Origin of the sequence: Sinomicrobium pectinilyticum, from assembly GCF_003725735.1 — a bacterium.
Taxonomy (GTDB): Bacteria; Bacteroidota; Bacteroidia; order Flavobacteriales; family Flavobacteriaceae; genus Sinomicrobium; species Sinomicrobium pectinilyticum.
This window is the reverse complement of record NZ_RJTM01000011.1, coordinates 1-57,671: the sequence shown is the minus strand read 5'-3', so window position 1 is coordinate 57,671 and position 57,671 is coordinate 1. Positions and strand designations below refer to the sequence as shown.

Annotated in this window: 46 protein-coding genes (1 of these 46 running past the window's edge); 21 read left to right on the top strand and 25 right to left on the bottom strand. The window is 45.4% G+C overall.

The features are described from left to right. The 3 genes from ED312_RS02225 to ED312_RS02215 all read left to right on the top strand — a co-directional run. A protein-coding gene (locus ED312_RS02225) for an acyl-ACP desaturase (RefSeq protein ID WP_123214372.1) crosses the window boundary here: on the top strand, positions 1–145 show its end. 845 nt of this gene lie to the left of the window's left edge; only the last 145 of its 990 coding nucleotides appear in the window; the start codon falls outside the window, past its left edge; it ends in the stop codon at positions 143–145. Positions 146–210: 65 nt separating this feature from the next. Then, positions 211–864, top strand: a complete 654-nt coding sequence (locus ED312_RS02220) for an HD domain-containing protein (protein WP_123214371.1) — start codon at positions 211–213, stop codon at positions 862–864. A gap of 43 nt (positions 865–907) precedes the next feature. Then, the gene (locus ED312_RS02215) at positions 908–1,372 is read left to right on the top strand and encodes a hypothetical protein (RefSeq protein WP_123214370.1); all 465 of its coding nucleotides are present in this window, start codon (positions 908–910) and stop codon (positions 1,370–1,372) included. Here ED312_RS02215 and ED312_RS02210 read toward each other — a convergent pair. Together ED312_RS02210 and ED312_RS02205 are read right to left on the bottom strand one after the other, a co-directional pair. After that, the gene (locus ED312_RS02210; protein WP_123214369.1) at positions 1,369–2,442 is read right to left on the bottom strand and encodes a PA0069 family radical SAM protein; all 1,074 of its coding nucleotides are present in this window, start codon (positions 2,440–2,442) and stop codon (positions 1,369–1,371) included. The two genes, ED312_RS02215 and ED312_RS02210, sit on opposite strands and share 4 nt — an antisense overlap. A gap of 337 nt (positions 2,443–2,779) precedes the next feature. Continuing rightward, entirely contained in the window at positions 2,780–4,342 is a 1,563-nt protein-coding gene (locus ED312_RS02205; protein WP_123214368.1) for a glycine--tRNA ligase, read from the bottom strand. A gap of 167 nt (positions 4,343–4,509) precedes the next feature. On the opposite strand from ED312_RS02205, the gene ED312_RS02200 reads away from it, so the two are divergent. Together ED312_RS02200 and ED312_RS02195 are read left to right on the top strand one after the other, a co-directional pair. Next, positions 4,510–5,208, top strand: coding sequence for a ComF family protein (locus tag ED312_RS02200; RefSeq protein WP_240642993.1), 699 nt, complete (start codon positions 4,510–4,512; stop codon positions 5,206–5,208). 49 nt (positions 5,209–5,257) lie between these two features. Beyond that, positions 5,258–6,946: an Ig-like domain-containing protein gene (locus ED312_RS02195; protein WP_123214367.1), complete on the top strand. Its 1,689-nt coding sequence runs from the start codon at positions 5,258–5,260 to the stop codon at positions 6,944–6,946. Positions 6,947–6,983: 37 nt separating this feature from the next. On the opposite strand, the gene ED312_RS02190 is transcribed toward ED312_RS02195, so the two are convergent. From ED312_RS02190 to ED312_RS02180, 3 genes are read right to left on the bottom strand one after another with little or no spacing between them, the layout of a single operon-like run. Next, positions 6,984–7,757, bottom strand: a complete 774-nt coding sequence (locus ED312_RS02190) for an amidohydrolase (protein WP_123214366.1) — start codon at positions 7,755–7,757, stop codon at positions 6,984–6,986. A 55-nt stretch (positions 7,758–7,812) separates the two neighbouring features. Continuing rightward, on the bottom strand, positions 7,813–9,717 hold the full coding sequence (locus tag ED312_RS02185) for a DUF5689 domain-containing protein (protein ID WP_123214365.1): 1,905 nt from the start codon (positions 9,715–9,717) through the stop codon (positions 7,813–7,815). 1 nt (position 9,718) lies between these two features. After that, positions 9,719–12,466 (bottom strand): TonB-dependent receptor, encoded by a 2,748-nt coding sequence (locus tag ED312_RS02180; protein WP_123214364.1) that lies wholly within the window; start codon positions 12,464–12,466, stop codon positions 9,719–9,721. A gap of 240 nt (positions 12,467–12,706) precedes the next feature. On the opposite strand from ED312_RS02180, the gene ED312_RS02175 reads away from it, so the two are divergent. From ED312_RS02175 to tssD (ED312_RS02165), 3 genes are all read left to right on the top strand, one after another. Beyond that, complete coding sequence (locus ED312_RS02175; RefSeq protein ID WP_123214363.1) at positions 12,707–13,747, top strand: endonuclease/exonuclease/phosphatase family protein; 1,041 nt, start codon at positions 12,707–12,709, stop codon at positions 13,745–13,747. A gap of 200 nt (positions 13,748–13,947) precedes the next feature. Next, entirely contained in the window at positions 13,948–14,334 is a 387-nt protein-coding gene (tssD, locus tag ED312_RS02170; RefSeq protein WP_123214362.1) for a type VI secretion system tube protein TssD, read from the top strand. 135 nt (positions 14,335–14,469) lie between these two features. Then, positions 14,470–14,865, top strand: a complete 396-nt coding sequence (tssD, locus tag ED312_RS02165; protein ID WP_123214361.1) for a type VI secretion system tube protein TssD — start codon at positions 14,470–14,472, stop codon at positions 14,863–14,865. 88 nt (positions 14,866–14,953) lie between these two features. Here tssD (ED312_RS02165) and ED312_RS02160 read toward each other — a convergent pair whose 3' ends face one another. From ED312_RS02160 to ED312_RS02150, 3 genes are all read right to left on the bottom strand, one after another. Continuing rightward, positions 14,954–16,210 (bottom strand): efflux RND transporter periplasmic adaptor subunit, encoded by a 1,257-nt coding sequence (locus ED312_RS02160; protein ID WP_123214360.1) that lies wholly within the window; start codon positions 16,208–16,210, stop codon positions 14,954–14,956. A 92-nt stretch (positions 16,211–16,302) separates the two neighbouring features. Next, complete coding sequence (locus ED312_RS02155) at positions 16,303–20,727, bottom strand: CusA/CzcA family heavy metal efflux RND transporter (protein WP_123214359.1); 4,425 nt, start codon at positions 20,725–20,727, stop codon at positions 16,303–16,305. 76 nt (positions 20,728–20,803) lie between these two features. Further along, positions 20,804–21,172, bottom strand: a complete 369-nt coding sequence (locus ED312_RS02150; RefSeq protein WP_123214358.1) for a DUF6660 family protein — start codon at positions 21,170–21,172, stop codon at positions 20,804–20,806. Between the two features lie 332 nt (positions 21,173–21,504). Between ED312_RS02150 and ED312_RS02145 the strand changes: the two genes are divergently transcribed. The 3 genes from ED312_RS02145 to hppD all read left to right on the top strand — a co-directional run bounded on the left by ED312_RS02145 (position 21,505) and on the right by hppD (position 24,353). Then, positions 21,505–22,686: a homogentisate 1,2-dioxygenase gene (locus ED312_RS02145; protein WP_123214357.1), complete on the top strand. Its 1,182-nt coding sequence runs from the start codon at positions 21,505–21,507 to the stop codon at positions 22,684–22,686. A 99-nt stretch (positions 22,687–22,785) separates the two neighbouring features. Then, positions 22,786–23,187, top strand: a complete 402-nt coding sequence (locus ED312_RS02140) for a four helix bundle protein (RefSeq protein WP_123214356.1) — start codon at positions 22,786–22,788, stop codon at positions 23,185–23,187. Between the two features lie 26 nt (positions 23,188–23,213). After that, the gene (hppD, locus tag ED312_RS02135; RefSeq protein WP_123214355.1) at positions 23,214–24,353 is read left to right on the top strand and encodes a 4-hydroxyphenylpyruvate dioxygenase; all 1,140 of its coding nucleotides are present in this window, start codon (positions 23,214–23,216) and stop codon (positions 24,351–24,353) included. Between the two features lie 83 nt (positions 24,354–24,436). Here hppD and ED312_RS02130 read toward each other — a convergent pair whose 3' ends face one another. The 3 genes from ED312_RS02130 to ED312_RS02120 form a co-directional block, all read right to left on the bottom strand. Next, the gene (locus ED312_RS02130; RefSeq protein WP_123214354.1) at positions 24,437–24,715 is read right to left on the bottom strand and encodes a F0F1 ATP synthase subunit epsilon; all 279 of its coding nucleotides are present in this window, start codon (positions 24,713–24,715) and stop codon (positions 24,437–24,439) included. A gap of 55 nt (positions 24,716–24,770) precedes the next feature. Beyond that, positions 24,771–26,279: a F0F1 ATP synthase subunit beta gene (atpD, locus tag ED312_RS02125; protein WP_123214353.1), complete on the bottom strand. Its 1,509-nt coding sequence runs from the start codon at positions 26,277–26,279 to the stop codon at positions 24,771–24,773. 208 nt (positions 26,280–26,487) lie between these two features. Next, positions 26,488–26,946 carry a lipocalin family protein gene (locus ED312_RS02120; RefSeq protein ID WP_123214352.1) on the bottom strand — a complete coding sequence of 153 codons (459 nt, stop codon included), beginning with the start codon at positions 26,944–26,946 and terminating at the stop codon, positions 26,488–26,490. A gap of 191 nt (positions 26,947–27,137) precedes the next feature. On the opposite strand from ED312_RS02120, the gene ED312_RS02115 reads away from it, so the two are divergent. The 4 genes from ED312_RS02115 to ED312_RS02100 all read left to right on the top strand — a co-directional run bounded on the left by ED312_RS02115 (position 27,138) and on the right by ED312_RS02100 (position 31,725). After that, positions 27,138–27,557, top strand: a complete 420-nt coding sequence (locus ED312_RS02115; protein WP_123214351.1) for an OsmC family protein — start codon at positions 27,138–27,140, stop codon at positions 27,555–27,557. A 15-nt stretch (positions 27,558–27,572) separates the two neighbouring features. Continuing rightward, positions 27,573–29,492, top strand: coding sequence for a peptide-N-glycosidase F-related protein (locus ED312_RS02110; protein WP_123214350.1), 1,920 nt, complete (start codon positions 27,573–27,575; stop codon positions 29,490–29,492). A gap of 5 nt (positions 29,493–29,497) precedes the next feature. Next, positions 29,498–31,189 carry a single-stranded-DNA-specific exonuclease RecJ gene (gene recJ, locus ED312_RS02105; protein WP_123214349.1) on the top strand — a complete coding sequence of 564 codons (1,692 nt, stop codon included), beginning with the start codon at positions 29,498–29,500 and terminating at the stop codon, positions 31,187–31,189. A gap of 179 nt (positions 31,190–31,368) precedes the next feature. After that, positions 31,369–31,725, top strand: coding sequence for a hypothetical protein (locus ED312_RS02100; RefSeq protein ID WP_123214348.1), 357 nt, complete (start codon positions 31,369–31,371; stop codon positions 31,723–31,725). Between the two features lie 22 nt (positions 31,726–31,747). Here ED312_RS02100 and ED312_RS02095 read toward each other — a convergent pair whose 3' ends face one another. Together ED312_RS02095 and ED312_RS02090 are read right to left on the bottom strand one after the other, a co-directional pair. Further along, a complete protein-coding gene (locus ED312_RS02095) occupies positions 31,748–32,506 on the bottom strand; it encodes a UDP-2,3-diacylglucosamine diphosphatase (RefSeq protein ID WP_123214442.1) in 759 nt (252 codons plus the stop codon). A 60-nt stretch (positions 32,507–32,566) separates the two neighbouring features. Continuing rightward, a complete protein-coding gene (locus ED312_RS02090) occupies positions 32,567–33,019 on the bottom strand; it encodes a 6-pyruvoyl trahydropterin synthase family protein (RefSeq protein ID WP_123214347.1) in 453 nt (150 codons plus the stop codon). A 395-nt stretch (positions 33,020–33,414) separates the two neighbouring features. Between ED312_RS02090 and ED312_RS02085 the strand changes: the two genes are divergently transcribed. Further along, entirely contained in the window at positions 33,415–34,059 is a 645-nt protein-coding gene (locus ED312_RS02085) for a 2OG-Fe(II) oxygenase (protein WP_123214346.1), read from the top strand. Between the two features lie 2 nt (positions 34,060–34,061). Here the strand turns inward: ED312_RS02085 and murI are convergent, their stop codons facing one another. Next, positions 34,062–34,838: a glutamate racemase gene (gene murI, locus ED312_RS02080; RefSeq protein ID WP_123214345.1), complete on the bottom strand. Its 777-nt coding sequence runs from the start codon at positions 34,836–34,838 to the stop codon at positions 34,062–34,064. Positions 34,839–35,257: 419 nt separating this feature from the next. Here murI and ED312_RS23660 point away from each other — a divergent pair, with 419 nt between their 5' ends. Continuing rightward, complete coding sequence (locus ED312_RS23660; protein ID WP_170164428.1) at positions 35,258–35,419, top strand: hypothetical protein; 162 nt, start codon at positions 35,258–35,260, stop codon at positions 35,417–35,419. Between the two features lie 7 nt (positions 35,420–35,426). Here ED312_RS23660 and mgtE read toward each other — a convergent pair whose 3' ends face one another. The 7 genes from mgtE to ED312_RS02045 all read right to left on the bottom strand — a co-directional run bounded on the left by mgtE (position 35,427) and on the right by ED312_RS02045 (position 43,704). Next, entirely contained in the window at positions 35,427–36,782 is a 1,356-nt protein-coding gene (mgtE, locus tag ED312_RS02075; protein WP_123214344.1) for a magnesium transporter, read from the bottom strand. Continuing rightward, positions 36,769–37,593 carry a 16S rRNA (adenine(1518)-N(6)/adenine(1519)-N(6))-dimethyltransferase RsmA gene (gene rsmA, locus ED312_RS02070; protein WP_123214343.1) on the bottom strand — a complete coding sequence of 275 codons (825 nt, stop codon included), beginning with the start codon at positions 37,591–37,593 and terminating at the stop codon, positions 36,769–36,771. Before rsmA ends, mgtE begins: the two co-directional genes overlap by 14 nt. Positions 37,594–37,628: 35 nt before the next feature. Continuing rightward, positions 37,629–37,940, bottom strand: coding sequence for a DUF4286 family protein (locus ED312_RS02065; protein WP_123214342.1), 312 nt, complete (start codon positions 37,938–37,940; stop codon positions 37,629–37,631). Positions 37,941–37,974: 34 nt separating this feature from the next. Continuing rightward, positions 37,975–39,759, bottom strand: a complete 1,785-nt coding sequence (locus ED312_RS02060; protein ID WP_123214341.1) for a tetratricopeptide repeat protein — start codon at positions 39,757–39,759, stop codon at positions 37,975–37,977. Between the two features lie 149 nt (positions 39,760–39,908). After that, positions 39,909–41,186, bottom strand: a complete 1,278-nt coding sequence (gene serS, locus ED312_RS02055; RefSeq protein ID WP_123214340.1) for a serine--tRNA ligase — start codon at positions 41,184–41,186, stop codon at positions 39,909–39,911. An 87-nt stretch (positions 41,187–41,273) separates the two neighbouring features. Then, positions 41,274–42,644, bottom strand: coding sequence for an HTTM domain-containing protein (locus ED312_RS02050; RefSeq protein WP_123214339.1), 1,371 nt, complete (start codon positions 42,642–42,644; stop codon positions 41,274–41,276). 130 nt (positions 42,645–42,774) lie between these two features. Next, positions 42,775–43,704 (bottom strand): bifunctional riboflavin kinase/FAD synthetase, encoded by a 930-nt coding sequence (locus ED312_RS02045; RefSeq protein ID WP_123214441.1) that lies wholly within the window; start codon positions 43,702–43,704, stop codon positions 42,775–42,777. A gap of 237 nt (positions 43,705–43,941) precedes the next feature. Between ED312_RS02045 and ED312_RS02040 the strand changes: the two genes are divergently transcribed. The 4 genes from ED312_RS02040 (at position 43,942) to ED312_RS02025 (ending at position 53,582) form a co-directional block, all read left to right on the top strand. Beyond that, positions 43,942–47,625: a reprolysin-like metallopeptidase gene (locus ED312_RS02040; RefSeq protein WP_123214338.1), complete on the top strand. Its 3,684-nt coding sequence runs from the start codon at positions 43,942–43,944 to the stop codon at positions 47,623–47,625. 136 nt (positions 47,626–47,761) lie between these two features. After that, entirely contained in the window at positions 47,762–49,078 is a 1,317-nt protein-coding gene (locus tag ED312_RS02035) for a hypothetical protein (protein WP_123214337.1), read from the top strand. Between the two features lie 87 nt (positions 49,079–49,165). Further along, the gene (locus ED312_RS02030) at positions 49,166–52,831 is read left to right on the top strand and encodes a reprolysin-like metallopeptidase (RefSeq protein WP_123214336.1); all 3,666 of its coding nucleotides are present in this window, start codon (positions 49,166–49,168) and stop codon (positions 52,829–52,831) included. A gap of 55 nt (positions 52,832–52,886) precedes the next feature. Further along, a complete protein-coding gene (locus ED312_RS02025) occupies positions 52,887–53,582 on the top strand; it encodes a fibronectin type III domain-containing protein (protein WP_123214335.1) in 696 nt (231 codons plus the stop codon). A 36-nt stretch (positions 53,583–53,618) separates the two neighbouring features. Here ED312_RS02025 and pth read toward each other — a convergent pair whose 3' ends face one another. From pth to ED312_RS02005, 4 genes are all read right to left on the bottom strand, one after another. Beyond that, positions 53,619–54,254: an aminoacyl-tRNA hydrolase gene (gene pth, locus ED312_RS02020; protein WP_123214334.1), complete on the bottom strand. Its 636-nt coding sequence runs from the start codon at positions 54,252–54,254 to the stop codon at positions 53,619–53,621. An 80-nt stretch (positions 54,255–54,334) separates the two neighbouring features. Beyond that, a complete protein-coding gene (locus tag ED312_RS02015; protein ID WP_123214333.1) occupies positions 54,335–54,931 on the bottom strand; it encodes a 50S ribosomal protein L25/general stress protein Ctc in 597 nt (198 codons plus the stop codon). A 53-nt stretch (positions 54,932–54,984) separates the two neighbouring features. After that, complete coding sequence (locus ED312_RS02010) at positions 54,985–55,926, bottom strand: ribose-phosphate pyrophosphokinase (RefSeq protein ID WP_123214332.1); 942 nt, start codon at positions 55,924–55,926, stop codon at positions 54,985–54,987. A 163-nt stretch (positions 55,927–56,089) separates the two neighbouring features. Then, entirely contained in the window at positions 56,090–57,331 is a 1,242-nt protein-coding gene (locus tag ED312_RS02005; protein WP_123214331.1) for an aminotransferase class V-fold PLP-dependent enzyme, read from the bottom strand. Positions 57,332–57,671 lie beyond the last annotated feature (340 nt).

Below are 57,671 nucleotides of genomic sequence, written 5' to 3'. Positions count from 1 at the left end.
GATGACAGGGTTAACCGATGAAGCAGAAAAGGCAAGGGATTACCTCATGAAACTCCCGGCAAGAATGCTGAGAATATCAGAAAGGATTACCATTCCAAAAGAATCCCACATATTCAAATGGGTAGAGCCTGCAACAGCCAGATAAAAAAATAACCATACTTTTTAAAAAATCCTTTCCCCGGTCCGAAAGGATTTTTTTAATTTTCCACCATGAACAATCCGGACATCATTCCCAGTACCATAGCTTTTGTAAAACAGCAACTAGAGAATGCAGAAGGCGGCCACGACTGGTTTCACATTCAAAGGGTATATAACAACACCATGCTCATTGCACGCGATGAGGAGGTAGACATACTGGTCGTACAACTCGGTGCCCTGCTCCACGACATTGCCGACAGTAAATTCCACAACGGCGATGAAAGTGTCGGTCCCGCAATTGCCGGGGCTTTCCTCGAAAAGCAGAACGTATCCGGGGAAGTTACGGACCATGTGGTACAGATCATCCGGAACATATCATTCAAAGGGAGTTACGATACCAGAAGCTTTCACTCCCGCGAACTCGATGTCGTACAGGATGCCGACAGGCTCGATGCCATAGGGGCTATAGGCATTGCGCGTACCTTCAATTACGGGGGATTTAAAAACCGGGAATTATACAACCCGGATATACAGCCCAAACGTTACAAAACCAAAGAGGAATACAAGAAAAGTACCAGCCCTACCATCAATCATTTTTACGAGAAACTCCTTTTGTTAAAGGATATGATGAATACGGAAACGGGAAAACGGATCGCCCTGGAAAGACACCGTTATATGGAGAATTTCCTAGAACAGTTTTACAGGGAGTGGAACGGGGAAAAATAATTTTTACTATCTTTAATATCAGGTACAACCAAATCTCCCATGTATGAAAAAGTTATTTACCCTTGTTTTTGCAGCTTCCTTGTTATTGATCGGATGCAAAGACGAAAAAAAAGACTCGCAAAAAGAAGAAAACATCCCAAATAAAACAGAAACCTCAACCCCGGACGAAACCATAGATTTCTGCTTTTTGTCCACCGGGAAAGACATTCAGCGGGAAGACCGCATTATCCGCGACTCCACCATTCTCACACTTCATGTAGAGCAGAAAAAAGTCCGCGGTATACTCAACTGGTTCCCCGCCGAAAAAGACGGAAGAAGCGGCACGGTGGAAGGAACTATGAAAGACGGTATCATTCTGGGCAAATACACCTTTAATCAGGAAGGAATGACGGAAACCCAGGATATCCGTATAGAAATATCCGAAAAAGAAGCAAAGATCACTACAAACCCGGGAAAAGAGGGGGCATTATTTGTCCTGACCGCCGAAAAAACGGATTGTAATCCCTAAAAAAGTTTTAGCTGCCCGTCTTTGTAACTTTCATGGAGCGAGGTATTGAGATGCGGGTAAGACGCACCGGAAAAGTATTTTCGTTTTGCTATCTGAAACAGCGTGTGTATCTGCTCCGCTATTTTGCCCTCTCCTGTCATACGCTTACCGTAGCGGCTGTCGTTGAGGCTTCCCCCGTGACAATCTTCGATCTGGTGAAGTACCTTATCTGCCTTGTCCGGCATTGCTTTTCTTATCCACTCCGAAAATATCTGTCCTATAGCCCCGTTCAGCCTAACAATAGTATGCCCTATAGAGACCGCCCCGTTATCTGCGGCAGCCCTGGCCAGAGGTAATATTTCGTGGCTGTTGATCGAAGGAATTATCGGAGCTATCATTACATTGACAGGGATACCGTTTTCGGATAATTTGCGTACCGTTTCCAATCGTTTTTTTATACTGGCAGTCCGGGGTTCCAGCACCCTCCGGGTTTCTTCGGAAAGAGAGGTTACGGATACGTTGACCGCAACCAGGTTATCCGCAGCCAGTTCCCTGAGGATATCCAGGTCGCGCATTACCAGGGCATTCTTGGTAATGATCCCTACCGGATGCCTGTATTTCAGAAACACCTTCAGACATTCGCGGGTAATGAAGAAACGCTGTTCTGCCGGTTGATAACAATCCGTATTTCCCGAGAGTACTATGGTATGTGCCTTCCAGTTCTTACTCTTAATTTTTTCTTCCAGCAGCTTCGGTGCATTCTCTTTAACCAGGATACGCCGCTCAAAATCAAGGCCGGCACTGTATCCCCAGTACTCATGGCTATTACGGGCATAACAGTAAATACACCCGTGTTCGCACCCCTGATAAGGGTTCATGGAATACCCCATCCCCACATCCGGGCTGTCCACCTTGTTTACAATAGTCCTGGGAAATACTTTCAGATATCGGGTCTTGTTACTCTCTGCTTCCTCTCCTTCCAGCCTGCAATATTCCAGGAAATCATCCCTCATTTCATGCGACATTTCCAGGAACCTGTTCCTCACATTTCCCTGGGCTCCCCTTCCTTTTATGTAGGCATCTTTTTCCATAGTTTAAATTTACAAAACAGGAACAACAGAAAATGTTAAAGCACAAAGGGTTTATTAACAACAATTCTTATCTCTGAATATCAAACAGATACGAAACACCCCCCCTCCCGGCGGATGCAGGTCGCGAAAAAAAACGGATCAGGGTTATGAATTATGGAAATTACGTTGAAAACGGCAAGAAAGCCGGAACCCGATAAAACGAAATGGCACAAGTATAAAAAAATATTGTAGAACGTACTGCTCCGGCCCGAAAGCCATTGCCTTGTACATTCTACAATATATAACAGAGGGACTAACTATTACTTATAACTATAACAGTTACCCTTTATTGTATGCGCTATACGTTCTTTTCCACATGATCCATACGAACCAGCCAGGTGCGCATGTCTGTCTCACGGAAAATAATATTGCGGAGTTCCGAAACAGGAACACGTTGTTGCTCCATAGTATCCCTGTGACGGATGGTTACCGTGTCATCCTCCAGCGTCTGGTGGTCCACGGTAATACAAAACGGGGTACCCGCGGCATCCTGTCTTCGGTAACGGCGCCCTACGGCATCCTTATCGTCGTATTGCACCATGAAGTCCCACTTCAGTTCATCCACGATCTTACGCGCCACTTCCGGTAGTCCGTCTTTTTTCACCAGTGGCAGGATAGCTGCTTTGGTAGGGGCCAGCACTGCCGGTATTTTCAATACGGTCCTTGTGGTACCGTTTTCCAGTTCTTCGTCCTGCAGGGCATTGGAAAAGACTGCCAGGAACATCCGGTCCAGGCCTATGGAAGTCTCTACCACATAGGGCACATAACTCTCATTCAGTTCCGGATCAAAATACTGCAGTTTCTTACCTGAGTATTTTTCATGGTTCCCCAGGTCAAAATCCGTACGGGAGTGGATACCTTCCAGTTCTTTGAACCCGAACGGGAACCTGAATTCTATATCCGTGGCCGCATCTGCATAGTGAGCCAGTTTTTCATGATCGTGAAAACGATAGTTTTCTTCTCCCATTCCCAAAGAAAGATGCCATTTCAACCGGTTTTCCTTCCAGGTTTCGTACCATTTCTTCTGCTCACCCGGGCGAACAAAAAACTGCATTTCCATCTGTTCGAATTCCCTCTGGCGGAAAATAAACTGGCGTGCTACGATCTCGTTCCGGAAGGCCTTTCCGGTCTGTGCTATACCGAACGGAATTTTCATCCTTCCGGTCTTCTGGACATTGAGAAAGTTGACAAAGATTCCCTGTGCGGTCTCCGGACGAAGGTACAGGTCCATGGCACTGTCTGCCGAGGCACCCAGTTTGGTCCCGAACATGAGGTTAAACTGTTTTACATCCGTCCAGTTCTTCGATCCTGTCTCCGGGTCGGTGATCTCCAATTCTTCGATAAGTGCCTTTACATCGGCAAGGTCCTCATTTTCCAGGGACTTCCCGAGACGTTTAAGTATAGTAGCTGCTTTTTCCTGGTATTCGATAACTCTTCCGTTAGTGGCCAGAAACTGTTCTTTATCAAAAGCATCACCAAAGCGTTTTTGTGCCTTTGCTACCTCCTTCTCTATCTTCGCTTCAATTTTTGCCACATAATCTTCCACAAGCACATCGGCCCGGTATCGCTTTTTGGAATCCTTGTTATCTATAAGCGGATCGTTAAAGGCATCTACGTGGCCCGAAGCTTTCCAGGTAGTGGGGTGCATAAAGATCGCGGCATCTATTCCCACAATATTTTCATGCATCTGCACCATGGCTTTCCACCAGTATTCGCGGATATTTTTCTTGAGTTCTACTCCATTTTGTGCATAGTCGTATATTGCACTGAGCCCGTCGTATATTTCACTCGAAGGAAATATATAACCGTATTCCTTTGCGTGAGCTATTACTTTCTTAAAATGTTCGTCTTGATTTGCCATAGCGCAAAAATAGAATTTTTAACCGCGAAAAATAAGACATTCCCACCGAAAAAAGAGGGTTTTGTTGTTATTTTTTGTTACAAACCCTAAGTGTTTTCATATTGCTACCGGCTTTCATGCCTATTTACCGGGTAATCCTTAAATTTGAAAGAACCAAAACCTTAAAATTGATACTTGCTCTCCGAATTGTAAGGGATATATACAACCTGCTCTTTCCGGAAATGTGCCCGGGTTGTTCGGTCCGTCTATCTCCGGGCGAGCGTACCATATGCACGGTATGCAGGCACCGGCTCCCGGTGACGGAATACCATCTTATCCGCGAAAATCCGGTAGAAAAAATATTTTACGGCAGGGTAAAAATAGAATTTGCCGCAGCCTTTTTATTGTTCCGCAAAAAAGGAGTTGTGCAGCAGTTGATACACCACCTGAAATACAAAGGTCAGTCAGACATAGGAATATTTCTGGGGAAATGGTACGGGGCCTGTCTCTCGGAAACCGGTCTCCGAAACAAGATAGACATGGTTATCCCGGTGCCCCTGCATCCTAAAAAACAACGAAAAAGGGGGTATAACCAGGTTACCGCCTTTGCAAAATGTATTGCCGATGCCGTTAAGGCGGACTATCGTGAAGATATTCTTATAAAAACAACCAATATAAAAGCCCAGGCGTTTAAAAACAGGCTGGCCCGCTGGAAGGAAAGCGAAAGTATTTTTGATATCAGACAGGGAATAGCATTTGCTCCCTGCCACATTTTACTTGTGGATGATGTGATAACCACGGGAGCAACGCTGGAACGCTGTGCCCGTGCCCTGCAAAAACACGGGAATGTTAAAGTAAGTATTGCCGTTATGGCAATGACCGTGTAATTTTTAAAAATAATCGTTACTTTGTCAGGCGACAAACAAGTTTGTTTACATGAGACAAAAGGCAATAAATACAGGGCTGTTCCTATGCATTTTTCTGACCCTTCTGAATTGTGCCAAACGTGGTTCCCCCACCGGCGGAGAGAAGGATATAACACCTCCGAAAATGGTATTGGCAGAGCCCGATACATCCAGCACCAATTTCAAAGCGAAAAGGATACGTATCTATTTTAACGAATACATTAAGCTGAAGGATATCCAGAAGCAGCTTATCGTATCCCCGCCCATGAAAACCACACCACAGATCATGCCGCAGGGGAATGCCAGCAAATACATAGACATTAAAATAAGCGATACCTTAAAAGAAAATACTACATATGTATTCAATTTCGGGCAGAGTATCGTAGACAATAATGAAGAAAACCCGTATTCTTTTTTCAAATATGTATTTTCTACAGGAGATTATGTAGATTCCCTTACCGTAAACGGGTATATAACAGATGCCATTCAGAAAAAACCGGATAATTTCGTATCCGTAATGCTCTATGAAATAGATTCCACGTATACCGATTCTATCGTTTACAAGCAGGTCCCCACCTATATCACCAATACCCTGGACAGCACAAGTACATTCCAGATTACCAATATAAAGGCCGGGAAATATATGCTGATAGGGTTGAAGGATAATTCAGGCACCAATACGTATGTGCCTAAAACGGATAAGATTGCCTTTATTAAAGATTTTATCGATGTCCCTACCGATTCGGTGTACCGCCTGAATTTATTTGAGGACAATTCTTATTACCGGGCTGCCCGGCCGGTACTTGCTGCCAAGAACAGGATCATTTTCGGATATGAAGGTACCGTGAATGCGGATAGCATTGCCATAGATATGCTTTACCCCGAACCCCCTGCAGATTACAGGTACAGGATCATAAAAGACAAAGAGAAAGACACCCTGCATTACTGGTTTACTCCCCTTCAGGCCGATTCCCTTATTTTTAAGGTGACAAACCCGCGCGTCATGGTCCGGGATACTTTTACGGTAAAAATAAAAGAATTATATAGCGACACCCTTACCCTCTCTCCCGCACAAAAAGGGAGTCTGTCTTTCAAAGATCCTTTTTCCATCGGCGCCAGTACTCCCATCAGTTCGGTTACCAGGGAAAAAATCTCCGTTCTGAACAAGGATTCCGTCGCTGTTGATTTTACATCGGAGATCGATAAAAAAGAAAATCTTGTCCGACTCAAATGGGAAACACTTCCGAATGAAAAATATCAGGTTACCCTGTTACCGGGCGCCATAGATGATTTTTTCGGGGAAACCAATGACACGCTCTCTTACAACCTGAGCACCAAAAGCTTTGCCGATTACGGAAACCTCCGCATGATCCTGAGCAATGTCGATTCTTTTCCGATCATCCTTCAGCTTACTACGGAAAAAGGAGAAATAAAAGATGAGATTTATGCCGAAGAAACGAAGAGCTATTACGATTTCAACTATCTCAATCCGGGTAAATACCTTCTTCGGGTGATTTATGACGATAATGGCAATGGTAAATGGGATACCGGCGATTACCTGGAAAAGAGGCAACCGGAAAGGGTAAGTCATTTCCCGGGTGTCCTGGATATAAAGGCGAATTGGGAGATAGAACAGGATTTTATCTTAAGAGACCCCGCCCCGCCGGCACCCAAAACAGCTCCGGAGAAAGACAGTGTCCCGGCCAATATCGAAGAATAGTTTTCCGCAGGTCCTTTAAAAAGTACGGAAAAAGGTATCAAAGGAATTGGAATTCATCCCTGTCATCCAGAAAACGAAGTTTATCTCGGTAGTAGGTTATTTTCTCTTTATCCGGCGTAGCGTACAGGGTCTCCTCCTTTTGGGAAAATGCCATTTGCCGTCCGAGTACATCATATACGGCGGAATGTCCCGGATATTGATGTCCGTTGTGATCTTCGCCCACCCGGTTCACCCCGATACAGTAGCAAAGATTCTCTACTGCCCTTGCCTTCAGGAGTATGTCCCATGAACCTATCCGTGGGGAAGGCCAGTTCGCCACAAACAGGAGCAGATCAAAGTTTTCCGTATTTCTCGCCCATACCGGAAAACGCAGGTCGTAACATATAAGCGGACAGATCTTCCATCCTTTATATTCTACAACGAGACGTTTAGTACCTGTATCGTATACCTTATCTTCCCCGGCCAGGGTAAAGGTGTGTTTTTTATCGTAGTGCTCCACTTTTCCGTCCGGATAAACAAATAACAAACGGTTATAATATTTTCCCTGCTCCCGGATTACAATACTTCCTGTTATGGCTATCTCATTTTCCTTTGCTACTTCCCGCATCCATGTCATTGTTTCACCTTCCATATTCTCGGCAACCGTTTCCGGGTTCATTGTAAAACCGGAGGTAAACATTTCCGGAAGCACAACCAGGTCAGTGTCCCGTTGAAGTTCATTTATTTTTTGTCGCAAGACCTTCCTGTTTACCTGGGGTTTTTCCCAGACAAGAGGGGTTTGTATAAGGGCGGTTTTAATGATATCCTGCATAAAATTTACTTCTTAATTTCATACTAAGTTATAAATTTTTTCGCAAGGTCTTAAGTTAACGCATTCCCAATCCGCTTACATCATCTGCCGGGTATTCTTCCCATTCGTTTTTATCATAAGAGGTATTGGGTTCCATTGTTTCTGTTTTTCTCCGAAGCGTTTTGTCTGCTGCCCAGTTCTCCCCTTCAGGGACTCCGATGTGATCTATGATCATCCCGTTTTTCATGAGTATTATCTGGTCATCGCCGTTGAAGCCGAGCACACTCCCATGCGTACCGGTAATTTCTCCTCCATATATCTCAGCCCTGGGATTGGCAAAAACCAATATTTCACCCGGTTCAATAACCCCGGAGAGTGGCATAGTATATCTGCCATAATCCGAATTTCCATTATCATCCCTTGCCAGAACATACCCCTCCATATCTATATCCACATCGGTAGCATTATAAATCTCAATGTACTTATTATACGATGACCCTTCCGCATATTCTGTGATCATCAGGTTTGTTCCGCCCAGGCAATCTTCATAAGGTCCAGTAAAATCCAAATCCTCCGGGTTTCTGAGCAACAGGCAATACTCATCCTGGTATACGGAGACGATTCCTATAATACTTCCTTTCCCGTCATTTACCGTCTCCTGCGAAAAAGAAGCTTCTTCCTTAGTAAATACTTTTACGGCATTGGTACAATCCGTAACTACCTGTATCCCGGAATACATAACTCCCAGCGTTTCGAACTGCACGCTATCCATCCTCACCAGTCTGCTTTCATAGGCTTCCAGGTCATCATAAAGCATTAAATTTTCCGGTTCCGGGAGATGTCCGGGCTTTACGGAAACTATATTCTCCAACGGAATGTTCTTAATGTAAAGCAGACCATCGGTTTTTTCCAGGGAAGCACCGGTGAGGAAAAGTTCTATCCTGTCCCCCGGGTCCAATGTGTGCCCGGAAGTGAAAGAACAAACAATTCCTGCAGTGTCATCCTCTACTACGGCATTTATTCCTTCCGTATTTCCGGCTTCCCGGTCAGATAAAACCGTTGCCGTGATTTTTATGTTTTCGGATATCCCTACAGTCTTTCCGTCATATATACCCCTCACATAAGCAATGGTCGCATCGGCCTCCGCATCATCACAGGAATATACAATACCCCCGCACCGTTCACCATTGAAATCCAGGTCGTCCGTATCCCGGATGGTAAGCCGATATTTATTACCGTATTTTCCAAGTACCGCAGTTATTGTTCCGTTACCAAAAGGCAGTATTTCCGACTGGAAACCGGCATAACCGCTGTTGCGTAATATAATTTCTTCTCCGTTGCAGTTTTTTAGTACACGGTCCGTTCCGCTTTCTCCGACAACCGCATATGGCTGGCACATGTCTTCCGGGCTTACTTCCAGCCCCGTAATTCTCACCAGGGTATTTATCATTTTATCCTCCAATTCATTTACCGAAGCAGTTTCGGGGAGAATATCTACGGGATCCTCACAGGAAACAAAAATATGATCATGAACTTTGGAAGCAGGCAATCTACCTACGGACAAGCTCCCCCCTGCATTGGTAAACACCCCTCCGACCTTGAACGTCCCCTGGCTTTTACCCAGGTATAGCCCTTTTAACCGGATGTATATTTTTTTCCCTACGGGATATAAAAGATGGTAATCCCTTAAATCCAGATCGATCTGAAATCCTTCTTTCGCATGTTCCGGTCTGTCCTGGATATGCAGGGTTCCGTAAAAATTACCTGTCTTATCACTGGAGACAACATAGCCTTCTATCACTAGGTCTTCACGTATAAGCATTACCTCATCTCCATACAGTTGTTTGACTTCTGCAAAGGTAATAGCGGGCCCAGATTCTTTTTCTTCGCACCCTGTGCCCGGGGTTTCATAGGTACTGTTCACACAGGCCCATTGCAAAACCAGGAGGATGGTTACTGCATGTTTTTTTATTTTTTCCATATCAGAAACTAACTGCCAGATTTATAAAATAAGTACGCCCGAAACCATACCAGTACTTAGGTCCGAATGAAGGTACCCCTCTTGCCATATCAGAGGATAACTGGCCGAAATTACCATTGCGGCTCTGTTCATAGCCTCCCGTCCGGTATACAGTGTCAAATACATTATTAACACTTACAAAAAGTCCTATATATGTGCCATCTATCAGCCAGGATTTTCCCCCGGTGAGATTCAGGAGATAAAAATCATCCAGTTTTTCTTGTTTTAAAAGGGCAGACGCTGCTTCATCCGTAGCACCGGGAAAGTGCGCTCCTGTTTCGGGATTGACAAAAAAGCTGTCTGTCCGTGTTATTTTGGCTATATCCACATAATTCTCCGCAAGGTAATTTGCCGTCATTCCTACCCACCAGTAGTCCGGGTCCCTGTATTCTATCCCGAAAGAATAAGCCTGTTGCGGCCCGGTGGCCAGCTTGTAGTCTTTTATCGATGCCTCGCCAAGATCCAGGAACCCATCGGGATTTATAAGGTCTTCTTCTCTTCCTGCGGTATCGAAATTAATAGCAATATCGGCATTATCCGCATAGGTGAATTTCCCGTAAGCCCCGACTGCCGTAAGCTTTACTTCCGGGGATACCTGGTAAGATATGCCAAATTCACCTCCTATATGACGTTTTTGTATACCGCTGACTGTTTCCTGTACAAAGTCACTGCCCACACCGGCATCCACATAAAAGAAATTCACATCGGTGACATCTTCGAAACCGGTGTAATAACCACTCAATTTTGCCGTAAGCCCGGGTAAGCGAAGGAGATAGGAAATGTCACCGCTGATTACTGTTTCCGAAGTAATATTCTTTACAGATTCGTTATTCTCTCTCGGGTTCACAAAGGAATTTTGCAACAGGGGCGCTCTGGAAATGTACCCGCCACGGATACTCAAAGTATGCCTCCCCGTAATGTGGTACTGCCCCCCGGCTTTCACACCGTAATCCGAAAATTTAAGGGCATCACTTTTCCCTGAGGAATTCGCTGCGAAACGTTCATTTAAAAAATGGCCTTCTCTCTGGTAACCGGTATATCCTAAATTCGCTGCAAAAAACGCATTCCACTTTTTGCGCTCGGCCTGCAATTGCACAAAACCCTGCGCCTGTTTTGCGTATATACTATAATCGTAATTGAACGTATCTCCTTTATATTTTAAAATTTCGCCGTTTACATCGTTCTCGGTGTCGGTAAAAGGATCCTTATCTTCATGGAAATCCCCTCCCAGAAGGTCACTTATGCTTGCATAGTTTTCCGATGTTGATGTTTTATAGGTGCCCCCTGCGTCTACTATCACCGACTCCCCCAGGCGAATGCGTGCCGAAGCATGGAACGTAAGTACAGTTTCATCCGAATTGTCGTCATACAGTATGTAGGCACTTTTACCTTCTTCTGACGGATTGGTATTTATGCGATACAAAGTGCCCCAATCTATCTGGGGGTTTTCATAAAACCCTTCCCTGGCCAGAGCAGCATTTTCAAAGTTGGCGCCCGACGGGCTATTAATGTAAAAACCGGGTAAATAACGGTAATAAACCGGGTCCGGGTTCGGGGCGTTGTAATATCCAAGCCTGCCCCTTCCATAGGTCCCGGACTGCCAGGAAGCTCCCACCGAAAGCCGGAAATTGTCGCTTTCATGGAAATAGGACAGCAACGCCACCGGTTCTTCTATTTTTCTTTCCCTGGAATTACGGATATCACCATCCTGCATGCCCCAATACGGATTATATTTTCTTCCTGCCATATCAAACACTTCCCCTGTTATCGCCGCCGAACTTCCCCTGCGATTGGGCGCATAGATCCCCAGAAACTGAAGACTGTTTCTCTCGTTAAAACGGTATTCAACCGCACCGAAAAAGGACCAGGCATCGTACAGAGTACCGTCTATATACGCTTCTCCCGCCCATCGCCTGGAAGCAGATAGAGTATATGCCAAACCATTCTCCTGCATGCCCGAACTATATGTAGCCATCAATCTGCCATTGTAAAACCTGTTGGATGCGGACGACGATATCCGGAGACCCGGCCTGTATTCCGAAGCTCTCATAATGATATTGGTACTGCCCAGTACTCCCCCGAAATGATACGGAGAGGGGGACAACCCGAAAAAGAGTTCCTGGCTCCTGGTGACATCATTCAGACCGCCCCAGTTATTCCATTGGGGCCTGCCGTTGAACATTCTGTTCATGGGAACGCCATTAAGCATTACAATACCTTCCCTGGAATCGTAGCCCCTTACCTTGAAAAAGGCCTGGCTGAAATCAAACGCCGCCCTTTGCAGGTATACGTCTCTCGTAGCCTGTAATATGCCGGATGCAACATCCGCCCCGCTCTCATCATCTGCCAGTTCGTTATCTGTTATAATGGCAAGGGTCTCTGACATTTCTCCGGAGATATCCTCTTCCAGGAACACATCTCCTATATCCACATCTTCCTTCTCTGTAACAATTACGGGAAAAGTCCTGGTAAGATATCCGTCTGCACTGATACGAAGTGAAAAATGACCCGGAGATATCCCGCCGAAGACAAACGTACCATCCGTTCCGCTACGCTGCCTGTGTGCGGTTCCCTCGATACGGATGTGAATGTCTTTCAGCGGGACCCGGGTACGATAGTCCAGTATCCTTCCCTTGACACGGGAAAATGTCTGTCCGAAACCACAATGTATGTATGGTAATAAAAACAGTAGTAGTAGTTTTTGTTTCATGTTCCGGTTTGTTTTTAGTTGGAGTACAGGCTTTCAATACATTATACTATACCCCCTATTTAATTCTACACCACAGAATGAAAGGAGTCCCAATTTTTCAGCATAAAATTTTTCTATAATAGCCGAAGCCCCCAAAAACACTGTAATTCAGCAGGTTTAGATTTTGATGATCTTTATGCCTACGGATACTTTTTCTATCTTTCTCCCGATAATCGTATTTCACGCTACTCATATCTCAACATGACAAAACCTGCACTTCTTTTACTTTTTGCCGCAACATTTTCTCTGCAGATGGTTTCCGCTCAGAAAAAGTACACTGTAAAAACCATCGCTTTTTACAATGCAGAAAATCTTTTCGATACCATTCAGAGTTCGGATTCCGATGCGGACAGGACACCTTCCGGGGCTTACAAATGGACTTCCAGACGTTATGCGGATAAAATATCCAAACTGGCCCGGGTGATTTCCGAAATCGGGGCGGAAGTTACCGGAACAGCTCCGGACGTTATAGGCCTGGCAGAAATAGAGAACGGGAATGTACTGCACGACCTCGTCAGCAATAGCACCCTGAGCAGATACGATTACGGGATCATCCATTTCGACTCTCCCGACCATCGCGGCATAGATGTCGCTTTATTGTACAGGAAAAAAATTTTTACTCCTATCAGCTTCAGCAATGTTCCTTTAAAAATATACACCGAGGAAGGTTACAGAATATACACCAGAGATCAGCTTCTGGTCAGCGGTATCCTGGACGGTGAACCTGTTCATCTCATAGTCAATCACTGGCCTTCCCGCTACGGAGGGGAAAAGAAGAGCAGGCCAAACCGGATAGCAGCTGCGGAACTCAATAAAAAGATCATAGATTCCCTGCTTACAGTAAACCCTTCTGCAAAAATTATCAGTATGGGCGACCTCAATGATGATCCTGCCGATCCAAGTTTAAAAAGAATACTGAAGACCAGAACAAGAAAAGCGGGAATAAAAGACGGAGAACTTTTTAATCCTATGGAAAAAATGGCACAAAAGGGCCTCGGAACCCTTGCCCACCGGGATCAATGGCATTTGTTCGACCAGATATTCTTTACGGCTGAATTCCTTAAAAAGGACAAATCCTCTTATCGGTACTGGAAAGCGGGCATTTATAACAAACGCTATCTGCTCACACCGACAGGCCCCTATAAAGGCTACCCGCTGAGGAGTTATGCCAACGGAAGATATTCGGGCGGATACAGCGACCATTTCCCCGTATACATATACCTGGTAAAGCAAATACCCTGAGGATATTTCAACAGAGATATCTTCATGCAGACTACTTTCCCCGGTTATATTTCTCACTTTACAAAACAGAAAAACAACACTTTCTTAACACTGAACATTGCATAATATATTCGCATTTAATATCTTGCAGGCTCTATATAGTTAAATATTTGATTTGGTATTTTTATTAGTTAACCTTAATTCTTTAAATTTTAAGTATTATGTCATTTAAAGCAACTTTATCTGTTGGCGGCAAGAAAGTCAATATTCTGAATGCCAATTATGACCTGGCACAGGAAGTAGATGCTACCGGACGCCCTTCTTCCATAACCCGCGGGGGACGGATTAACCTCACTGTAGAATCCACCGGAGATTCTTTCTTCTTCGAGTGGATGACCAATAACTTCGAACGTAAGAACGGAGTAATCACTTATATTAAACGCGATACGGATGCCAAACTCCGTGAAGTGAACTTCACCGAAGGCTATCTCGTTAAATACCGGGAGAATTTTGACCATAACGGTGACAATCCTCTTACGGAAACTTTTACCATATCGTGCCGTATTATCGCCAGTGGCGGCGGAGAGCACATCAACGAATGGGTATAGCATTTCATTTCTCATTTGATATTGTAATAAGCGAGCCAATCAAATATTACTATCAAAGGGAGTCCGTGCGGCTCCCTTTATTTCCGTTAATATTCTGAAAAAATAACTGCATTCCATGTATTAACCCAATAGCTTATGTCTTTTCTAGCCAAGTTTGAAATCGATGAAGTATCCTATAACATCCTGGAATATGATATCCGGGTAGAAAAGGGTACGGACCATAACGGAAAACCCTCTACCAATGCCAAAGGCGGTGAAATTCGCCTGGTACTGGAAACCGATATGAAAGATAATTTTTCCGACTGGGTCATCAGCAACTCCCAGACCAAAGACGGAAAACTTATTTTTTACAAACGGGACGGGATGAGCCGTATGCGCACTACTTCCTTCAAAAAAGGATACTGTATCCGTTATCACGAGAAATTCCGGGCTATAGGTGACGAACCCATGACTACGGAAATCGTTATATCAGCCAAGGAAATAAACATCGGTAACACTTCGTATACCAAAAAGTGGCCGATGCAGGCATAAACAATATCTACGGATCTCCTTAAAAATACATATGCCCCGGGAAAGTATAATCCCCGGAGCTTTTTCTTTTATTCCTATGTACCCGGGATCAGTGCGAGTGCTCTGTCTCTCCTTTTTTCATTTCCGCAAGCAGGTAATAAGCACCTTCCGTTACCACTTCAGCCCTTTCCGGAATGGTATCCAAGGGGGTTATCTCTATCCAGCCTTCCATAGTAGCTCCCGTTACAACTTCCGTCCTGGCAAAAATCCATTTTTCCTGCCCTGCTTCCTCAGCTTCGTGTACTTCATGCTCATCTCCGTCCTCTTCCGTATCTCCCGTACTCTCTTTTTTTAAAAAAATGTACTTTTTCCCTTCATCTTCTACTACAGCCGGTTCCGGCAAGGCGGTCGTTTTCATGTTTTCCACAGCAATCAATCCCTCTACGAACATTCCGGGCACAAAAGGTGCTTTATTCCCCTCCAGACTGGCATGCATTCGTACCGCCCTGATCGTACTTTCATAATTTTTACCGATTTCCGTTATCTTTCCTTTTACAGGCCTGTCACGATCATTGGCAATATACAGAGTTACTTCCTGTCCTTCCCTGATTTTGTCCAGGTCCTTTTCATACACCAGCAGGTCGGCATGGATATTTTCTTTGTCTATAATATGGAAAAGCCTATTTCCGGTAGTAATCCGCTGTCCTATGGTCACTTCTATTTCTCTCACATAACCTTTTATCGGAGATACGACAGGAAGGGCACTATAAGTTCTGCCATTTATAATGGCTTCGGGATTTATCCGGAGCAATCGTAATTTGGCTTTCGTACTTTCCAGTCTCGCCGTAACCGACTTATAATCGGATGTGATCCGCTGGAAGTTCTTCCCGGACGCCACTTCATTCTCATACAATTTTTTCTGCCGTTCAAATTCCCGGGCGAGATATTCATATTCGCTCTGGAGTTCCCTGAGGTCGGCCTGCAGGTCGATAAATGCAGGGTCTTCGATATAAGCAAGCACCTGCCCTTTTTTTACTTTTTCTCCGGGTTTTACCAGTACACTACTTATATTCCCGTCTATAAAAGAGCCGACTGTCGCTTTGTCTTCTGGATACAATTCCAGCTCGCCCGTAACCTTTATGGTCCCGTCCAGGTCAACCGCGGTAAGATTCCCCAGTTTCAGGTTTATGGCTTTCCGCTGCGCCCCGGTCAGGGTTACTGTATTTTCTTCGGGATGATCCTGTTCTTCCGTGATTGTTATTTTCCGGGCTTCAGAAGCCTTATCGGTATCCTTCTCTTTGGTCTTACCGCAGGCGGTAAGACAGAGCGTTACGGTGATAAAAATTATTAATCGGATTGTTTTCATTATTTTTTCTTTTTATACTGTTGAGAGACTACGGCGGCTGAGACGCACAACGATTGAGACACACGGCCGTGTGTCTTTACTTTATACCTTTTTTAGTTTTCCTTGCTCGTCCCGGGGTTATTGCTTACTATGGTGCCGGGTTCTAAAAGATATTTGAGCTGTATCACGGTCGTATTGTATTCGCGAAGGCGGTCCAGGTAAACATTCTGTACCTCCTTGGCATTATTCAGGTTCTGAATAAAAGAGACGTAATCGATCTCTCCTTCCCGATAGCTCAGTTCTGCTGCGGCAACCTGTTCCAGCGCCAATGGCAATAGCTGTTCCCGGTATAGTTTTACCATGGCACTCAGCTTATCATAATCGTTCAGCAGTGTACTCACCCGGGTCTGCAGGTCTATCTGCTGTTGTGCCAGTTGCTCCTTTGCTATCGCTACCTGCACTTTTGCCGCTTTGACTTCTGCATTTCGGTTCCAGAAAAACAAGGGTACGGATATTCCGAGATTCCACGAGTAAAATCCGCTTTGCCCTGCTATTTCCTGCCAACCATACGAAGCATTCAACTTGGGTAAAAAACCTGCTTTTTCCGTACGCCACAAGGATTTCTGCGTCTCCGTTTCCAATTGTGCAAGCTGTATAACCGGATGTTCCTTCACCCTTTTTTCCCATGTTTCCCGCACTCCTGCCTGTTCCATGAACAAAGCTGTGGCATCTTTCACTTCAAAAGGGTTTTCCTTAAGTATCCAGCGGTTCAAGGTGTTCAATTCCTTTTTATAATCGTTTTCCGCTTCTATTTTCCTCGCCGCTATTCTCCCGTATTGCCCCTCGGCTGCAAGAAGCTCCAGTTTCGTGGTCGCCTCCGTTTCGTAACGCAATCGTGCTGCTTTCAGAAAATTACTGTAGATACTGTCCATCTGTACGGCAAGTTTTAGTTTTTCCCGTGCATTCACCGCATTGTAATAAGCGCTGTACACTTCCATGGCCATATTAAGCCGGACCACATCAAGTCTTCCGCTCTCTTCTGCAACACGGGCTTTATTAAGCGCTGATTTGGCCATGGTGCCAAAAACATCAATATTACTTTGCCCGATAGTTAAGGTATTGCGTATTCTGTCCGCTCCTCCGTATTCTTCACCTCCGGTACTGACAGTGGTCTGGCCGGGATCGAAAGCTGTAGCCCGTAATACTTTTTTCTGTTCCACGGACAGTTCTGCCTGTTTTATTCCCGGATGGTCACCCAAAGCCCTGGAAAGTGCCTCTTTCAGCGAAATAATCTCCGGCGACTGTTGCGCATGCATTGTGCCGGGAAGAAAAAGTAAAAGCAGTAGCCCTATGCCGGGTAAAATATTCCTGTTCTTCATTCCGTTTTCCGTTTCTTTTAATTTTCTGTTTTCCATAATGTAATATAGAACGGGCACCACGATCAGGGTAAGCAGTGTAGCCGTAACCAATCCCCCTATAACTACGGTTGCGAGAGGGCGCTGTACCTCCGCACCTGCAGAGGCAGAAACCGCCATGGGAAAGAAACCGAGCACATCGGTCAGTGCCGTAAGGATTATAGGACGCAATCGTTCCTTTGTCCCCCGGAGGATACGTTCTTTTATATCCGGCACTCCTTCTTCTTTAAGGCTGTTGAAGCGGCTTATCAGTACCAATCCGTTAAGCACGGCAACACCGAAGAGCACGATAAACCCCACCCCGGCAGATATGCTGAAAGGCATTCCCCGTAGCCATAGGGAAAGTATTCCCCCTATCGCGGCCAATGGAACTGCCATATAGATCATAACGGTTTGCGACAGGGACTTCAGGGCAAAATAGAGCAGGATAAATATCATGCCCAGCACAATGGGCACAACAAGGGTTAGCCGGTCCTTGGCTCTTTGAAGGTTTTCAAAAGCACCTCCGTATTTGATATAATATCCGGGCGGGAGATCCAGTTCCGCATCCATCTTTTCCTGAATCTCTTCCACGAGCGACTGCACATCCCTGCCCCTTACATTGACTCCTACCGATACTCTGCGGGATGTATTATCGCGGCTTATTTGCATGGGTCCCGGTTTAAAATCTATTTCCGCCACTTCCTGTATGGGTATCTGTCCTCCTCCGGGAAGGTCCACATACAGATTGCGGAGGTTGCTGATATCCTTACGGAACAGTTCATCAAACCGGAGTACAAGGTCAAAACGCCTTTCTCCCTCAAATACCGACCCGGCCGTCCGGCCGGCAAATGCCGTGCTGATATAGGTGTTCAGTTTTTCTATGGTAAGTCCGTACTTGGCCATCTTTTGGCGATTATAGCTTACCGTCATCTGGGGGAGACCGGATGTGGCTTCAGGTCGCACGTCGCCCACACCGTCAACACTCCGGATAATACGCGCCATTTGTTCCGCTTTTTCGGCAAGTACTCCCAGGTCCTCTCCGTACAGTTTTATGGCAATATCCTCCCTTACTCCCGTGAGAAGCTCGTTGAACCTCAATTCCACAGGTTGTGTAAATACGGTATTTATGCCGGGGATAACCTCTATGGCCTCTTTTATTCTTTCTATGAGTTCTTCCCTGGTTTCTACCGTTGTCCATTTGGATTTGTCTTTTTCAAGGGTAAGGATACAATCGGCAATGTCCATAGGCATGGGATCGGTGGGAATATCGGCAACCCCTATACGGGAAACCATCGTCTTTACTTCCGGGAAAGAGGTCACTATTTTTTCTACCTTCGTTGTAGCAGATATGCTTTCGGACAAGGAACTGCCCGGACGGAGCAAAACCTGCATGGCCATATCACCTTCATCCAGCCTGGGCAGGAATTCCCCTCCCATACGACTGAAAACAAAAACGGATATCCCGAGGAGCACTATCGAAAAGATGATCACGGCCTTCCAGGCCTTAAGTGCCTTTATCAATACGGGACGATATGCATCCTGGCAGAAATTAATAATCCTGTCTCCCGTATTCTTAATAACCCGTTCAAAGCGGTAAAACCTCGTATTCCCTTTTGATGGTTTCAGAAATAATGCCGACATGGCGGGCACGTACGTAAGGCACAGTACTATAGCCCCGATCATGGCAAATCCGAAAGTATAGGCCATCGGCTGGAACATCTTGCCTTCTACCCCGGTAAGGAATAAAATAGGGGCAAAAACGATAAGGATGATCAGCTGCCCGAAAAAAGCGGAATTCATCATCTGGCTGCCGGATTCGTAAGCAATGGTATCCATTTCCTGCCCGGTCAGCGATTTTGTTTTATTACCAAGCCTTTTTTCTATGAAGTGCACCGCCCCTTCAACGATAATCACCGCCCCGTCCACAATGATACCAAAATCGATAGCCCCCAGGGACATCAGGTTAGCCCAGACCCCGAATACTTTCATCAGGATAAGGGCTACAAAGAGAGACAACGGTATCACGGAAGCCACCAGGAGCCCTCCGCGGAAACTACCCAGCAACAATACCAGGACAAAAATGACGATCAACGCCCCTTCCACAAGATTTTTGGTTACCGTGTCCGTAGTTCGTTGAATCAAGTCGCTCCTGTCTATAAAAGGTTTGATGGTAAGTCCTTCGGGAAGGGATTTTTCGATCTCCGTTACACGATTTTTCACATCCTGTATCACTTTATTGGAATTCTCCCCCTTGAGCAATAGAACCATGCCTCCTACAGCCTCTCCTTCACCATCGCGTGTTACGGCGCCATAGCGCACCTGGCTTCCGAAACGGACGTTTTCGGCGACCGAACTGATAAGTACAGGCTGTCCGTTTACGGTTTTTATAACGATATTCCGTATATCGTCGAGGGATTTGATAAGCCCTTCTCCCCGGATAAAGTTGGCCATATGGCCTTTCTCTATGTATGCTCCTCCGGTATTGGCGTTGTTTTTCTGCAAAGCCTCATATACTTCGTGAATGGACACCCCCGCGCTGTTAAGCTTTGCCGGGCTTAAAGTTACCTCGTACTGTTTGACTTTTCCCCCGAATGAATTGACCTCGACTACTCCGGGTAACAGGGCCATTTGCCGCTTTACGATCCAGTCCTGGACCGACCGGAGTTCAGTAGGGGAATAGTCGTCTTCATATCCCTTTTCCGGGACTATGGTATACTGGTATATTTCACCGAGCCCGGTAGTGATAGGCCCCATTGAAGGCTCCCCGAAACCCGCGGGAATTTCTTCTTTTACTTCGGAAAGTTTTTCACTTACCAGTTGCCTGGGGAGGTAGGTCCCCATATCATCTCTGAATACAACAGTAACTACGGAAAGCCCAAAACGGGACACTGACCGTATTTCTTCCACCCCGGGGAGATTGGAAACGGCGAGTTCTACCGTATAAGTTACAAATTGCTCAATGTCTTCCGTGCCCAGGTTTGGGGCTACGGTAATGATCTGTACCTGGTTGTTGGTTATATCGGGAACAGAATCCAGGTTGATGGTCTTCACGGCATACCATCCGCCACCGATAATGGCTATTACCATCAAGAACACAATAATTTTGTTCTTAATAGAAAAGCCGATGATCTTATCAATCATGCAAATTCAATTATGTTTAACATTTAACAAATAGGATTCCGCACATTTCCGGCGAAATCCGTCCTATCAGAAAATGTTAAACCAATTGAGGCGGTTGTAAAACGGAATGGTGATATTCCCTCGGAAAAGAATAATGCAGAGGGAAATTAGGAGTGTAATTCTCAACAGTTTTAAAATCGGGATAAACGGGAAGAGTTTCCAGGGAAATTACAATCCCGCAGCAGGCACAGGTGCAAAAAGGCGTACAGTCCAGATGACCGGTATCTTTACTGTCCACATCACAATGTACTTCCGTAAGGCTGTCATCATGCGGATCGGGAGTCACTGTATCCGAACAAGGTGTCACGGCCAGCGCCAGCACATAAAGACTTAGTAATATGGTGAATACTTTTCGCAACGATCTGCTTTTTATCGGAACAAAGGTACTCTTTTTAAGATTTTCCATATACTAAAATTTTCAAAAATTTATTACAGACGGAATATTGCCGGGCTATAAACACAGATATTCATATTCCCCCATAACAATATTAAAACCTTCACGTTATTTCTGAGATATTACCAAATAAAAATAAAATACCCTTCAGTATATTAACGATAGCGTCAAAAAATAGTACTTACCGCAATTTCATACTCCGCAAATATTTTCCGATATTTGTATACGATGAAACCCATTTGGCAAGGATTATTAGCATATTTACAATTCCTCATAAAACGCAGTCCGGAATGAGGGAGGTGAACTTTTGTATTTTCAAAAAAGTTTAACCTAAATACCATGTTATGCCATTTTATCACAAACTGGGCAAAATACCCCATAAAAGACATACCATATTCCGTAAACCGGACGGCAGCCTTTATTACGAACAATTATTCGGCACGGTCGGCTTTGACGGTATGTCCTCTAATATTTACCACGAGCACCGGCCTACCCAAGTAAAAGAAATAAAAAATTCGGTTGATGTCGCGCCGAAGATCGCAGTAGGCAACAATATTAAATCCTATCGCTTTCACGGATTTAAAATAACTCCGGAGAACGATTACCTGCAAAGCAGGAAAACAGTGCTCACCAATAGTGACTGCAGCATTATCCTGGCGGCACCCGAACAGTCCACCAAAGACTATTTCTATAAAAACGCAGATGCGGACGAACTGATCTTCATTCACAAAGGAAAAGGCAAACTCCGGACACACCTGGGAAATCTCGATTTCAAATACGGCGATTACCTGCTTGTTCCCAGGGGGACCATCTATAAAATGGATTTCGACACTTCGACCTCGCTCAGTGCAGGTTCCGAAGACAATCGCCTTTTTATCGTGGAATCGCACCGCCCGATCTACACTCCGAAAAAATATCGCAACTGGTTCGGGCAATTGCTGGAACATTCACCTTACTGCGAGCGGGATATACGCCAGCCACAGGAACTGGAAACTCATGACGAAAAGGGAGAATTCCTGGTAAAGATCAAAAAGAAAAATGAGATCTTCGATGTGGTATATGCCACACATCCCTTTGATGTCGTCGGGTATGACGGCTTTAATTACCCGTACGCTTTTTCCATTCATGATTTCGAACCCATAACCGGGCGTATACACCAGCCGCCGCCGGTGCACCAAACCTTCGAGACCGATGCTTTCGTGGTTTGCAGTTTTGTGCCCAGATTATACGATTACCATCCGGAGAGTATTCCGGCACCGTACAATCACAGCAATATAGACAGCGACGAAGTGCTCTATTACGTAGACGGCGATTTTATGAGCAGGAACGATATTGCCGCCGGACATATTTCCCTGCACCCGGCAGGCATTCCCCACGGCCCGCATCCCGGTGCCGTGGAACGCAGTATCGGAAAGGAAAAAACGGATGAGCTTGCTGTAATGGTAGATACCTTTAAGCCGCTGATGCTGACGGAAGATGCCATGAAAATTGCGGATGACTCCTATCACAAATCCTGGGTGGAATAATTCGATAACGTGCCAATTAGGCAATGTGTTAATTATCAAATTGGCACATGATCACATTGACTAATTGATTAAAGAACGTATTCATTAAAATTTTAACCGATGACTTTCAATGAAAAATACAAGGGTAATATTATCCTCGTAAAATCATTTAATTTTGCTGTTAAAGTTGTTCAATATGCTGAACTTCCGCAAGAAAGGAGGAAATATGTTCTTGCCAGGCAAATCATGAAATCCGGAACTTTCATCGGTGCTAATATAAAAGAAGCACAAAATGCGGAAAGCAAAGCTGATTTTATCCACAAAATGAAAATAGCTGCAAAAGAAGCTGACGAAACCGAATATTGGTTATTCTTATGTGAAGCCATTAAGAGTTATCCCCATTGTAAAGAATTGCTTTATGAGGTATTTAAAATCCTCAAGATATTAAACAAAATCATCACCACATCCAAAACAGGAAGAAATTACCTGTCCGAACCCGCCGCCAATTGGCACATTAACTAATTGACTAATTAACAAATTTAAAAAAAATGAAAACCGATAATACATCTCTTCATCTCGAAAAAACAGTTCCCCAGGCAGAAGATTTCCTGCCGATACTGGGGACGGATTATGTAGAACTATACGTTGGCAATGCCAAGCAGGCCGCACATTATTACCAAGCCGCCTGGGGCTTTCAGCCGGTAGCTTATGCCGGGCTGGAAACCGGTGTAAAGGACAGGGTATCTTATGTACTGCAACAGGATAAAATACGTCTCGTACTGACGTCTCCCCTGCAATCTGGCGGAGATATCAACAGGCATATCGATGCCCACGGTGACGGAGTGAAAGTAGTAGCTTTATGGGTTGACGATGCCACCAAAAGCTATGAAGAAACTACCAAACGCGGTGCCGAAAGCTATATGAAGCCCAAAACCATAGAAGACGAACAGGGCAAAGTTGTACTTTCCGGGATACATACTTACGGGGAAACCGTTCATATATTCGTAGAACGGAAGGATTACAAGGGAGTTTTCATGCCCGGGTTCAAACCTTGGTCACCTGCATATAAGCCGGAAGCCGCAGGACTTAAATATATAGATCATATGGTGGGCAACGTGGGCTGGAACGAGATGAACAAGTGGTGTGAGTTCTATGCCAAGGTCATGGGCTTTGCCCAGCTTATTTCTTTCGACGACAAGGATATTTCTACCGAATATACCGCACTTATGAGCAAGGTGATGAGCAACGGTAACGGCAGGATCAAATTTCCTATTAACGAACCGGCAGAAGGAAGAAAAAAATCACAGATCGAGGAATATATCGATTTCTACAATGGCGCAGGTGTGCAACACATAGCCGTTGCCACCGACAATATTATCGAAACCGTAACACAATTGCGCAACCGCGGAGTGGAATTCCTCAAAGTTCCGAAAACATATTACGAAACCATTCTGGACAGGGTGGGGGAAATAGACGAAGACCTGGAACCCCTTAAAGAACTCGATATCCTGATCGACCGGGACGACGAAGGCTATCTTCTCCAGATATTCACGAAGCCCATACTGGACAGACCTACTATGTTCTTCGAGATCATTCAGAGAAAAGGAGCACAATCTTTCGGGAAAGGGAACTTCAAAGCCCTGTTTGAAGCTATCGAAAGGGAACAGGAATTGCGGGGAACTTTGTAAAAGACCGGAAATCACATTACAAAAAGCATAAAAAAATCCCCGGACTCACATCCGGGGATTTTTATTGTTTTCCCTAAGCGCGATTAATCCGCAAGGACAATCACCCTGTTGTTTTTCATTTCAATAGTACCGGAGTTGATCGGCAACAGTATTTCGTTCTTCTCCCCTTTGGAGAACCTACCCTGAAATTCTTCCCTGATCTTTACATCTCCGTAAATTTTCACATTGCCTTTCCCTAAAAGAGATACGATAGGCGCGTGATCTTTCAACATCTGGAACTCCCCGTTTATTCCGGGAACCGCAACCGAGGTTACTTCTCCGCTAAACAAGATAGCTTCAGGTGATACTATCTCTAAATACATATATTCTTTATCTTTACGATTTATAGTGTCTGCGGTTTACAACCGTACAGCAATTCTAAGCTTCAGCAAGCATTTTCTCCCCGGCTTCGATAGCTTCCTCAATGGTACCTTTAAGGTTGAAGGCAGCTTCCGGAAGGTGATCCAATTCCCCGTCCATAATCATGTTAAAGCCTTTGATAGTATCTTTTATATCCACCAGCACTCCCTGTAATCCGGTAAATTGTTCCGCAACATGGAATGGCTGAGACAGGAAACGTTGTACACGCCGCGCCCTTGAAACTACCAGTTTATCTTCTTCGGATAATTCTTCCATACCAAGGATCGCAATGATATCCTGTAACTCCTTATATTTCTGAAGAATCTGCTTTACTCGCTGTGCACATTCATAATGATCTTTTCCTAAAATTTCGGGAGACATAATCCTGGATGTAGATTCCAGCGGGTCCACTGCGGGATAGATACCCAATTCAGCAATTTTACGGGACAATGAAGTCGTAGCATCCAGGTGGGCAAATGTAGTTGCCGGCGCCGGGTCCGTAAGGTCATCCGCAGGTACATATACCGCCTGTACGGAAGTAATGGAACCTTTTTTGGTGGACGTAATACGCTCCTGCATGGCCCCCATTTCGGTTGCCAATGTAGGCTGGTACCCTACCGCCGAAGGCATACGTCCGAGCAGCGCGGATACTTCGGAACCTGCCTGGGTAAAACGGAAGATATTATCTACGAAGAAAAGTACGTCTTTTCCCTGTCCGTCACCGGCACCGTCACGGAAATACTCCGCTATGGTAAGACCGGAAAGTGCCACCCTTGCACGTGCTCCGGGAGGTTCGTTCATCTGTCCGAATACGAAAGTCGCCTTGGACTCTTTCATGGTAGCTTTATCTACCTTGCTGAGGTCCCATCCGCCTTCTTCCATAGAGTGAAGAAAATCATCTCCGTATTTGATAATCCCGGATTCCAGCATTTCCCGCAGAAGGTCATTCCCCTCACGGGTCCTTTCACCTACACCCGCAAATACGGATAATCCTCCGTGCCCCTTGGCTATGTTATTGATAAGCTCCTGGATCAAAACGGTTTTACCAACACCCGCACCACCGAACAGACCGATCTTTCCTCCTTTTGCATAAGGCTCGATAAGGTCGATTACCTTAATCCCGGTAAATAAAACTTCGGTGGAGGTGGACAGCTCGTCAAATTTAGGAGCTTCCCTGTGGATAGGTAAACCATGATCCCCTTCTTTCGGTAAATTTCCCAAACCGTCAATAGCATCGCCTATTACGTTAAAGAGACGTCCGTAAACATCATCTCCGATAGGCATTTGTATCGGGTTTCCGGTTGCAACCACTTCTGTTCCCCTGCTCAGACCGTCTGTAGAGTCCATAGAGATAGTCCTTACGGTATCTTCACCAATGTGTGACTGAACCTCCAGAACGAGTTTGGAGCCATCTCCCCGGGTAATTTCCAGGGAATCGTAAATTTTCGGGAGTTCGGAATCCGCAGCAAACGCGACGTCTACAACCGGACCAATGATTTGTGCAACTTTACCTGTAACTTTCGACATTACTTAAATCTTTAATGTGTAGCTTTTTACATACTGAAACAATCTTGCCTGCTTCTGCATTCTCCGGGGATTCTCCCCTTGTGTTAACAAGATATTTTTTTCGCGGTGCAAAGATATATTTTTTGTACAGATATGGAAATGATTTCCACATGTTTTTTTGTGAAATATTTAACCCCTGCAAAATTTTACCTTCCGCATTTACACCACATTACATCTTATGGTATTCCGTTGTAGTGACTTCCCGGTAAACGGAACCGCCCTGCGAACTAACCTCATCCACAACCATAGTAAGTGACCGCTTTGAGATCACATACTGCGCCCTCTTCAGTTTCTCTCCACCTTCACTGTCTTTGTACACCATGATGATCTCATCTTCATCAATGGTATACGTCCCTGTGTAAGACCCTTCGTCTTCTCCTCCGTTTTCACGGTAATAATGCACAAAGGACCCATCTTCACGAAAACGCAGTTCCAGCACATTGTTTTCATCATAGAGATTTTCTGTTTCACTTACCCTCTCCCCGTCCTTGTAACGGATAAAATGATAATTTTTCGCTTCCCAGATACCTTCTATAGCCTTTTCCGGAGATACGGAATCATCATCATTACTACAGGAAGTAAACACAAAACCGGTAATCGCAAAAACCAACAACAGTATTTTTTTCATATCAATTATTATTTTCCCGCAAAAATAGCCAAAATAGCCAGGGATACCTGCCCCCTTTACAAACTTTAGCTTTTTGCCGGCACGGGTATCCGGGCAAAACCTTACAGTAACGGAACCTCTCCGGAAAGCGTTCCTTTTTCCTGATTAAAATCGTACTTTTGGAGTCTTCAAACTCATAAAAAATTAAGATAATGACAAATCACGTCACTACAAAATGGCTCGGCGATATGGCTTTTGAATCCACCAACCCTGCCGGGACACTGAAAATAGATGCAAGTCCCGAAGACGGAGGAAAAGGAGAAGGTTTACGCCCCAAAGCATTAATGCTTTCTGCAGTGGCCGGATGCTCCGGGCTGGATGTCGCTTCCCTTATCAAAAAAATGAAACTGGAAGTAGATGACTTTGTGATTGAAATAGATGCGGAACTCACGGACGAACACCCCAAATATTACCGTGAAGTTACTGTGGAATATCACTTTCACGGTAACAATCTCGACGAAAAAAAATTACAAAGGGCAGTAGACCTGTCTGTGGAAAAATACTGCGGGGTCATGGAAATGTTCCGTCACTTTGCCAAAATGAACATTAAGACCTTTTTTCATCAAAAATAAGGGACATATACAATTATGAAGCAACTCCTGCTCGTCGCCCTCTTTTGCCTGGGAACCGGTGGAAATTTATTCGCACAACAAATTCATCATGTCGTGTCCCACAAAGGAGAAACCGTGGTCACCGACCCCTCAAAAGGCACTAACAGTTACCCGAGGTGGGCGGTTTTTCCGGATCGGGAAGAGGATATACGTTCGGTCATACTACGACTCACATTCGAGTGCCCGGACGGTATGCGGTGCGCGGACTGGGATTACCTGGACTACGTAATCGTAAAGCAAACCGGGGGCGTAAGGGGAGACACACTCAATTACGAAATAGCCCGGATGCTCACCCCATACGGAGGAAGATTCCGCGACGAGTGGAAATTCGACTGGAAAGTAGATGTTACCGATTTCAATAGTATCCTCAGGGACAGTGTCCTCATAGATTATGTCCATACCGGTTATGAAGACAATAAGACAAGAGGGTGGAAAGTAACGGTTGATTTTGAAATTATGAAAGGCAGCCCGGTAGCAGAACCTGCTGCCATTCATAAAGTCTATGACGGCATTTACGATTACGGCAATGAGGAAAACCCTATAGAAAGCCACCTGAAACCCGTTACCATAAAAGCAACACCCGAAACGGTTTTCGCTCGTCTGAAACTGCATCATACGGGCCATGGCATGGACAGGAACGGCTGCGGGGAATTCTGCGACAAATACCGGGATATCAAGTGGAACGGAAACCTTATAAACCGTAAAAACATCTGGATGGCCTGCGGGGAAAATCCGCTGTATCCCCAGGCAGGAACCTGGATATTCGACCGGGCCAACTGGTGCCCCGGTTACCTGCTGCAACCCGATGAATATCAACTGGCTGTTACCCCCGGAGCAGACTATACCCTCGATGTGGATATGGAGCCTTACACTACTGACAATCCGAGTGCCCAGGAGCATATTACCGCCTATATTATAGAATACGCTAAGGTAGCTGCCAGAAACGACGTCACCTTGACGGATATATTGTCTCCCTCCGACGAAGCAGGGCACGGAAGAGAAAATCCCAACGGCGGACTGCCGGTTATCAGGGTAAAAAACAACGGGGAAAATCCGCTTCGATCCATGCTCGTCAAATACTTTATCGGGGGAGAAAAGCAAAAAACTTTTAAATGGAAGGGAAATATCCCTTTCGGGGAAACGGCAGTCATAACCCTTCCCGAGGAGATTTTCAGTGCGAAAGATTCCGCTGTTTTTACGGTAGCGTTGTCCCGCCCCAATGGCAAAAAAGACGGTTTTCCGGGTGACAACAGCAAAACCTCAACCTATAAAAGGCCCGATATATTTCCGAAAGATATTGTCGTATATTTTAAGACCAATAAAAACCCGGGACAAAACAGTTACCGGATTACGGACAGTTTCGACAATATCCTCTTTGAAAAAGACAGCACTTCCTTAAAGCCGGATACGCTTTACAGGGATACCCTGGCCCTTCCGGACGGTAACTATATATTTACGACGGAGGACCGTGCCGGTAACGGACTGGAATTCTGGTACCACACCAAAGAGGGCAGGGGCTCGGTAAAATTGCTCGATACCCTCGGGCAGGCAATCCGGCAGTTCGAATCGGATTTCGGAAGTAGTATCCGCTACAATTTTACCGTGAAACAAGGGATGCCTTACCGGATAGATCCGGAACCATCAATAGCCGTTTTTCCCGCACGGACAGACGGCCCTGTTACTCTCGATTACTTTGCGAACACGGAAGAAGATGTAAAAGTACTCATCACAGAACAGGAAAACGAGGATCACATCCTGGAAGAACACCATTACACGAAGTTGAGCAGGGGCAGTTTTACCTACGACCTTTCTTATCTTCCGAAAATGCGATGTTATATACGGGTACTTGTTAAGGGAAAGGAAATTTTTAAGAACAGGATACGATTAAAGGAATAAATGCTATGCGCTGGACCATAAAACCACAACCGGACAGGGAAAAAATAAGCCAACTGGCCGCATCTCTCGGTGTGGACTCTATTATTGCAACCTTGCTCATACAGCGCAATATAGAGACCTTCGAAGAGGCCAAACGCTTTTTCCGACCATCTCTCGACCATCTCCACGACCCGTTCCTTATGCGGGATATGGACAAGGCCGTCCGTCGTATAGAACAGGCTGTCAAAAACGAAGAGAACATCCTCGTATACGGCGATTATGATGTGGACGGTACGACGTCGGTAGCATTGATGTCTTCGTATCTCCAGAGTTTCTATCCGCATGTAGCTACCTATATCCCGGACCGTTATGAAGAGGGTTATGGCGTTTCTTTTCAAGGCATCGATTATGCGTCGGATAACGGGGTCACCCTTATCATAGCCTTGGATTGCGGCATCAAGGCCATAGACAAGATCAGGTATGCAGGAGAAAAAAATATTGATTTTATTGTTTGTGACCACCACCGTCCCGGAGAAACACTTCCGGACGCGATAGCCGTACTGGACCCGAAAAGGGAAGATTGTGAGTATCCGTACGATGAACTGTGCGGCTGCGGCGTGGGTTTCAAGCTCATCCAGGCCCTGGCATCGCGCCGGGGGCAAAATACCGCAGACCTTATTCCTTACCTGGACCTGGTGGCGACGGCCATTGCTGCCGACATCGTTCCTATTACCGGAGAGAACCGGGTACTTGCCCATTTCGGGCTTAAGCAAATAAATTCCCGGCCCAGGGCAGGTATTAAGGCAATAATCCATACCCTCAACAAACAACAACTGAATATATCTGATGTGGTTTTCATCGTTGCCCCGCGAATCAATGCCGCAGGACGTATGAAACACGGCCTGCATGCCGTAAACCTCCTCACGGAAACCGATTTTGACACAGCAGTAAAATTCGCAGAGGAAATTGAGATCTTCAATACGGACAGAAGGCTGCTCGACAAACAAATAACCGAAGAAGCCCTGCAACAGATCACAGACCGGATGGAGCAGGAAAAATTTACCACTGTGGTCTATGACAAAGACTGGCATAAGGGAGTTATAGGCATCGTAGCATCCAGGCTTACGGAAACGTACTATCGTCCCACCCTCGTATTCACCAGGACCGGGAACAAGCTGGCCGCATCCGCCCGGTCCATAAAAGGGTTCGATGTTTATAACGCCCTGGAACATTGTGCGGATTGTATTGAGCAGTTCGGGGGGCATAAATATGCAGCCGGTCTCACCCTTTTGCCGGAACAATACGAAGAATTCAAGCAAAAATTTGAAACCGTGGTCTCTTCTACCATAGACAAAAAACTCCTGGTCCCGGAAATTGTTGTAGATGCAGAACTGGAACTGCAGGCCATAACTCCTAAATTCTACCGCATATTGAAGCAGTTTGCTCCGTTCGGACCTGGAAATATGGCTCCTGTTTTCATGTCATCCCGTCTGCGGGATACCGGTTATGGCAAAGGAGTTGGCGAAGATGAAAAACACCTGAAAGTCACTGTCACCCAACACAGTTCCCCTGCATTCGGTGGTATAGGTTTCAACCTGGGAAACAAAAAGGAGATCATCAGCAACCAAAAGCCCTTCCGGGCAGTATACTGCATCGAGGAAAATCATTGGAACGGTAATGTGGACCTGCAATTACGCCTGCAGGACATTAAAGAATAATTCCTTTTCCATCTCATTCTAAAATGACTGTCCCGGCTGACAGGCGGCCCGGTATGCTCCAAAGAATTATATTTTATTTAGATTGAATAAAAATAATTGTATATTTGTGCATATACAAACGGATTACACGCAACTCCGGCGGTTAAAACGTGGAATACAAAATACTAAAACCTACTGTTATGAACGAGATATATTGCATCTACCGGAATGATATAGGAATCGCCTTTCAGTGGAAAAGGGATATTGCCAGGAATAATTTCGGAAAATTACAGATCGTATTTCGGGACATGGGCTTTTATCTCTCTCCTGACGAGGTCGGCCAATTTTACAACTGCATACGCAACGCCAGGCAATTTGAGCGTTGTGCGGAATGCAGGCAACATGAGGAATACCGCTCCATTCTGCTGCGTACTCCCGCAGATAAAGTGGATCTGGCCGTAAATGTCCATGAGCTCCGGCAAATAGAAGACCTGATAGAAGGAACGCTGTTCCAGATAAAACTGGACAATTACCTCAACCAGATCTGTGGCGAGTAGCATCCGGTCCTGGCCCGTTCTTTTACTGTCTGTATTCTTTTAGTTCCAGGATGTTCCCGTCAAAAACAGCATAAGTGTAATATCCTATCCAGTCTCCCAGATTAACATAGGTAGCCGTTTCGTTTAAGCGTATTTCCAACGGCAGGTGGCGATGGCCGAAGATAAAATAATCGTAATGCTTCTGTTCCAGTTTGCGTTTACAGTATTGTACCAGCCATTCTTTGTCCTCCCCGAGGAATTTTACATCTTCATCCCCGGAGATCACCTTGTTCTTTACGGACAGGTACTGTGCCAGCCTTACCCCGATGTCGGGGTGCAGCCACCGGAAGAACCATTTGGCAACCGGATTGGTAAATACTTTCTTCATGCGTTTATACCCTTTATCCCCGGGGCCCAGGCCATCTCCGTGGCCTATCAGAAAACATTTGTCATTCAGCAAAAACTCCTGCGGACGATGAAAAACGGGAATGTTCAGCTCCTTCTCAAAGTAACCGTTCATCCACAGGTCGTGATTGCCCACAAAATAATATACCGGGACACCGCTGTCTGTAATTTCCGCCAGTTTCCCCATAGTCCTTGTAAATCCTTTGGGAACTACCGTTTTATATTCAAACCAGAAATCAAACAGGTCGCCGAGCAGAAAAATTGCGGCAGCATCGTCCTTCACCGTATCCAGCCATTGTACGAACTTCTTTTCCCTGGGAAGGCTTTGATCGCCTGTCGGTGCCCCGAGATGATTATCGGATGCGAAATATATTTTTTTACCGTCCGGTACGTGAATATTTGTTGTCTCCAAATTCAAGATACAAAGTTCAAAATTACTTTTAGGGCAATATCGGCCTTAACGGTTATCTTCCGCGTACCATTCTGCATAAGAAGTCTCCGTTTCATGAAGTTTCAGCGAGTGCAAAACCACATCTTCGGGTAATCTGGCTTTTATTTTTTCGGAAAAATCAATTACCATATTCTCGCTCGTAGGCTGATAATCTACCAGTAATACATTATGCCCGTGCTTTTTCAATTCTTCCGCAAGTTCGGCATGCGGTGTATTTTTGTTAAATACTGTCGCGTGGTCAAATTTGTCGACAATCTCTTCTTTTACGATCTTCTTGAGGTCTCCGAAATCGATCACCATTCCGCATTTGACGTGAGACGGATCTGTAATGGGTTTTCCAATTACCGTAACCGCCAGTTTATAACTGTGCCCGTGTACATTTTTGCACTTGCCGTCATACCCGTAAAGGGCATGCCCGGTTTCAAAACCAAACAGTTTGGTAAGGCGAATGTTGCTCATAACTCCTCCTGATGTTTTTGCTTTTCTGCTGCAAAGATAACCATTTCGGAAATGGCAGGTTTTGCCTTTAAACAATTATTTGTGTATCGGGGATTCTGACCGAAGGCCAGGGCAAACACGTTACGCCCAGAGCATTTGAGAATGGGAGAATTCGATAATATAACCATGAGGTAAAGGAGTTTGGAAAATAAGAGGGTAGAAGATTGACTTAGCTAAATGGAAATTGTAGGGATGATCGGGAGATGAAGTGTCCTTCGGCTACGCTCGGTACAACCTGCAACTTGTAACCTTGAACTATTTATAATTTCATGATGCGTTTGCCATGAATCGAAGGCATTTTTTAGCCGGCGTAATCCAAAATTATGTACATTTGCCGGCTTTTTATCTGTTTATCAATGGCAGTGAATGAACTGTTTGAGCAACTGGATTTTGTTGAAAATCCGCTCTATGAAAAAATAATTGCCGATCTGATGGACCGGCAATACAGTATTGTAGACAATTTCTTCCCCGCTGAAGAGGTCGTCGCTTTGCGCAATTCCCTTTGGGAAAAATATGAAGAAGACCGTTTTAAGAAGGCTGCCATAGGAAACCATTTCAGTGAAGTTATCGAAAAGGCCGTACGGGGCGACTTTATCCTCTGGCTTAACGAAGCCGGGGCCAATGAAGCGGAAGAACATTTCTTCAACAGGATCAATGACCTCATCGCCTATCTCAATAAAACGTGTTTTATGGGTATCCTGGAGAAAGAATTTCACTATGCGGTATATCCTCAGGGGACTTTCTACAAAAGGCACCTGGATACCTTTCAGAACGATGACAGGCGTAAACTCTCTGTAGTATATTACCTGAACGAAGAAGACTGGTTGCCCGGATACGGCGGGGAACTTGTTATCTATCCGAACGAAAGTGACAGAAAACCCGTTACGGTATATCCCTTTCCGGGAAAGATGGTCATTTTTGAAAGCCAGGTACTGGAACACGAAGTTAAAACGGTGGAAAGGGAGCGGCTGAGCATAACCGGATGGCTGAAAACCAGGTAGGCCTACAGTACCTGTCCTTTGAGCGTGTCGGTTTCAGACAGGTAATCGAGGTATTTTTCAAAATAACCTGCTTCGGCCTCATCTCCAGATATATAATACTTTATTCTCTTTCCTTCGGAATCATTGCTGACCTCTATTTTGGTTATCAGGTTATTCACTGTTCCTTCATTACCGTCAAGAATCCGGATATGTTCCGGTATTAGTTTTCGTATTTGTTCCCTGAAGAAGATGAAATGGGTACATCCTAGGACAATAGAATTGTATTTGCTCCAATCGGGTTGTGACAGTTTTTTCTCCAGATAGGCATTTACTTCGGAACCGTTGATTTTGAAATTCTCGGCAAACATTACCAGCTCCTGGAGAGAAAGATAATCCACTTTATTATCTGCTTTCAGGTTTCGCACCAGGTCGTTCAGCTTTTCCTCCCTAAGGGTCAGGTCCGTAGCACAAACGAGCACCTTATATTCTTCACTGTTCTCTACGGCAGGTTTTACGGCAGGTTCCATACCTATTATCGGAAAGTCATATTTTTTCCTGAGATCTTTTACCGCAACGCTGGTTGCCGTATTACAGGCCAGTACCAGGGCTTTTAACCCTTTAGCCGCAAGAAAATCCACAGCGTTAAAAACCAGCTCTTTTATTTCCTCCCTGCTCTTTGTTCCGTAAGGGGCATGCCGGGAATCTCCGAAGTATATAAAATTTTCCCCGGGCATTTTCTTCATGCCCTCATACAATACGGTGAGTCCTCCGACACCGGAGTCAAAAAAAGCTATGTGCATATAAAGTCCTTTTAAACTGCCCAGATACGGAGCAGACTACCTGTTTTTACAAAGGTAGCAAATGTAACTTAACTACATGGATTGCATATTTCCGGTTTCAGGGCAAACGCATTAAAAAAACTATAATTGCAACGTTTAATGATTCCAGGTTTAAAATTCCAGGTTACAAGTTACGGGGTGTTTTTTTTCGCATGCCCAAAGGCCAAACCTGGAACCTGGAACAAAAAAACAAATACTTCTAACTCCATCTTTCTATATATATCGGGACCCCTCAACCCCGAACTGTAAGACTGATACCGCTTACGGATTACTAATTGCTCCTCCTCTCTATATTTAATATGCCTACCCTGTTTCCGGTATTCGTATTATCTTTTAATTTTAATATATTAGCCGGAAATACTTAACCTAATTCCCGCGCTATGAAAGATTACAATCCCAGGGTAATTGACGCATTGGCCAAAGAGTTCAAAACTACCCCGCAGAGCGTTGTATACTGCCTGAACAACCAGGACAACTTCCCGTTTTTTGCCAGCGAATTACGACTGGAATACAATTACCTGATCCGAAAGTGGAAAATTTGAGCTGTTTCTAAAAGCCCAGGATAAATTTAGCAATGAGGAAATATATAAGTATCCCCAGCACATCATTACTGGTCGTTATAAAAGGGCCGGTAGCCACCGCGGGATCAATCCCCCTTTTATCCAGAAAAATAGGAATGAAAGTACCTATAACGGCGGCATTTACAATGACCGTAACCAGCCCTATACAAATAGTAGCGGAAACCTCGTATTCCGTACCAAATGCAAAATGACTGATCACCAGAACAATAGCAGCTATGGCTATGCCGTTAATAAGTCCGAGTGAAAACTCCTTGATCAAACGGCCGAACACTTCTCCTTTGATAGTGTCATTGGCAAGCCCCTGTACTACAATTGCGGAAGATTGTACCCCTACATTTCCTGCGGTGGCCTGGATAAGCGGCACAAAACTGAGCAGAATGGGAAACTGTTTCAATGCATCCTGAAATCCGTTGATGATACTCGCAGCTCCAAGTCCGCCGAACATTCCGATCAACAACCAGGGCAGCCGGGCCTTGGTGAGTTTCCAGATATTGTCATCGGCTTCCACGTCCTGCGTAATACCCGCGGCCAGCTGGTAATCTTTCTCCGCTTCTTCCCTGATTACATCTACAATATCATCTATCGTAATACGCCCCACCAGCCTACCGGCTTCGTCCACTACCGGAATGGCCTCAAGGTCGTATTTGGACATCACCCTGGCCACATCTTCGGCCTTATCGGTCACGATGACATAGTCTACTTTGGGGATATATACATCGCGGATATGCGTTTTTGTAGAAGTCGTCAGCAGGTCTTTCAGGGACAGCCTTCCCTTGAGCCTGTCATTGTCGTCCACCACGTAAATGGAATGGACCCTGGTAACATGTTCCGCCTGCTGGCGCATTTCCTTCACGCAGGTAAGTACATTCCAGTTTTCATTAACCTTAACCAGTTCCTTCGCCATAAGTCCCCCGGCAGAGTTCTCGTCATAACGGAGCAGTTCCACAATATCCTTGGCATGCTCTTTATCTTCGATATGAGAGATTACTTCTTTCTTTCGCTCTTCGGAAAGTTCGGCTATAATATCAGCTGCATCATCGGTATCCAGCTCCAGGAGCTCATCCGCAATTTCTTGGGGGGAGAGGTTATCCAGTATTCTTTCCCGGACGTCATCATCCAGTTCGGTAAGGGTATCGGAAGTCTTTTCACTATCCAGTAATTTAATGAGATAGGTAGCTTCCTCCAGGTTCAGTTCGTTTATAATCTCGGCGATGTCAGCATAATGCAGTTCATTGAGGATCTGCAACAGCGTACTGTTGTTTCTTTCCTCTATGAGCTGTTCTATCTGCTCTAAAAGTTCATCACTGAGTTTAAACGGCGCCATTCTCTATCTTTTGCGTTAACCGGATAAAGTCCTGAACGCTTAATTGTTCGGGACGCTGGCCAAAGATAATATCTTCTTTTAAAATATCGGATAATCCCAATGTTTTTAAACTGTTACGAAGGGTTTTCCTCCTTTGGCCAAATGCTGTTTTTACTATTTTAAAGAAAAGTTTTTCATCACACGGCAACCGGAAATCTTCTTTCCTGCGCAATCTCAATACTCCCGATTTCACTTTCGGCGGTGGTGTAAATACATTTTCCGACACTGTAAAGAGATACTCCGCATCGTAAAAAGCCTGTACCAGCACGGAGAGTATACCATAGGCTTTGCTTCCCTTTTTCTCGCAAACCCGTTCTGCCACTTCTTTCTGGAACATCCCGGAAAACTCGGGGACCTGCTCGCGCATATCAAGCATTTTAAACACGATCTGCGAGGATATATTATAGGGGAAATTACCTATAATAGCAAAAGGCTCGTCCTTAAGGACCTCCCTGACATCATATCTGAGGAAATCTTCACTGATAATCCGGCCCGAGAGACCGGGATAATGCTCTTTCAGATAGGCTACGGATTCCGTATCGATCTCTACCACATAGGTGGAAATATCTTTCCTGAGCAGATATTTAGTGAGTACTCCCATTCCGGGGCCTATCTCCAGAACGGTCTTATATCCCCGGAGCGTAAGGGTATCCGCAATTTTTCCGGCTATATTCTCATCGTTTAGAAAATGCTGCCCCAGGTGTTTTTTAGGTCTCACCTTATCTTCTCCGGTAAAGGGAGAATGCTCTTTCCTGATCCTGTTTCTTGTCATTTTTTCCCTTGTATATCCCGGATACGGTCCCAGGTCTAATGTTCACTAATTATTTCCAGCTCCGTTCGAAAGGTGACGAATTTATCGGCAAAACGTTTCTGTTCTTCTTCTCTCAGCCGCGAAGCATCTTCTTCATAATATTTCTCCAGGGTAGCTTTACTGTCGGTAAAATATTGTACGGAATATGTAATCCCCCCCATCTCTTCCTCTACAAGTACTTTAAGCATCCTGGCATTAAGGAACTTTCCGGTAGCCAGCATATCCGGAATATGGGTCTCACGCATCCAGATCAGCCATTCGTCATGCACGGCCTCATCAATATTTATGGTAATGTTATAAATGTACATCTGGGTTTTGATATAAAGTTTGCCGGGTGTTGTTTCAGGTACCGTCTCCCCTCAACTTCCGGAACGCTTTCCTCGATTCGACAAAGTAAATGCTGTCTTCATGCTCAAAGATGATCTTTTCGTAATACGGAATGGCTTTTTCCGGTTCTTCCAGGCGATATTCGTATAACTGCCCCAGAGCAAAAAGGGCGTCGTCCATCCAGATGTCATACGGATAAAACTCAATGATCCTCAGATAATTGTACTCTGCCTTTTTATACTGATGCCCTTTTTCAAAAAGTTCCGCCTGCCGGAACAGCGCTTCATCTTCGATACTTTCCCCCCGGTGGTTGGCAAGCACCGAATCGAGCAGTGCTATGGCTTTACCCGTTTTATTCTGGTACGCATACAGATCGGCACGGGCGTAGGTTTTCAGGGCAGTATTTGTGGAATCCCCAAGGATATTATCCGAGATAAGCAGACTGAGCTGCATGGCATCATTGGCAATAAGCTGCGACCCGGATTCCCGCAAAACCTTTAACTGTGTGAGTGCCCAGTCAAAATCTCCTTTGTAAAAACTGGTCTGGGCCACCTTGAAGCGGGCTTCCTGGGCTATTACATCATTTTTTACCATCTTCTGCACCTGCGAATAATAGATAAGGGCACGATTAAATTTTTCCGAATATACCAGCACATCCGCGTAAGCCATTTTCACCCTGGCCTCTTCCAGGGCATTCAGCGGGATCTCGTCCAGTATTCGCTTCAGTAGTTCTTCGGCCTTAGCCATATCTTCCATCTGGAAGGCCCGGAACCTGGCATAAGCTACCTGTACCTGCAGCGTACTGCTATTAAGCCCGTATTCCTCCAGCAAGGCCCGGAACCTGTCTTCTATATCATCATAGACAGATGCATCGCCTTTTTCAATCTGCATCCGCAGTATATTAAGATGGGCCTCTAACTGTACGGAAGCTGTCCCCGTATTTTCTATTATAAATTCGAATATTGCGGTTGCCGTATCATTGTCCCCGTCATTCATGGCCATAATCCCCAGGTCAATGACAGGCTGCAGACTAACGGTTTCGGCTCGTTTAAAAATGGCTTTCTCCTGGGTAAAGGCCGAAGCGTACTGTCTTTGGCGGATGAACAGCCAGCTCAGTAATTCGTTCCACAAAATATCGGGAGAGGCCTGTGCCCTTTTAAGGATCAGTTTCCGCAATAACTGATTGTTCGGATGGGAAGCATCATCGGTAATAAACTGCGAAATAATCCGCTGCACATGCGACAGGTTCATATTCTGCCGGGAAGCAATAAGGTCAAGAAGGCTGCTGTACATCTTCTCCATATTTCCTTTTTCCCCGTATATCTGTGCTACCTGGTAGTCCACGTTCAGCCGGGGATCCAGTTCCTTGCCTCTTTCATAAACAGCAATAGCTTCATCCAGCAGGTTCTTCTCCTGGAAGTTCCGTCCCACAGTATAGGTATAAGCGGGGCGGTCCTCAACCGCCTTAAAGGCCTTGTCATAATATTCCCCGGCCTTTCCTTTTTTTCCGGCCAGGGCATAATTGTACCCGAGTTCTACAAAGTAGGTCGGCGAGGCATTACTCTTTTCCAGCTGCCGGAGCAAAACGGCTTCGGCCTCATCGTATCTTTCAAGTTGCTGATAACACGCCACCAGGAGCTGTAACTGATTGGTCCTGGGGTTTTCTTTATACAGTTTCTCATACAGGGTAAGTGCTTTTTCAAATTCCCCCCTGTCAAAATATTGCCTGGCAAGTATATCTTCCTGGGAAAAAAGCTGAAAAGCAAACAAAACACATATGCAAAAACTGATTGCTTTCATGGATTTACAGGTTTGTAAGGACAGGGATCACCCGGGGCTTTCCATCATCCCGGGTGGAGTTATAAATATCGTTTTCAAGCAAATACCGTATCCGTTTTACACAAAATGAAGCGTAATTCCCTTCCGGGTATTCCCTTTGCTCACCCAAGTTACGAAATTCTGTCAAACCCGGTGTAAGGTACCAGAACATCCGGTATCCTTATACCGTCTTTATCCTGGTAATTTTCCAGGATACCTGCAAGCACCCGGGGAATGGCCAGCGAGCTGCCATTGAGGGCATGACAAAGGGTCATTTTTCCTTCTTTGTTCTTAAAACGCAGTTTCAGCCTGTTGCTCTGGTAGTCTTCGCAATTGGAAACCGAACTGATTTCCAGCCATCGGTCCTGCGCCGTTGAAAATACTTCAAAGTCGAAGGTTATGGCGGCAGTGAATCCCAGGTCCCCACCGCAAAGCTGGAGGATACGATAGGGGAGTTGCAATTCTTTCAGTATACCTTTTACGTGTTCTACCATTTCGTCCAGGGCCTTATAAGAATCTTCCGGACGGGTAATCTGTATGATCTCTACTTTTTCGAACTGGTGTAAACGGTTCAACCCTCTTACATGAGCACCGTAAGATCCCGCTTCTCTACGGAAACAGGGTGTGTGCGTCGTGGCTTTTACCGGGAGTTCGTCTTCCTGTACGATAGTATCGCGGTAACAGTTGATCATGGGCACTTCCCCGGTAGGGATCACATAGAGATCATCTTTTTCTATGTGGTACATCTGTCCTTCTTTATCCGGTAACTGCCCGGTTCCGTAACCGGAAGCTTCATTGACGAAATAGGGCAGGAAATACTCAAAATATCCCGCTTCGCGGTTCTTATCCAGGAAATAGCTTATCAATGCCCTTTGTAACCTGGCTCCCTTGCCTTTATAGACAGGAAACCCGGCCCCGGTGATCTTACTCCCGAGGTCAAAATCGATAAGGTCATATTTTTTGGCCAGCTCCCAATGCGGCAGGGCGCCCTCTTCCAGTTGCGGTATATCCCCGAGGCGGAACACTTCTATGTTATCCTCATCCGAAGTTCCCGGAGGAACACTCTCATGGGGGATGTTCGGTATGCGGTACAACACCTCGTTAAGGGCTGCAACTGTTTCATTCAGCTTTTCATTCAGCTCCTTGGATTCGGTTTTGAGTGCCGCGGTCTTTTCTTTAAGCACATTCGCTTTCTGATGCTCTCCGCTTTTAAACAGGCTACCTATCTCCTTCGACAATTTATTAGACTCTGCAAGGGTATTGTCTAATGCAGCCTGAGCTCCCCTGCGTTCTTCATCCAGCCGTAGCGCCTCGTTTACCAGCTCTTCGGCTTCCTTGCCCAGGTTCCGTTTTTCAAGTCCGCGGATCACCCGGTCCTTGTTTTCTCTAATAAATTGTAATTGCAGCATTGTTAAATAGGTAATTTTTATGTTGAAAAAATCCTGTCCGCCCTTTTTTCCGGCCGAGCGACAAATTTAAGAAGATTTCAGTCAATTTCAGGGCTTATTTTCCTGCGAATTCCCTTTCTCCTCATCCGGTGATGACAATTGTGTTTTCCTCTCCGGTTCGGGCAATATCCAGGTACTGTGCCGATAGGGGTCCCACTTCTCGGCAGCAAGGTCCGTTTCAGGGTCTATAAAGGTATGAGAAGGCCGGCGGTTAACACTCACCTTACCTATGGCGTAAACAGCAACGTCTTTCCCTTCTGCAGCATATTCTTTTTTTAGCCGCTGTGCAAATTGCCATATTACATCCGGTTTGGTAGCCACAATTCTCCGCTGTTTAGGGGAAAGACGATCTTTCGGGTATACCAGTTCCGCCTTCCCGTTTTGCTTATCCACTACTTTAAAGTGGATATAGCCACCTTTGCTCCGCAGCATCATCCGCCAACTCATACGGTGTGCCTCTTCCGTCCAGAGCACGTCGCCGGGAATAAACCAATGGCGTAACGGAAGGGCAAGCTGGATCAGGAAATAGACCGCTCCCACCCATAAAATAAGGTTCTTATACCCAGGCACCTTCACTTCTCCGGCGGTATAAAGCGGTTTTCTTTTCAGAAAAATGTTCCGTACGGTCCGGGGCTCAAAGAAAAAGAGGGTAAACCCGAGAGACATATATGGGAATATACCGATCTGAAAGACAAAGGAATTAAAAAGATGAAAAACAACCGACGCCAGAAAAGCAATTTTCCTGGTGGGTTTCCACAGCAGTAACGGTACCACCAGACCATCAAAAAGTATACCCGCCCAGGTGATAAATACATGTACCCAGTGCTGTTGCAAAAATCCGCCGACCACAGGATAATTTTTTCTGCCAAGCATCAGGTTTTCCACCACCGTATAATTCAGCCAGTCCGGGTACAGCTTTGCGACGGAAGCAAAGGTATATACAATGCCAACCTGCAGGATAATGATAACCGAACACCACCCGGGCATGGAAATATCCCGGATATTCTCATTTTGTTTCGCATCTACGGAAAGGTAACGGTTTGCCGGCAGCACCAGCATGAGCAGGCATATGAGAATAAGCAGGTAATAATGGTTATTGTAGGATGCCTTCTGCATCAGGTATGTCGCCGTCCACATCAGCGTGAAGGCTGCCATACTCCAGCGGTATTTAAACCCTATCATAACAAACAGCCCGAAAACCCCCATCACGGCATAGTAGACGTACATCCAGTTACCGGGAAGCGGCTGCAGCCAGTCGAAACCGATAAAATTAAAGGTGAATTCCGGTTGTATCAGTGTCCTTTTTATCCACCCGGTAAATATGGCCCCTACGGATTCCAGGAAAATCAGCAGTCCGAAAAGAACCCGGAAAACGATAAGCGGTGCATTATCTATGCGTTTGAACAGGAAGGCAGTCATGGATATGTATGGGTATCAGGTTTCACCCCCCCTGCCCCCCTCAAGGGGGAACTGTAACGTCTTTTGAAAAAGATGAACTCCCCCTTGAGGGGGGCAAGGGGGTGTTCCAGGTTATAAAATTAAAAGTTCCTTATAGTTTTCCAATATAATCAAGGGCTTTTTCCTTGTCTCTGTCCAGCTGGGCCGACAGGACTTCCACCGACTCGAAACGAACCTCATCCCGCAATCTTTTCAGCATATCTACCTGTATCTTTTCTCCGTAAATATCCCGGTCGAAATCAAAAAAGTGTATTTCTATAGATTGTGTAGTGCCGTTTACTGTGGGATTAAAACCGATGTTCATCATTCCATATACAGTTCTTCCGGCTATCCTGCTCTTCACCACATAAACTCCGTTCCGGGGAATGAGTTTATATTTTTCCGCAATCCGCAAATTGGCCGTCGGGAAATTGATCTGTCTTCCGAGTCCTTTACCCTTTACGATTTCACCGGTAAGCATAAAATCATAACCCAGGTATAAATTGGCGGTTTCCATGTCCCCTTCATGCAATGCCTTCCGTATTTTAGTGGAGCTTACGGAAACCTCATCAACTTCTTCCACTCCGATCTCTTCCACTTCAAAATCATATGTTTCCCCGAATTTCACGAGGTCCTTTATCGTTGCCGTGCGGTTTCTGCCAAAACGATGGTCATAACCTATGATCACTTTTTTGGCACGGAGTTTTTCCACTATAATACCTTTTACGAACTCCATCGCTGTAAGACGGGAAAATTCCCGGGTAAAGGGGTATATAATAAGCTGATCGAGACCACTCTTTTCCAGTATGGATATTTTTTCATCCAGGGTGTTTATCAGTTTGATATCCGCATCCTGCTGCAGAACCATCCGCGGATGGGGGAAAAAAGTAAAAATGGTAGATTTTAAATTATTGGCCTGCGCACTCGAAATAAGCTTGTCTAATATTTTTCTGTGCCCTACATGGACTCCGTCAAAAGTACCTATTGTTACTACAGAAAAGCCGGCTTCACTATCGTCTGAGAGTGTTTTTTTAATAATCACGAACAAAGATTTTTATCCAACACTACAAAGTAACAAATTTTAATTGTCTAAATTCTATATTCACGTGTATAAAAAGGGATTGCTAACCATACATCATCCATCTTTTCTATGGAAATTTCCTGGTATCGGCTTTATGGGATCGAAAGGTAAAATCGCGGAGCCCGGGGAGCGAAGCTTCGCTTTTTCACGGCATTAATTGCAAATTATTATTTACATTTACGATTATATAATGGGCCTATGAAAAGAATCCTACTTTCTTTTATACTCTTACTTTTTCTCTCCCTGTCCGTAACTGCACAGCAAAATCCCTGGAAAAAAGTATCTCTCGACCACCAGCCTGCTTCCATCCTCCGATCAGGACAGAAGGCAGATGGCTACCGTCTGGAACTAAATACTCTTCAAAAAAACCTGGGCACAACCCCCGGAATGCGCACCACATTACAGGGCAAAGGCAAAAAAATAGTTTCCTTCCCGGTTAAAGATGGTGCCATAGAAGATTTTGAAGTAACAGAAATCCGGTTTCTCCCCGAAAAACTCTCTCAAAAATACCCCGGCATCAGGTCATATTCCGGAAGATCGATGGCCAACCCGCAAACGGAAATACGCTTCAGCATGGATGATTTCGGGTTCCACGGCGTAATCCATGACAAAGCGGGTACTTATTACATCAATCCGGACGACCAAAACAAAGACATTTATTTCCTGGCGTCCCGGCAATCTTTTTCTCCGTATGCACGGGAATTCGAATGTATGGCAAAAGAAGAAGCCAGGGTTATGGGACTAAAGAGTTCTATCACACAAAGAGGACCGGATGACGGGCAAATGAGAACTTTTCGCCTTGCTCTGGCGTGCACCGGGGAATTTGCACAGTACCATATCAATGCTGCCGGGGTAAACAACGGAACCAATGCGCAAAAAAAGGCAGCCGTACTTTCTGCCATGAACACTATTATGACCCGTGTCAATGGCATTTACGAAAGGGACTTGTCGCTCACCATGCAGCTTATCGACAACAATGACGAACTTATCTTTCTCGATCCGGATACGGACGGAATGACCAATAACGCAGGAAGGACCCTTATCGATGAGATACAGCCTGTTATAGATAATCTTATAGGCACCGGAAATTACGACATAGGCCATGTTTTCAGTACGGGAGCCGGTGGAATCGCACAGCTTAACTCCCCCTGTACGGCTTCGAAAGCAATGGGGGTTACCGGAACATCTTCCCCGGTAGGCGACCCTTTTACGATAGATTATGTCGCTCATGAAATGGGGCATCAGTTCGGGGCTACCCATACCTTTAACAATAATTGCGGCGGTGAAAGAAGCAACGGGACTGCCGTAGAACCGGGGAGCGGTTCTACCATTATGGCATATGCCGGTATATGCCCCCCCAATGTACAAAATAACAGCGATCCTTATTTTCACGCGGTCAGTATTGCCCAGATCTGGGAAAATATCACGGAAGGGAACAGTACCTGTGCCACATTGGAAAATACCGGCAATCGGGCACCTTCGGCAGATGCAGGTGCAGATTATGTTATTCCTGCCGGGACTCCCTTTATGCTCTCCGGTACCGCTTCCGATCCGGATGGGGACGCGCTCTCTTATAACTGGGAACAGACGGATAACCAGATCTATGAAGGTTACCCGGAGGCGTCTTCCGCAGGCGGCCCCGTATTTCGTTCTTATAGCCCTAACGGAGAGCCGATCCGGTATTTCCCCCGGTTGAACGATATTCTTTCGGGAGAATTGGCAAACACATGGGAAGTACTCCCATCCGTTCAGCGGGAACTGAATTTCTCCTTTCTGGTACGGGACAATAATCCCGCGGGAGGACAAACGGCAAGGGACGATGTACATATTACCGTAAATAATGATGCCGGCCCATTTATTATAACATCTCACCAAAATACAAAAACCATGACCGGCGGGAATACGGAAACCGTGACCTGGGATGTCGCAGGAACCCACACAGGTGCCGTCTCCGCCGAACTGGTAGATATCCTGCTTTCTGCGGATAATAGTTTTAAAGATCCCGTTATACTCGCTTCCGGTGTACCGAACAACGGATCGGCCACTGTAATTGTTCCCGGGGGGATCAGCACTTCTCAGGCCAGGATCATGGTAAAACCACAGGGAAACATCTTCTTTTCCGTCAATACAGCAGACCTTACCATAGAGCCCTCCGGTTTTATGCTCGACTTCGAAAGTCTCTCCGAAAAAATATGTCTCCCCGATGAGGCTGTTTATAATTTCGTATATCGTACATACGAAGGGTTTAATCATGAAACGGTGTTTACTGCCGAAGTCCCGGCAGGCCTTAATGCCACATTTACGCCCGCTTCGGCAACTGCAGACGGCACCACGGTAGAAATTAAAATAACGGGGATCTCCGCTACAGGAGAATATGCTGTCAAGGCTGAGGGAACATCCGGGGGACAAACCCTGGATATCCCTTTGTTACTGGAAGTGTATGACCAGGATTTTGAAAATGTGGTACTTTCGGCTCCGGCAAACGGTGCGGAAGAACTTCGCCCTTCCTTCGGAATTACTCTCGAATGGGAAGAATCTCCCAATGCCGAAGCCTATGATATCCAATTATCCGGGCAAAGCGATTTCTCCACGATACTGGAAACCGCATCGGTAGCATTTCCTTACTTCGAACCCGAAACCCTGGAAAACGACCACACCTATTACTGGAGAGTAAAACCCAAAAATCCCTGTGGTGAAGGTGAATACAGTAATGCTTTCTCTTTCCGGACCCTCGAAACGCAATGCAAGACCTATGTTAGCGGTGAACCCGTGGACATTCCGGCAAACCGGGCTTCAACAGTAACATCCTCCCTGGCCATTACGGATGATGATATCATTACAGGCGGGATTTCCCTGTCACTTGACATAACCCACACTTATATATCCGACCTCACCGTAAGCCTTACTTCCCCCGCGGGAACTACCGTACGTATCCTTTCCGGTATCTGTGACGAAGCACAAAATATAAATGCCGTATTCAGCACCACAGGCGAATCCGTAACCTGTAATAACAATCCGGCTGTGAGCGGCACCGTAAGACCTGTGGAACCTCTTACCCTGTTCCGGGGAGAATCCATGCAAGGTACCTGGACGCTTACGGTTGAGGACTCTTATGCTGAGGACGGGGGCACAATCAATTCCTTCGGCATTACCAGGTGCTCTTCCCCCGCAGCGGATAATTTTAGGGTAAAAATTACGGACGAATCCTGTAAAGATACCAAAGACGGTATTATAGACGTACAGGCGGAAATTGCCCTGAACTACCAGGTGAAATTCAGCGGAAACAATACGGACATCACAGAGAGTTTTACGGATAGCTGGCAGGCAACTAACCTGAGCCCCGGCAGCTATCAGTTGTGTTTTACCATAGAAGATAACCCGGTGTACATGCAGTGCTTTGATGTAGCCGTAGCACCCTCAGGTGACCTCTCCGTTTATTCCGAGGTCAGTGCGACCGGCAATACTGTTAACCTGCGGCTGGACGGAGGAGCATTATATACCGTTGAACTTAACGGAACACGAATGGAAACGACAGAAAATAATGTAGCCCTGAATCTGAGATCGGGGAAAAACACTATTGTTATCAAAACAGATAAGCCATGCCAGGGCGTCTACGAAGAAGAGATTTATATTGCTCCGGATGATGTAGTGATCTATCCGAACCCATTTTCGGATAGTGCCAGTGCTTATCTCGGCAGCAATATTTCCGGCGAACTCCATATTTCCGTGTATTCCCTGTCGGGCAGACTGATAACTTCCCTGAGCCATACCGACGCCCGCAAACATATCGATTTAGGACTGCATTCCTTTCCTCCGGGCGTATATCTCGTAAAAATCAAGGGAAAAGACATTCGCAAGACCTCCAAAATTGTAAAAAGATAAGAAATAATACTTCTTTTTGAAAAACTCTCATTTCGACACCTGTCGAATATTTTTTATTACTCATAGCGATATTTAATGTTAAATTATTCTTATATTCGTTACCCCAATCCTATATTTTTAACATTAATCTACGCCTATGAGAATTTTTTACTTCTTTATTTTATTGGTGGGAATTCTTTCCTGGAGTTCATGTGAGAACGACGATGATTCCGCCGACAATGTTTCTTTAACCGTAAGTGCCGATACCACAATGGTACAGGTGGGAGAAACCATAACCTTCTCCGTTACAACAAACAAAGGAGATGACGTAACCTCTTCCTCTACCATAACCATTAACAATACGGTATTGGAAGAAAATACTTTCACCCCTGCCCAAACCGGCACATACAGGGTAAGAGCTAGTTTCGAAAACCTTATTACCACTTCTCATTATGAAGTAGTGGCGGTGGACCGTAAAGCCTCTTCCATAGAAATTTCTTCGGAACAGACCACATTGAGCCTCGGAGAAGTATTTTCTTTTCTTGTAACAACAGATACAGGAGTTGACGTTACGTATGAGTCTGTCATCACCGTAGGCGAAGATACGCTGGAACGAGAAAGGTTCTTACCGGAACGGCCCGGAATTTTCTCCGCAATGGCAACTTATGCAGGACTGGAAAGTGCTCCGATTGAGATTGAAGTACTGCCGAATTCTATTTCGGTAGAAGCAGATAAAAGCGATATTCTTCTGGGCGAATCCGTCACTTTCACTGTTTTTGCCGACGCTGATATAGATATCACTTCCGAAGCAACCATTCTGGTCGGCGAAGAAGAAATAGAAGGCAACTCCTTTACACCCGGAGAAACAGGTACTTATACCATAACGGCTACCTATGGTGAATTCACCAGTGATCCTGTTGAAATCAACGTTTCGGACAACTTCTTTGTCCTGAATGACACCACTTATGAAACCCCGACCGGTACTTTTGCATACTTCGGGACCTTTCAGGGAGAAAACGGACTGGAATCCATATGGGCATTCAATCCTTTTCTCGAAATAGATAATGGTGACGGTACAACCGGTTATCCCAATGACCTGTATATTTACATTGCATTGGAACAACCTGAGACAGGAGATCTCGTATTTCCTTCAAACGGCACCTATACCTATCCGGGAGGAACCCTTCCCGAAATCTTTGATGCACAGGTTTACTATGACAATAACCCATGGGTCGGAGCAGACGAATCCTTTGAGAACATCACATTGGATATAACGGGAATGGAGACATGGAATAATGCCGAAACTACCGTGGAACGAATTGAATATACCATCACCAAGGAAGACGGCTCTACGGTAACCGGGCAGTACAGCGGCCCTCTCTTTGCCTGGGATGCTTCCGGAAGCAGAAGAAAAAAGGAAAAAACTGCTATAAACATACCTTTCATACAACAAGGAACTTTCAGCAAAAGATAATTCAATCCCCGGACAAGTCGCAGAACATTCCGGGGAATGAAACCAATGCACCCATTGATTACCATATAAACCTAAACCCGAATATCCATGATAAAAAAATTACTCCTTATCGCGTTTGCCCTATGCCTGTTTGCCGGTTACGGACAAAACCCCGTATGGAACCCGACAAACGGAGCGGGAAAATCAAAAATATTGCCCAATAAAGCACACCTGTCTTCCGGAAAGACCTATACCCTGGATATAAAAAGCCTTAAAAGGTCCCTGCGCAATGCCCCGTTGCGGGGACAGGCTACGGGAAGGTCGAACACCATTCTGGAATTTCCCGATTCCGAAGGAAAGATGGAGAAATTCCGTGTTTACGAAGCCCCGGTGATGCATCCTGCGCTTGCTGCCAGATATCCGGAAATAAAATCGTATGCAGGACAGGGTATTGATGATCCTTCTGCAAAGATCCGGTTCAGCATATCCCACCTCGGATTGCACAGCATGAAACTTTCCGGTGACCACGGATCTGTATTCATAGAGCCTTATTCCGAAGACAGAAAAGACTATATAGTCTATGACCGGAAAAAATCAAAAGCCATGTCCGGCTTCGAATGCACCGTCAGGGATGGTGTTATCCGCAGGACGGGAGCAACTGCCGGCAGGAATGCAGATGACGGTATATTGAGGACCTACAGGCTGGCACTTTCCGCAACCGGTGAATACACCCAGTATTTCGGCGGTACAAAAGAAGATGCCCTGGCTGCAATGAACACCACAATGACAAGGGTAAACGGTCTTTTTGAAAATGATTTTGCCATCACAACGGTGCTGATCGAAAATACGGATGAAGTAATCTATACCGATCCGGACTCCGACCCGTATACCGGGAACTATAACAGCCAGCTGCAAAATACCCTGACCAGCGTTATCGGTGAAGAAAATTATGATATCGGCCATGTATTTGTGCAGGGGAGTAATAACGGAAATGCAGGGTGTATCGGTTGTGTATGTGTGGACAACAGTAAAGGCAGCGGTTTCACCTCGCATTCCATACCAGAAGGGGATAACTTCGATGTAGACTTTGTGGCACACGAAATGGGACACCAGTTTGGTGCCAACCATACCTTTGCCATTCGGGATGAAGGCACAGATGCTCATTTCGAACCGGGAAGCGGTTCCACCATTATGGGCTATGCCGGTATAACCGGTGCTACGGACATACAACCGCACAGTGATCCTTATTTCCATGCTTTCAGCATAGAACAGGTTACCAATTATGTAAAGACCACAACCTGCCAGACCGACACACCTACAGGGAATAATACACCTACGGCCGATGCCGGTCCGGATTATACCATACCGAAAGGGACTCCTTTTACACTCACCGGAACAGGTACCGATGCGGACAGCGACGACGAACTTACCTATTGCTGGGAACAAATGGATGAGGACGATGCTTTAAACCCGTTTCCGAGTGCTACGGCAACTTCCGGCCCCGTATTCCGGTCCATTACGCCTTCCACGTCAAAAACACGTTTTTTCCCGGCAGTCTCTACAATACTGGAAGGTAATACTTCCTCCCAATGGGAAACTGTCCCCGAAGTTGCCAGGGAACTTAATTTCCGGCTTACGGTAAGAGACAATCGTGCCGGGGGAGCGGCCAATAACAGCGACGACTTAACCCTCTCCGTCAGTGGCGAAGCAGGGCCTTTTATGGTTACTTCCCATGATGCACCGGCAAATATTGCTTCCGGGAGCACTCAAACCGTTACCTGGGATGTTGCCGGGACCAATACCGGAGATATCAATGTACAGGCCGTAGATATCCTGTTTGCTACTTCCGATAATTTTTCCGAACTCATACCTCTTGCCAGTAATGTGGAAAACAACGGAAGTCATGAGATTACATTTCCGGATAATGTGAACACGGATAACGGGCGGATTGTCATAAGAGCAGTAGACAATATCTTCTTTGCCGTAAGTAAGGGAGACCTTGCCGTCAGGGAATTTGCCCTGGCATTCGAGAATACGGATTTCATAGCCTGTAAGCCCGATGACCTGGAATTTTCCTTTACATACCAGGCCTCTCCCGGATTTGCCGGAGAAGTCACTTTTTCTGCTACTGATATCCCGGAAGGAGCAGATGTCAGTTTTGAACCGGCAGTAGCAACGGAAACCGAAACTGAAGTAAATGTTATTGTTTCCGGAATAGACAGTATATCTGCAGGGTCCTATGCTTTTACTATTACCGGAACGTCGGAAGAGGATCTTACGGACCAAAGAGAAATAACTGTGGAAGTCCATGACAGCGGAGAACTCGGAACCGTATCCCTTACAGCCCCGTATAATGCCAGTGATGTCAATACAGGCATAACTCTACAATGGGAAGAGGTCCCCGATATACAGTCATACACCGTCCAGGTAGCGACCGATGAAGATTTTTCTTCCGTACTGGATGAGGCATCCGTAACAGATCCCCATTACAGCCCGCAAGGACTGGAATATGACCTGACGTACTACTGGAGGGTAAAAATCATCGGATTTTGTGGTGAAGGAGAATACAGTGAAACCTTCTACTTTCATACCTCTACCTCCGCTCCCAGTTGCGATATGACCGAAAACAATACCCCGGTTATCATAGATAATACCACGGCCAATACTGTGACCTCTACCATTGAAGTTACCGGAACCGGGCAACTTACGGACCTGTCTGTAGGCCTGAATATTTCCCACACGTATGTTTCCGATCTCACCGTAAGCCTTACCTCTCCATCAGGCACTACAGTGGTTATCCTGGAAGGTGTATGCGGTGGCAGTGAAGACATAAACGCTTCTTTCAGTGACACCGGCTCTCCGCTGGAATGCAGCTCTACAGCCCCGGCGGTCAGCGGCAATATACAACCACAGGAACTGTTTGAAGTATTTCAGGGGGAAAATATAGAAGGAACATGGACCCTAACCGTTGAAGACGGCTTTGCTTTAGACGGTGGCGCTCTTAATTCGTTTTCGCTGGACATCTGCTCGGAACCACCTTCCCCGGATTTACCCGCAGATAATTTTGCACTTAAAACCACCAGTGAAACCTGTCGCGGCAATCAGGATGGCTCCATAAGCGTGGAAGCTATTGAAATATCGGACTACCAAGCGGTGATCACCGCGGAAGACGGCACGGAAATAACAGGGTCTTTTCAGTACTTTTGGGAAACTGCCGGACTGGATGCCGGGAATTATACGATGTGTATTACCGTAGACGGTTATCCGAATTACGAACAGTGCTTCGACCTTACAATTTCCCAACCGGAAGCATTGGCCGTACTGTCTGCAGTAAATGAGGCCAGCCGTACACTAGAACTGGAACTCCGAGGAGGAGAACTTTATACCATACAATTAAACGGAATGACAACACAAACTTCCGAAGGCAAAATATCTCTCGACCTGGAACCCGGAGAAAACGAATTAACCGTGAAGACAGGTAAAGACTGCCAGGGGGAATATCACGAAAAGATCTACATAGCCCCGGATGACGTGGTAGTTTACCCGAACCCCTTCCGTGAAACCACCAGGGTCTTTATAGGAAATGCCATTGAAGGCGATATTCACATCTCGGTTTTCTCCCTCACAGGAAAACTGGTAATGACCCAAAATTACAGCAGGAACAACGGGGGTAGTGAATTCGAATTACAGGCCTCGGATCTTGTACCGGGTGTTTACCTTATAAAAATAGAAGGAAAACAGTTCAAAAAAACCTTTAAGATGGTAAAATTATAACTGTTTTTAAGTGAAAAAAGACAAAATTTCTTAGTTTTAACCAATACTACGAACAATGAAAAAATTAGCATTAGGCCTGGGCATTGTATTTTCATGTATGATTATAAGCTGTAGCAGTGATGATGACAACGCCCCCTCGCAACCCGGAATGGCCACCCTTATATTTCCCGAAAATAACTCGGAATGTACTGCAGGTGTCCCTATAAATGACAATGAGAGCAGAATCCCGTTCGAATGGGAACCATCGGAACACACAGATAGTTATCGTTTACGGATACAAAACCTGAATGACGGTACAAGCCAGGAATACAGCACGGAAGCTACCTCTCTGGAAGCTGTATTACGAAAAGGCGAGCCTTATTCCTGGACGGTAACTTCCGTCAGCACCGAAATTCCGGAAACCACCGAAAGCGAAAGCTGGAAATTCTACAATGCCGGTGACGGTATGGAATCTTATGCCCCATTCCCCGCAACGGCAATATCCCCCGAACCCGGTGAAAATATTACGGCAAAGGGAAATACGGTTTCCCTGCAATGGGAAGGTAACGACATAGACGGAGATATCACCGGGTATGACATATATTTCGGAAACGCCAATCCCCCGGAGACGGCGATAGCAACCGATCTTGAAGAAAGCGAGCTCGATGGTATTGCCGTAACCTCCAAAACAGTATACTACTGGAGTGTTGTCACAAAAGATTCCCAGGGCAACCGGTCCCGATCGGAAGTGTTTATCTTTAAGGTAGATTAGCCCGGACGAAAATCAGACAAAAAGCAGGTATTACCCTTATTTGCCGTTAAAGGTATTCATGGTATTGGTAATTCCGGCAGTGGCAAAAGATCGTATAAGTTCACAAGCCTTTCCCAACCGTTCGGGAAGGGCTTTGTTTTCTTCTTCATTCCACACTCCCAGAACATAATCTATCTGCCTGCCTTTTGTAAATTCGGCTCCGACTCCGAAACGAAACCTGTTGTATTGCGTGGTATTCAGTTGTGCCTGTATATCTTTCAGGCCATTGTGCCCTCCGTCACTTCCCTTGGTTTTCAAACGGATCGTTCCGAAAGGGATGTTGATGTCATCGGTAATAATCAATACGTTCTCCAGGGGTATTTTTTCCTTATCCATCCAGTACTTTACCGCCTTGCCACTGAGGTTCATATAGGTACTCGGTTTCAAAAGTACGAGAGTCCTTCCCTTTACCTTATACAAAGACCTGTCCCCAAGCTTCGCCGTTTCAAATTGAAGGGATTCTTTTTCGGCCAGATAATCCAATATCCTGAAACCGATATTGTGACGGGTATTTTCATATTCTTTCCCGATATTTCCGAGGCCTACGATCAAAAACTTCTTCATAGCGATGTCTTCGTTAGATACGAATGGTTCTTTTTCCCGTTTAAAAATTTTCTTTATAAAAGACAGCATTGCATACTGTTTTGTTACGGGTAAAAATAAAAAACATCCCGACAAGAGCCGGGATGTTTCTACAAAAATATGGTATGCAATTATTTGCCTGTTTTCTCTGCTTTCGCAGCTTCCTGTGCAGCTTTCATCGCAGCACGTGATATTCTCACCTGGCAAACTACGGTGTTGTCCGGGTGCAATATCTTATAATTATCATTGGCAAGGGCAGTAACATAGAGTTTGTTACCGATTTCCATTTCTGAAATATTTGCAGGAATATAATCCGGCAGGTTCTCGGGAAGTGCCTTTACTTTAAGCTTACGCTTCGTAAGACGCAATACCCCACCTTTGATAACACCGGGAGCATTCCCTTCGATCTTAACCGGGATTTCCAGGGTAACTTCCTTATCATCGTGCATCTGATAAAAATCGATATGCAAAATCTTGTCCGTTACCGGGTGAAATTGGATATCCTGCAGGATTGCATTGTATTTTCCTCCGTTTTCCAGGTCAATCACTACGGTATGTACATCCGGAGTGTAAACCAATTTGGAAAACGCCAGTTCGTCTGCCGAAAAGTGTAAAGGGCTATCTCCTCCGTAAAGTACGCAAGGAACCTTTTCAGCATTACGTAAGGCTTTAGTCGACGCTTTGCCCACGCTTTCTCTTTGAGATCCTTTAATTGTAATTGACTTCATTCTATATAAAAATTAAAATATTTCTCTTTACTCCTGCAATCCGGTATACCGGCTTACATTAAAAATTTAGAGCTGATAGAGGTGTTTTGATGTACCCTTTGCATAACATCTGCAAAAAGGTTGGCACAAGTAAGCACCTTCACTTTCGGGCTCTCTTTCTTCAACGGGATCGAATCGGTTACGATCAGTTCCTCCAGCTTGGAATTCTCTATCCTTTCATAAGCATTACCGGACAGCAGAGCGTGTGTTGTAATAGCCCGCACACTGACCGCGCCTTTTTCTATCATCAGGTCTGCCGCCCTGGTAAGGGTTCCCGCCGTATCTACCATGTCATCTACCAGAACCACATTCTTTCCTTCCACATCACCTATCAGTTCCATATGGTCTATAACATTGGCTTTCTTTCGCTGCTTATAGCAGATCACCACATCACTTTCCAGGAACTTGGAATAAGCATAGGCCCTTTTGGAACCTCCCATATCGGGCGAAGCAATGGTAAGGTTATCCAGCTTAAGAGATTCCAGGTAGGGCAAAAATATGGTAGATGCAAACAAATGATCCACGGGTTTTTCGAAAAAGCCTTGTATCTGGTCTGCATGCAGGTCCATGGTAATGATCCTGGTTGCACCGGCAGTTTCCAGCAATTTCGCTACCAGTTTGGCCCCTATCGGAACCCTCGGTTTGTCTTTTCTGTCCTGCCTGGCCCATCCGAAATACGGTAAAACAGCGGTTATATGCCTTGCCGAAGCTCTTTTGGCTGCGTCGAGCATCAACAGCATCTCCATAAGATTTTCCGTTCCGGGGTGGGTGGAGCCTATAATAAATATCCTTGACCCCCTTATAGATTCTTCAAAAGACGGCTGAAATTCACCATCACTGTATTTAGAGAACGTTACACGTCCTAATTCTGTCCCGAAAGATTCTGCAATTTTTTCTGCGAGGACCATGCTTTGCTCACAGGCAAAAATCTTGGGTTCAGGCACTGTATAAGACATTATTATGGTGTTGTTTAGTAGTTTTGTCCTGTTTGTTAGCGAGGTGCAAATTTAGAAATTATTTTGATATGAACACTTTTAATCCGCTTTTTTATTGATTCCCATTCACTTACCTGAAACACATTGCATTACCTGTCTTTCCGGGCCCGGGGCAAATACCCTTTTATGCCAGCATTTGTGCGGCCTTTTTCACGGCGGCTACCAACGCATCAATTTCCTCCCTGGTATTGTAGAATGCAAAACTGGCACGTACCGTGCCGGGTATCTTATAATAGTCCATTACAGGTTGCGCACAATGGTGTCCGGTCCGCACTGCAATTCCGAGCTTATCCACGATAGTGCCTATATCGTACGGGTGGATACCTTCCAGATTAAAAGAAATGACCGAGGTTTTGTGACCGGAGGTTCCGTAGATACGCAACCCTTCTATTTTGAGAAGTTCTTTGGTAGCATAAGAAAGTAATTCATTTTCATAAGCTTCTATCTTATCGAAACCAATTCCGTTGAGATAATCTACTGCCGCTCCAAAAGCGATACCTCCGCAAATATTGGGTGTCCCGGCTTCGAATTTATGGGGCAGACCGGCATAAGTGGTCTTTTCGAAAGTCACTTCGGCGATCATTTCACCACCACCCTGGTAGGGCGGGAGTTCCTGTAACCATTTTTCTTTTCCGTACAGCACACCAACACCCGTCGGGCCGCACATTTTATGCGCGGATGCCACATAAAAATCTACGTCCAGGGCCTGTACATCCGGTTTAATGTGCGGACAGGCCTGTGCGCCGTCGATCAGGACCGCAGCGCCAACATCATGCGCCTTTTCTATGATCTCTTCTATGGGATTTACCGTACCCAGTGCATTGGAAATATGATTACAGAATACCAGCCTTGTCTTTTCAGAGAGCAGGGCTGTATAAGCGCTCATCACCAATTCTCCCTCTTCGTTCATGGGGATAACCCGGAGTATGGCCCCTGTTTTTTCACATAACATTTGCCACGGAACAATATTGGAATGGTGTTCCATAGCCGATACGATAATCTCGTCCCCCTCTTTCAGCAAAGAAGAAAACCCGCTCGCCACGAGATTGATCCCATGCGTGGTACCCGAAGTAAGGATCATCTCGTATGCTTTTGCAGCATTAAAATGCTTTTGCAGCTTTATCCGCGCCTGTTCGTAGGCATCGGTAGCTTCCTGCGACAATGTATGGACGCCCCGGTGTATATTGGCATTGTACCGGGAATAATAATCCACAATGGCATCTATAACTACCTGTGGCGTCTGTGATGTCGCAGCATTATCAAAATACACCAAAGGTTTTCCGTTCACCTGCCGCTGCAGTATGGGGAAATCTTTTCGTATTCCCTCTACGTCAAAAGATGTGGTATGTGAAATTGTAGTTGCCATTGCAAAAAATTAATGAGTTAAAGAGTTAAGAAGTTAAAAACTAAAAGTATATAAACGAGAATTATTTGAATAACATCGGACTTCTCCTTTTTATATATTTAATGTAATTAGCTAACTGTTTTGAAATGAGCAACACCCATTCTTTTAGCTTTTTATACTCCTGCTCTTCTATATAGTCTATTTTCTGTAAAAGATTAAGTAAGTACAGTAAAAGTCAGTGTATCCTGATATACCTCAAGATCTTCAAATGAATTATACGTACCCATTTCCTGAGCTTTTACTCTTTATCTCTTTTCCTCCCAGCTTAATCAACTACCTCGGGGCAAGCCCACGAGGTATA

What these genes read in the sequence shown, in the direction of transcription:
- ED312_RS02220 (WP_123214371.1), top strand. Translation starts at nt 211, where the DNA reads ATGAACAATCCGGACATCATTCCCAGTACCATAGCTTTTGTAAAACAG.
- ED312_RS02215 (WP_123214370.1), top strand. Translation starts at nt 908, where the DNA reads ATGAAAAAGTTATTTACCCTTGTTTTTGCAGCTTCCTTGTTATTGATC.
- ED312_RS02210 (WP_123214369.1), bottom strand. Translation starts at nt 2,442, where the DNA reads ATGGAAAAAGATGCCTACATAAAAGGAAGGGGAGCCCAGGGAAATGTG.
- ED312_RS02205 (WP_123214368.1), bottom strand. Translation starts at nt 4,342, where the DNA reads ATGGCAAATCAAGACGAACATTTTAAGAAAGTAATAGCTCACGCAAAG.
- ED312_RS02195 (WP_123214367.1), top strand. Translation starts at nt 5,258, where the DNA reads ATGAGACAAAAGGCAATAAATACAGGGCTGTTCCTATGCATTTTTCTG.
- ED312_RS02190 (WP_123214366.1), bottom strand. Translation starts at nt 7,757, where the DNA reads ATGCAGGATATCATTAAAACCGCCCTTATACAAACCCCTCTTGTCTGG.
- ED312_RS02185 (WP_123214365.1), bottom strand. Translation starts at nt 9,717, where the DNA reads ATGGAAAAAATAAAAAAACATGCAGTAACCATCCTCCTGGTTTTGCAA.
- ED312_RS02180 (WP_123214364.1), bottom strand. Translation starts at nt 12,466, where the DNA reads ATGAAACAAAAACTACTACTACTGTTTTTATTACCATACATACATTGT.
- ED312_RS02175 (WP_123214363.1), top strand. Translation starts at nt 12,707, where the DNA reads ATGACAAAACCTGCACTTCTTTTACTTTTTGCCGCAACATTTTCTCTG.
- tssD (WP_123214362.1), top strand. Translation starts at nt 13,948, where the DNA reads ATGTCATTTAAAGCAACTTTATCTGTTGGCGGCAAGAAAGTCAATATT.
- tssD (WP_123214361.1), top strand. Translation starts at nt 14,470, where the DNA reads ATGTCTTTTCTAGCCAAGTTTGAAATCGATGAAGTATCCTATAACATC.
- ED312_RS02160 (WP_123214360.1), bottom strand. Translation starts at nt 16,210, where the DNA reads ATGAAAACAATCCGATTAATAATTTTTATCACCGTAACGCTCTGTCTT.
- ED312_RS02155 (WP_123214359.1), bottom strand. Translation starts at nt 20,727, where the DNA reads ATGATTGATAAGATCATCGGCTTTTCTATTAAGAACAAAATTATTGTG.
- ED312_RS02150 (WP_123214358.1), bottom strand. Translation starts at nt 21,172, where the DNA reads ATGGAAAATCTTAAAAAGAGTACCTTTGTTCCGATAAAAAGCAGATCG.
- ED312_RS02145 (WP_123214357.1), top strand. Translation starts at nt 21,505, where the DNA reads ATGCCATTTTATCACAAACTGGGCAAAATACCCCATAAAAGACATACC.
- ED312_RS02140 (WP_123214356.1), top strand. Translation starts at nt 22,786, where the DNA reads ATGACTTTCAATGAAAAATACAAGGGTAATATTATCCTCGTAAAATCA.
- hppD (WP_123214355.1), top strand. Translation starts at nt 23,214, where the DNA reads ATGAAAACCGATAATACATCTCTTCATCTCGAAAAAACAGTTCCCCAG.
- ED312_RS02130 (WP_123214354.1), bottom strand. Translation starts at nt 24,715, where the DNA reads ATGTATTTAGAGATAGTATCACCTGAAGCTATCTTGTTTAGCGGAGAA.
- atpD (WP_123214353.1), bottom strand. Translation starts at nt 26,279, where the DNA reads ATGTCGAAAGTTACAGGTAAAGTTGCACAAATCATTGGTCCGGTTGTA.
- ED312_RS02120 (WP_123214352.1), bottom strand. Translation starts at nt 26,946, where the DNA reads ATGAAAAAAATACTGTTGTTGGTTTTTGCGATTACCGGTTTTGTGTTT.
- ED312_RS02115 (WP_123214351.1), top strand. Translation starts at nt 27,138, where the DNA reads ATGACAAATCACGTCACTACAAAATGGCTCGGCGATATGGCTTTTGAA.
- ED312_RS02110 (WP_123214350.1), top strand. Translation starts at nt 27,573, where the DNA reads ATGAAGCAACTCCTGCTCGTCGCCCTCTTTTGCCTGGGAACCGGTGGA.
- recJ (WP_123214349.1), top strand. Translation starts at nt 29,498, where the DNA reads ATGCGCTGGACCATAAAACCACAACCGGACAGGGAAAAAATAAGCCAA.
- ED312_RS02100 (WP_123214348.1), top strand. Translation starts at nt 31,369, where the DNA reads ATGAACGAGATATATTGCATCTACCGGAATGATATAGGAATCGCCTTT.
- ED312_RS02090 (WP_123214347.1), bottom strand. Translation starts at nt 33,019, where the DNA reads ATGAGCAACATTCGCCTTACCAAACTGTTTGGTTTTGAAACCGGGCAT.
- ED312_RS02085 (WP_123214346.1), top strand. Translation starts at nt 33,415, where the DNA reads ATGGCAGTGAATGAACTGTTTGAGCAACTGGATTTTGTTGAAAATCCG.
- murI (WP_123214345.1), bottom strand. Translation starts at nt 34,838, where the DNA reads ATGCACATAGCTTTTTTTGACTCCGGTGTCGGAGGACTCACCGTATTG.
- ED312_RS23660 (WP_170164428.1), top strand. Translation starts at nt 35,258, where the DNA reads ATGAAAGATTACAATCCCAGGGTAATTGACGCATTGGCCAAAGAGTTC.
- mgtE (WP_123214344.1), bottom strand. Translation starts at nt 36,782, where the DNA reads ATGGCGCCGTTTAAACTCAGTGATGAACTTTTAGAGCAGATAGAACAG.
- rsmA (WP_123214343.1), bottom strand. Translation starts at nt 37,593, where the DNA reads ATGACAAGAAACAGGATCAGGAAAGAGCATTCTCCCTTTACCGGAGAA.
- ED312_RS02065 (WP_123214342.1), bottom strand. Translation starts at nt 37,940, where the DNA reads ATGTACATTTATAACATTACCATAAATATTGATGAGGCCGTGCATGAC.
- ED312_RS02060 (WP_123214341.1), bottom strand. Translation starts at nt 39,759, where the DNA reads ATGAAAGCAATCAGTTTTTGCATATGTGTTTTGTTTGCTTTTCAGCTT.
- serS (WP_123214340.1), bottom strand. Translation starts at nt 41,186, where the DNA reads ATGCTGCAATTACAATTTATTAGAGAAAACAAGGACCGGGTGATCCGC.
- ED312_RS02050 (WP_123214339.1), bottom strand. Translation starts at nt 42,644, where the DNA reads ATGACTGCCTTCCTGTTCAAACGCATAGATAATGCACCGCTTATCGTT.
- ED312_RS02040 (WP_123214338.1), top strand. Translation starts at nt 43,942, where the DNA reads ATGAAAAGAATCCTACTTTCTTTTATACTCTTACTTTTTCTCTCCCTG.
- ED312_RS02035 (WP_123214337.1), top strand. Translation starts at nt 47,762, where the DNA reads ATGAGAATTTTTTACTTCTTTATTTTATTGGTGGGAATTCTTTCCTGG.
- ED312_RS02030 (WP_123214336.1), top strand. Translation starts at nt 49,166, where the DNA reads ATGATAAAAAAATTACTCCTTATCGCGTTTGCCCTATGCCTGTTTGCC.
- ED312_RS02025 (WP_123214335.1), top strand. Translation starts at nt 52,887, where the DNA reads ATGAAAAAATTAGCATTAGGCCTGGGCATTGTATTTTCATGTATGATT.
- pth (WP_123214334.1), bottom strand. Translation starts at nt 54,254, where the DNA reads ATGCTGTCTTTTATAAAGAAAATTTTTAAACGGGAAAAAGAACCATTC.
- ED312_RS02015 (WP_123214333.1), bottom strand. Translation starts at nt 54,931, where the DNA reads ATGAAGTCAATTACAATTAAAGGATCTCAAAGAGAAAGCGTGGGCAAA.
- ED312_RS02010 (WP_123214332.1), bottom strand. Translation starts at nt 55,926, where the DNA reads ATGTCTTATACAGTGCCTGAACCCAAGATTTTTGCCTGTGAGCAAAGC.
- ED312_RS02005 (WP_123214331.1), bottom strand. Translation starts at nt 57,331, where the DNA reads ATGGCAACTACAATTTCACATACCACATCTTTTGACGTAGAGGGAATA.